A 49,645-nucleotide genomic window follows, 5' to 3' on the forward strand; every position below is an offset into this window, starting at 1 on the left:
AGTACTAAGCCGTCCAGCCAGGCCGCGATCGGATTGCGTTTGCCGTGCGTGAGGTGGAACGGTGCGGGAAGGCGAAGGGTGGTCACGCGGGCCGGTGCATAGTCGTCACGTATCGCGGTGATGCCGATGGCCGCAGTCGTCACCGCGGCCAGATTCTCCTCGTCGACGCTCGCGTAGCGGATCGGTTGTCGCTGTACGCAGGAACCGTCACCGATCATGTGCGCCAGCATGACTATCTCGGCCTCTGGCATCGGAGTGGCGTTCAGAGTATGCGGGATCCAACGAGGTATCGCGATGCGGGTGTCGATCGCCAGTTCTTCCAACGGCTTCCAGCCGCCGACTGTCAGAAGTCTTGATCCGGTGGAGATCTTCAGGGACCTACCGGAAGCCAGGGATACCCGCCCGAGGTTGTCGACGCCAGAGGTTAACGCCGTTATGGGTCGGGGGATGAACCTCATCGTATGGTCGAGCGACCATACGAGTGGCCGCTCCCCGCTGTGCCGCAGTGTCTTCAGTGCTACCGCCGCACCGGTGTCGGCGCGTACTACGGATGTCGAATGGGCTAAACCACCCAGTCCGTCGTGGAAGTTGTTGGTGCACATATCGAACGGCTCGTTTTGAGCGTAGCTCGCCTGCACTCAACGACTGTATCTCGAATCTGTGTTCGAGATGCGCGAAACCGCCTATCCGCGGGCCATATCGACGAAGCGACTCAAATGCAGCTGGTGCGCAACGGTAATCGTTGCGGTTGGTCCGTTTCGGTGTTTTCCGAGAATCAAATCGGCTTCACCGCCACGAGGGTCATCCCGTTCAAAAGCATCGGGCCTATGTAACAAAATGACCATATCGGCATCTTGCTCCAAACTTCCCGATTCACGCAAATCGGACACCATCGGCCGCTTATCTGTTCGCTGCTCAGGACCACGGTTGAGCTGCGAAATTGCGATCACGGGGACCTCGAGCTCCTTGGCCATCAGCTTGAGGCTTCGAGAGAATTCCGAGACTTCCTGCTGGCGTGATTCGACCTTTTTGCCCGAGCTCATCAGCTGGAGGTAGTCCACCACGATGAGGCGGAGATCATGCCGCTGCTTGAGGCGTCGGGCCTTCGCGCGGATTTCCATCATGGTGAGGTTCGGCGAATCATCGACGAAGAGGGGGGCTTCGCTGATCTCGCTCATGCGGCGGGCCAGTTTGGTCCAGTCGTCGTCGCTCATGCGGCCGGAGCGCATGTCGCCGAGTTTGATTTTCGCCTCGGCGGATAGGAGGCGCATGACGATTTCGGTGCGGCTCATTTCGAGGGAGAAGATGACGCTGGCCATGCCGTGCTTGATGGAGCAGCTGCGCATGAAATCCATACCCAAGGTGGAGTTGTGGGTGGGGATCATGGCGCGACCGGCCAGGTAGAGGTGGTCGGAATTGTCCACCTCGACGCAGCGGACGGGGACGCTGGGGATCGGGCGGACGTCGACGATGAAGCGGGAACCGGAGCGGGCGGTGTTGGTCGCGCCACGGCGCTTCTTGTGCAGGAGTTCTTTTCGGCTGAGACCGAAGACCTCGTCCTCGGTGGCGAAGGTGAGAGTGTAGGCGGTCGAGGTTTCCTCGGTGCGGCCGCGAACTCGCCTGGTCGACAGCTGGACTCGATAGCCGAGGCTGACGATCAGCTCCTCGGTGTCTCGGGCCAGCTGCCGGTTGGTTACCGCGAATTCAACGGAGCCGCCATTGGTTACGGTGCCATCGGTGTCGAGGAGGCCTGCCAGCAGGGCGCGCCGCTGTGCCTCAGAGGCACGCAGATACTCGACGGGGATGTGCTTGCTGCCCAGCACACCCAAGGTGCGCAGCCTGGCCTGAACGGTACCGACCGCATTGCGGCAGGACTGGCACAGGCGCAACCCCATGGAGGGACCGCCGCACTGCGGGCAGGTCGGTGCGGGTACGGGTCCGGAGATGAAACGGGCCTTGCCGCCGCATGATCGACCGCAGGTTCGGACCTCGCTCGTGCAGGGAACGAACTCTGCGCCGCAGACGACACAATCGCGAGGCTCGATCGGCGCATCGTCGGGCAGCCGCAGGCTGTAGCGCAGTGGCGCGGACTCCGAGTGCGCCGCAACGATTCCCTCGTTCTCGATACGATGCACGATTTCGGGATCGGCGGTCGTCAACTGTGCGCAGGCGGAGCTGCCGTCGCCCAGCCACGCGCCCAATGTATAGGGAGGAACCAGCAATTCGCGCTCGGGCAGCTGGAGTGCCGAAGCGTTCGCCACGGAGTGATTGAGCCGTCGATCCGCAGTCGCGCAGCGCACTGTTTCCGCGATCTCGGCCGTTGTGCGAATCTCGGCGAAGGTCTTCTGATTCCGGTGCCGGTTGTATCCGATAGCGGCCTGCTGAGCAGATTTGCGGGAGGCCCGTGTCTCGGTGAGCCATTGGTGCTGTTCATCGGCGACGATCACGGTGCCGTCGGAGAATTCGACCTCGTAGCACGGCCGGTCGGACAGCACCTCGGTCGCGGCGACCAAACGGGTCGGGTGGCCGTGCGCATCCAGCAGGTGGTCGCCGACCTCGACCTCCCCCATGGTGGTCCAGCCTGTCGGGGTGGGCAGCGGCGTATCCAAGGCCAGTGCCTTGCCGACGCCGGGGCGGGCCGCGACGATGACCATTTGGCCTGGGTGGAGGCCGTTGGTGATTTCGTCTAGTTCGGTGAAACCGGTTGGTACGCCGAGGGAGATGCCGCCTCGGGAGGCGATGGAGTCGAGTTCGTCCATCGTCGGTTGGAGGATGTCGGTCAGGGGGGCGAAGTCTTCGGAGGAGCGGCGTTCGGTTACGTCGTAGAGCTCCGCCTGGGCTCGGTCTACGACCTCGGCGACATCCTGGCCGTCGGCACCCGCGTAGCCGTATTGGACGATCCGGGTGCCTGCTTCGACCAGGCGGCGGAGGACGGACTTTTCGGCGACGATTTCGGCGTAGTAGCCCGCGTTGGCGGCGGTGGGGACCGTTTGGGTCAGCGTCACCAGATACGGTGCGCCGCCGATGCGCTTGAGTTCGCCCTTGCGGTCGAGGGTGGCTGCCACGGTTACGGGGTCGGCGGGTTCGCCGCGGCCGTAGAGGTCGAGGATGGCGTCGTAGACGGCCTGGTGGGCGGGGCGGTAGAAGTCGCCGGGGCGGATTACTTCGACTACGTCGGCGATGGCGTCCTTGGACAGGAGCATGCCGCCGAGGACGGATTGTTCGGCGGCCATGTCGTGGGGTGGCTGGCGGCCGAAGTCCTCGCCGGGGGCGTCGGGGTAGTCGGAGGGTCCGTGATCGTCGTGGCCGCGATCGTCGATGACTGCCATCGGCTCGACCGTCCTCTCTCCTCGCGCCCGGAACGAGTTCATGACCGTTGTACGCCTGCGCACCGACATGTTCGGGCCGCCACGCGGAACCGGCGCGCCGAGTGACGAAGGCGCGGTGGCAAACCCGTGGTGGGGGTGCTGGGTACACGGAGTCGTGCCGTCCCGGGCTGTGGTCACGGCATCGAATGCGAACCTAGGCGACCGGGCGGCGACCCGCCAAACCGAGCTGTGCGCACACCTGTGGACAACGTGGGTATTGTTCACCAACCGTTGTGCACCCCCTGTGGAGAACTTGGGGACAACGGTCGGCGGGAGTAATCAATGCACTGGTAGTGGCCGAATTCTCACTGTGTGTAACTGTGGATCAATTCGGTGCGGCGTGTCGCTGGACGGTAACGTCCGGGCGTGTTGGGTGAACGGACGGCCACGTGATGTGACCTGTCACACAATGAGAATGGTTGGTTTACTGAGCAATCCACAACCTGGTCGAACGCCGCGGGTCACGCATGCCGACGCCTCGCACCGACAGCCCCGAAGACACAGCAGCCACCAACTGGCAAACAAGAAAAATCGGAGGCCACCCCCACCGGGGAGGTGACCTCCGACAAGCCGAATTACTCGGCGGCGTTGACCTGCAGGTCGACCTTGGCGACCACATCCGGGTGCAGGTGCACCACGACACCGTGCTTACCGGTGCTCTTGATGTGGGCCTTCGGCAGTTCGATGCTGCGCTTGTCGACGACCGGGCCACCGGCGGCCTTGATGGCCGAGGCGACATCGGCGGCGGTGACCGAACCGAAGAGCTTGCCGGTGCCCGCGGTCTTGACCGCGAGGGACACGCCGGACAGGCCCTCGAGGGCCTGCTTCAGCTCGTTGGCGTGGTCCAGGTCGCGCACGCGACGGGCGTCCTGCGCCCGGCGAATGCCCTCGACCTGCTTCTGCGCGCCCCGGGTGGCCACGATGGCCAGGCCGCGCGGCAGCAGGAAGTTACGGCCGTAGCCGTCCTTGACCTCCACGGTGTCGCCGGGCGCACCGAGGTTGTCGACATCAGCGGTGAGGATGAGCTTCATCTCTGTGCCTTCCCTTCTCAGCGAGCGGTGGACACGTAAGGCAGCAGGGCCACCTCACGCGAGTTCTTCACGGCGACAGCGATATCGCGCTGGTGCTGGACGCAGTTGCCGGTCACCCGGCGAGCGCGGATCTTGCCACGGTCGGACACGTACTTGCGCAGCAGCGCGGTGTCCTTGTAGTCGATCTTGGAACCGGCGGTGTTGTTCTTCTTGCCGGCCTTGTCTTCCTTGCAGAAGGTGCAAGCCTTCTTCTTCAGCACCTTTTCGCGTGCCGGTGCTTTGGCCATGGTCTTTCAACTCCAAAATTCTGGGAATCGGCCGTCGGGGCGATTCCGGGGAAAGCCGTTGTCTAGAACGGCGGTTCGTCGTCCATCGGCCCGCCCCCGAAGGAGCCGGCCGCGGGGGCACTGCCCCACGGGTCGTCGCCGGCGCTCTGGCCGCCACGACCCCCACCACTGTTGCCACCACCGGAAAAGCCGCCGCCGCCTTGCTGGCCGCCGCCGCCCTGTCCGCCGCCGCCGAAGCCGCCGCCACCACCGCCACGGGTGGTCTTGTTGACCTTCGCGGTCGCGTACCGCAGGGAGGGACCCACCTCGTCGACCTCGAGCTCGACCACGGTGCGCTTCTCACCCTCGCGGGTTTCGTAGGAGCGCTGCTTGAGTCGTCCGCTCACGATCACTCGCGAGCCACGGGTCAGGCTCTCGGCGACATTCTCCGCAGCTTCACGCCAGATGTTGCAGCGCAGGAAAAGCGCTTCGCCGTCTTTCCATTCATTGGTATTACGGTCGAACACACGGGGAGTCGACGCGACGGTGAAGTTCGCGACGGCCGCTCCCGCGGGCGTGAATCGAAGCTCGGGGTCAGCCGTCAGATTGCCGATGACGGTGATGACCGTGTCGCCTTGGGCCATGGTTCCTCCTGCTTTCCGGTGCAATCCGCAATGCGCTCGCCCGCGCGAGCCCGAGATCGGGCTCAGTGCACGGTTTGCCAGTCAGCCTAGAGATAGGCACCGACGATTTACGAGCGACGTTGCGGGAGGACTGGACTTACTTCTTGTCGGTACGCAGCACCTTGGTGCGCAGCACCGACTCGTTCAGGCCCAGCTGGCGATCGAGTTCACTCACGGTCGCGGACTCAGCGGTCAGGGTGACGACCGCGTAGATGCCCTCGGCCTGCTTGTTGATCTCGTAGGCGAGACGACGGCGGCCCCAGATGTCGACGTTGTCGACCTTGCCGCCCTCGGCACCGATGACACCGAGCATGGTGTTCAGATTCGGGCCGACGGTGCGCTCGTCCAGGCTCGGATCGAGAATGACCATCACTTCATAATGACGCACGGACCTCATCACCTCCTGTGGACTGTGAACGGCCCACGGACTGTCCGTGGGCAGGAGGGTTCGTTGCGTCAGCAACCCGACAAGGCTACATGAGCGGGTTTTGAGCAGCGAAATCGGGCCAGTCCACGAGTTGGGCGAGCGGACACGCCGAAGGCGGACCTAGGGTGGTCCCCATGTCGAACCGACCCGTCGTCAGCGAAACGGTTTCTCGCCGTCGCGATTCGGGCCGTTCGATGTTTTTTCGGCAGCGTGGAATCGCGTTGATCGCGACGCTGGTGTGTGGCGTCACATTGTTGATCGCCTATGTGAACAAGGCGCGGTGCGCGGGCGGGTCGATCGAGGAGTCCGGGCGCAGCGCGATCTTCGATGTCATCAAGGACTCGAATGTCTGCGATTCCGATATTCAGTACCTGTGGCTGGGCCGAGGCATCGATGAACACGTCTTTCCGTATATAACCGGCGGCATCACCCCCGACGGCCAGCTCACCGGCGGGGCGGTCGAATATCCGGTGCTGAGCGGCCTGCTCATGTGGATCGGCGGGCTCGGCGCGCACACCGACGCCGCCTTCCTGCTGCACTCGGCGCTGCTGCTGGCCCCATTCGCGCTGCTCACCGCCTACCTGCTGGCCCGCATGGCCGGACCGGCCGCGCTGCTGTGGGCCGCGAGCCCGCCGCTGGTGCTCTACGCCTTCCACAATTGGGAACTGCCGGTGGTCGCCACCGCGGTGGCCGCGTTCTATGTGATGACGGTGCTGACCAAGTACTCACTGCGGGATCGGGCGATCGCGGCGGCGGTATTCCTGGCGATCGGCTTCTGTTTCAAGCTGTATCCCGGAATCTTCGTGCTGCCGTTGCTGATCTACGTGCTGGTCGGTGAACAACCCTTGCGGGAGAAGCGATTCGACGTGCGCGGCGCGCTCATGGTCGCGGCCACCGCGATCGGCACGGTGGTGGCCATCAATCTGCCGTTCGCGCTGGCCGGTTACGACGGCTGGCGGGCCTCGATCACCTTCCAGCAGCTGCGTCAGGCCGATATCACCACCAATTCCATTTGGTACTGGGGCTTGGGGCCGCTGTTCGCCAATACCCGCAGTGGCAATCAGTCCTTCCAGGACCTGGTGTCGGTGGCCTCGCCGCTGTTGATCCTGGTGTCCTTCGCGGTGGCCTGCTGCCTGGGCTGGCGGCGCTGTCAACTGGCCGGTGTCTATCCGTGGATCGGCGTCAGCGGCGCCATGCTGTGTGGATTCCTGTTGTTCCACAAGGTGCATTCGCCGCAGTACACGCTGTGGCTGATCCCGTTCCTGGTGCTGCTGGAAGTGCCGTGGAGCCTGGTCGTCACCTACCTGATGGCCGACGCGTGCATCGGCATCGGCGTCTTCCGCTACTTCTATGCCCTGGGCGCGGGCCACAACGCGGAGGTGGAGCAGAACCTGGTGCAGGTCGGCGTGTGGGGCCGCGCCGTGCTGCTGGCGGTGTTCTTCTTCCTGTTCGTCAATGCCCGGGCGCGGTCACTGACCGGGCTCGGTGTTGCGGGCCCGGAAAGCCTTGCTCTTGGCCCGGTTTCCGCAGACCGCCATATCGCACCACCGACGCGAACCGCCGCGTGACAGCGTGCCAGTGACGTTGTTCGGTCGTCCGGCACCGCCCTTCTCGGGCGTTCGTCGGTTCACGCCACGGCTGTGGTGTGAACGTCGGTTCCCGCGTCGTCCGGGCTGGTTTCACCGGCACCCACAGGGTGTCGGTCAGCGCCTTCCCGTCGGCGGGCATTGGTGACCCGGCCTCCTGCTTGGGGGTCCGGGGATCGAGGAGAGTCTTCACATCGGAGCATCGGCCAGACCGCGACGTCGACCGCCGCATTGTGGTCACGGTCGGCACGAAACCCGCACCCGCAGAAGAACACCCGATCCGACAAGGTCAGCTCCGGGTTCACCTGTCCGCAGGTCGAGCAGCGTCTGCTCGACGGGTGCCAGCGGTCGGCGGTGACGACGGTGCCGCCGCGCCACTGTTGTTTGTAGCGCAGTATTCGGGCAAACTCGGCCCATCCGGCGTCGCCGATCGCGCGCGCAAGACAGTGGTTACCGAGCAGGCCCACTACGTTCAAGTCCTCGAGAACGAGCCGGTCGTGGGTTTTGACCAGCATGTTGGTGACCTGATGCAGGAAGTGGCGGCGAATATTGGCGACACGGCAATGATGCCGCGCCAGCCGTGCGGCGGCCTGCTGACGGTTGCGGGATCCTTTCTTCTTGCGGGACAACGATTTCGCCAGCCGTCGTTGTCGGCGCAGCCCGGTCGCGAGGGGTTTGGGCGGGTGGTCGATGCGGGCTACCTCGATGCCGTCGGCGGCGACCAGGAAATTCGACAGCCCGCGGTCGACACCTGCCCAGCCCGTGTCATCGTCGGCCGCACGCGGTGGGTGCTGCAAAACCGGGTGAAGGTCGGTGGCCTCGACGGTCACACTGAGCTGCCAACGACCCACTCGGAACGACACTGTGGCGTACAGGATTTTGGCGCGCCCGTTGGCGAGCATGCGCCGCAGACGACGAGTGTCCTCCCGTACCCGGATCGTCCCTGTTCCGGGGTAGAGTCACCGATCGGGGAATTCCGTTGTCGCCGACACGGATAGCTGCGCGACCGGCTTTGGATGTTCTGTTGCGCAGCCGGAACGCCGGGGTGGTCGAGTTCTTCTTCTTGAATCGGGGAAAGCCGACTTTCTTGCCTTTGCGGTTGCCGGTGCGGGAGTCCGAGAAGGCAGTCAGGGCGCGCCCGCAGTCGACGGCGGCCTCGTCGAACGCCTGTTGGCACACCTCATCGCGCCAGGCCAGACCGGTCACCTCGATCTCGGCGACTCCGGCCGGGTCGACGGCGATCACTCGGCCGGCGGCCTCGGTCTCCTTCCACGTGTTGAAGGCGTCGATCAGACTGAACCCGGTCCACGGCACCTGCTGATCGGGATCGGTTTCACGTTGGGTGAGAGCGGTTTTGACGAAGTCCAGGGACTTGTTGAACGCAAACCGGGCCGCGTCGGCATGGCGGGCGAGCGCCTGCTGCTGCTCGACGGTGGGGTCAAGGCAGTAGCGGAAGGTGGTGTGGCGGCTCATCACCGGCGAGTGTGATACAGGCCACCGACAACAATCGCCTCTCCGGCCGTTGCGCGTTTCCAACGCCCTGCCCGTCCCCGCACCCGGCAGACTGTCCGCATGCTGCACCTGCGGATTCTCTCCCCCACCGCGAAGACCGACGAGATCCTCGAGGTCTTGCACGCCGATGACGCGGTGACCGGACTGGTCGCCATCCGCGGTGCGGCCCTGCGCCCGCCGGGCGATCTGATCACCGCGCAGATCGCCCGCGAGGCCGCCAACGACCTGATCTGCAAGCTCCGCGAGATGCGAGTGCACCAGGAGGGCAGCATCGAGCTCGAGCAGGTGGGAACCTGGCTGTCGCGCAGCGGATTCGAGGCCGAGGTGCGCACCCCGGGCAGCAGCGCCGACGCGGTGGTGTGGGCGGAGGTGGCACAGCGGTCCTATGAGGAGACCGAGCTGAACTGGGCCTATCTCAGCTTCCTCACCCTGGCCACCGCCATCGCCTCCATCGCCATCGTCACCGATTCGCAGATCCTGACCGTCGGCGCCATGGTGCTGGGACCGGAATTCGGATCCATTGCCGCCCTGGGCGTGGCGCTGGTCCGGCGGCGATTCGTGCTGCTGCGACTGGCCTTGCGCACCTTGGTGCTCGGCTTCGTCGCGGCCATCGGCATCACCGTGCTGCTGGCGCTCATCGCCCGGGCGCTGGGCTGGATCACCATGGCCCAGGTGACCGGTCCCCGTCCGGCCACCCAATTCATCTACACGGCCGACAAATGGTCGTTCATCGTGGCCGTGATCGCGGGAGCGGCGGGCGTGCTGTCGATTACGTCGGCGAAATCGGTTGGCCTGGCCGGTGTTTTCATCTCGGTGACCACGGTGCCCGCCGCGGGCAATATCGCACTGGGCATCGCGATCGCCGACGGCGCGACCGTCTGGGGCAGCACCGCCCAGCTGCTGATCAACCTGGTCGGCATGGCGCTGGCGGGCTGGGGCACCCTCGCGCTACAGCAGGTCATCTGGACCCGGGTGTCGGTGCGGCGGGCGCGGCACATGGCCATCCCCCGCCGCATGCTCTGATCAACCGACGGTGCCGGAAATCAGCCGACGGTGGAGGACTTCTCCAGCTCCGGGGATTCGTCCTCGGTTTCCGCGTCGCCCTCGCGCCGGTTGCGAATCACGCTGGTGACGAACGCCGCTCCGATGAACGCCACCCCGACCAGGCCGCTGATCACCTCGTTCACGTGCACGCCGATGGTGATGAGCAGGATGACCGCCAGCGCGCCGATGGCCCAGAACGCGCCGTGCTCGAGGTACACGTACTCCGAGAGCGTGCCCTTGCGCACCAGGTACACCGTGATGGACCGGACGAACATGGCGCCGATCAGGCCCAGGCCCAAGGCGATCAGGATCGGGTCGGAGGTGATGGCGAACGCGCCGATGACGCCGTCGAAGGAGAACGAGGCGTCGAGCACCTCGAGGTACAGGAACAGGAAGAACGCGGCCTTGCCGGTCGCCTTCACGATGCCCGAGGGTCCGGCCGCCGCCTGTTCCTCGGCGTGTTCCTCGGCATGGAACAGTGACCCCAGCCCGTCGACCAGGATGTAGGTCATCACGCCGAGGATGCCCGCCAGCAGCACGGTCGCGCGATCATCGTCGGCGGCAATGAATTCCGCGGCGATCACGATGCCGGCCAGGGTGAGCACCACCGCGAGCATGTCCAGCTTGCCCAGCCGCGCCAGCGGCCGTTCCAGCCAGCCCAGCCAGGTGACCTCGTGCTCCTCGAGAATGAAGTTGAAGAACAGCAGCAGCAGGAACGCGCCGCCGAAGGCCGCGATCTGCGGGTGCGCGTCGGTGAGCAGCTTCTCGTAGGAGGGGCTGCCGTCGGCGAAGGTGAGCGCGCCGTCCGCGGGCGGGTTCATGGCCAGGTCGAAGGCGCGAACGGGGCTGAGCCCGGCGGTGATCCACACGATGGCCAGCGGGAACACCAGGCGCATACCGAAAACGGCGATGACGACGCCGACGGTCAGGAAGATGCGCTGCCAGAACTCGCTCATCCGCTGCAGGATGCTGGCATTGATGACCGCGTTGTCGAAGGACAGTGACACCTCGAGGATGCCGAGGATGGCGCACAGCGCCAGCGCGGTCGGGCCGCCGTAGACCAGCGCCGCGAACAGCGCCAGGACGGTGACGACGATGGAGAGGCCGAATATTCGCACCGTGGTGGGCCTTTCGTGTGGCGGGTCTGGTTACGGGCGGGTGGACATGCGAAGAGGGCTCGTGCGACCGAGCCCTCTTCGTGTCGCTGATTGTTCGAATCAGACGTTGACGCCGAAGTCGCGGGCGATGCCCGCGAGACCGGACGCGTAACCCTGACCGACGGCGCGGAACTTCCACTCACCATTGTTGCGGTAGAGCTCGCCGAACACCATGGCGGTTTCGGTAGAGGCGTCCTCGGACAGGTCGTAGCGTGCCAGCTCGGCACCGTTGGCGCGGTCCACCACGCGGATGTAGGCATTGCGGACCTGGCCGAAGCTCTGGCCGCGGGAGTCCGCGTCGTAGATCGAGACCGGGAAGAAGATGGACTCGATGGCCGGCGGGGTGTTGGCCAGGTCGATATTGATGACCTCGTCGTCGCCCTCGCCCTCACCGGTGAGGTTGTCGCCGGTGTGCACGATGGTGCCCTCGGGGGACTGCAGGTTGTTGAAGAAGACGAAGTGCTTGTCGGACAGCGCCTTCTTGTCGGCGCCGGTGGCGATGGCGCTGGCGTCGAGGTCGAAGTCGGTGCCGGTGGTGGTCCGAATGTCCCAGCCGAGGCCGACGGCCACCTGGGTCAGGTTCGGAGCCTGCTTGGTCAGTGAAACGTTACCGCCCTTGGACAAACTGACACCCATGGTGGGAATCCTTCCGTTGTAAAGCGTTTGGTGCGTCTCTTGCTTAACGGCGTGTTCGGTGTGACGGTTCCGCCGTTTTCAAACAGTAATGGTTTCCCCAAGTCTTGGACAGCTCGAGGTCAACCTGGCTGCACAGTGTCGACTGCCGGAGGGCAGTCGGGAACTGTCATACGACAGATTTGCACGAACGCTCGCCCTTGTCGCCACGTTGGCGCGGGTCTTTTACGATCGGGGGCGTGGCAGGCCGTCGACGCGGATTCTTCCGGGCGCCCCGGAACAACGAATGGGTACAACAGGCCAGGCAAGTTCTGACGACCGCCTTCCTCGATATGGACCAGCGTCAGAGCATTGCCGAGGCCGCCGTCGCCGCGTCGGCGGCCCTGTTCCCCGACCGCGGCATGGCCGCGCGCTGGGAAGCGGTGCGGGCCCGCTGCTACGCCGCCTCCGGGGCCTACCTCGCCCTCAACGACCGGCTGGACCAGGTCGAACGCGACGAGGCCACGGTCACCCAGCCCGAGATCGACACCGTGATCCGCGGCCTCGCCGACGCCGCGCGCGGGGTGGACGAATTCTACCGCGGCAATCAGGCCCACCTCGAGCACGCGGTCGCGGTCCAGGGCGCGGTGCCGCAACTGGTCGCGCAGGTGCGCGGGCAGGCGGCGCGGCTGCGGCAGGCCGCCGACGCCTCCCCGTACGCCGGCTACCCCTCGATCCGGCAATGCGCGGCCGCCGTGGATGAGGGACTGCTCACACTCGAGGCGGCCGTCGCCGCCGGCGCGGGCGGCGCCACCCGCGATGCCGCGACCCGGCTCGATACCCTCACCAGGAAGTTGTCCACCGCCCTGGAAGCCGCACCTGCGAAACAGCATTCGGCCGCCACCGCCGTCACCTCCGCGGCCACCCGGCTCGACGCCGCCCGCAACCGGCTGGAGCGCATCGCGCCGGCCATGTCGGCGCTGCTGCGCGAGTTCGCCGCTGCATCATCGAGCGATTTGGCGAACAATGAGCGGCAAGCCCGGGAAGCGGTCGACGACGCCGCCGCGGATCTGTCCCGCGCCCGGACCGCCCTTGCCGACCACGACCCGGAGGAAGCGCTCGACCTGACCACCACCGCCCGCGCCCGCCTCGCCACCGCCGAGGAACGCGCCGAGGCCGTCACCGATCGGCTCGCCCTGCTGCGGCAGGTGCGCGAGCAGCCCGCCGAGCGCGCCAAGGCCGTGCGCTTCAAACTGCGCGACGCCCAGATGCTGGCCGTCAACAAGGGCGTGGTCCCGCAATGGGGATCGGTGCTCGACGCCCAGGCCGAGCGCCTGGACCGGGCCGGTGCGGGCCTGACCGGCCGCCATCCCGACTACTGGGCCTACGTGTCCGAACTCGACGCCATCTCCGCGTTCGTCGCCGGAGTGGTCGACCGCATGCGAAATACCGAGAGATAGACCGAAAGCCAGCAGGAGGACGGCCGCACCGATGACCGCGACTATTTCCAGCGATCCGGCGCTCGCCCCGGTCTCCCTGCGGAAACGCTTTCCGCTACGGCACTTCCGGCAGGTGCACGGTCCCGAACTGCGCAGACTGTTCCACCGGACGCCCGAACCCTTCGAGGGCGCGCACGACCGCGACCTGCTGGCCATGGCCTTGGGCGCGACCCTCTACGTGCCCGCCACCCGGCCCGACCTCACCTCGACCATCATCCGGCGCGCCGAGCGCGGGGTGTGCTCGATGGTCATCGACCTCGAGGACGCGGTCGCCGACCACGCCGTCGAGGACGGCAAACGCCAGGCCGCCCGGACCCTGGACGAACTGGCCGAGTGCGGCGAGCCGCATCCGCTGGTGTTCGTGCGGGTGCGCGATGCCGCGAGCATCGCCGAGATCGTCGAGCGGATCGGGCCCGGCGCGGCGGCGCTGACCGGATTCGTGCTGCCGAAATTCGAGAGCACCTGCGCCGCCGACTATCTGCACGCCCTCGTCACGGCCTCGGAAACAGTGGGCCGCACCGTCTTCGGGATGCCGGTGCTGGAATCCCCCGCACTGGTCCACCGCCAGACCCGGGACCGCGAGCTGAGCCGCATCGGCGCGGCGCTGGCCGAGCACCGCGAACGCATTCTCGCCGTGCGCATCGGCGCCACGGACATGTGCTCCACCTTCGGGATTCGCCGTGACCGCGATCTGACCATCTACGACGTGCGGGTGGTCGCGGATGTCATCGCCGATATCGTCAACTATCTGGGGCGCGCCGACGGCACCGGATTCACCATCACCGGGCCGGTGTGGGAGTACTTCGCCGATCACGCCCGCATGTTCCGGCCGCTGCTGCGCACCTCCCCGTTCGCCGAGGTGGACGCGGTGCCGTTCCGGCAGTCGCTGGTCAGCCGCGATATGGACGGGCTGCTGCGGGAGATCACCCTGGACCGCGCCAACGGCATCCAGGGCAAGACCGTCATCCACCCCTCGCACGTGGCGGTGGTGCACGCCATGTCCATCGTCACGCACGAGGAATACGCCGACGCCCTGCACATCCTCAGCACCGCCGCGGGCGGCGTCGCCGCCTCCGAATACCGCAACAAGATGAACGAGATGCGCCCGCACCGCAGCTGGGCGCATCAGATCGTGCTGCGCGCCAAGGTCTTCGGCGTCGCGAACAAAGGAGTCTCCTTCGTGGACCTGCTCAAGGCCCTGGTCGAATCGTGACCGCCGATCCCGCCCTACCTTGGGCCACAAGGGAACTCGGCCTCACCTTGCGCCACACCGATTCCGCCTTGCTCGAACCCGATTGGCGCATCGACGATCTGGTCTCCCCCGGCCTGCGCCGCAATCCGCGCCGCGCCCACCTGCTGGTGTCGACCGTGCTCGGCAAGCACCTGCCCACCGACCCGCACCGCGTCCTCGACGCGGGCAACCGCCTCGGTGATCTGGTCCGCGCCGTCCTCGGACCGGCCGACGCCGTGGTCCTCGGATTCGCCGAAACCGCCACCGGATTGGGCCACACCGTGGCGGCCCGCCTCGCCGCCCGCTGTTACCTGCACTCCACTCGCCGCGACGTGCCGACCGCCGAAACCCTCACAGGTTTCGAAGAGGGCCACTCGCACGCCACCTCGCACCTGTTGCAGCCCATGCCCGCCGAGGTCTTCGGCAGCACGCTGCCCCTGGTTCTGGTCGACGACGAGATCTCGACCGGCGCGACCGCCCTGGACGCAATCCGCGCCCTGCACGCCTTCGCGCCGCGCACGCACTACGTCCTCGCCTCCCTGGTGGATATGCGCACAGCAGCCGACCGGGACGAATTCGAGGAGGCGGCCGTCGATCTCGGAGCCCGCATCGACACCGTCTGCCTGGCCACCGGCCGCACCGTTCTCCCCGACAGCCTGATCGACATGGTCGCCGCTCTGCCCGACCCCATGCTGAATCCGGTTGCTGCCCGACGCGGCACCTTCACCCGCGCCGAACTGCCCTGGCCGCACGGGGTTCCCGAGGGCGGCCGCCACGGCTTCCTGAACGCCGATGTGCCGGAGTTCGAGGCGGCCCTGGGGCGCGCGGTCGCCGCGCTGTCCCGGGCGCTCGAGTCACCGGCTGCCGCTGCGGCGTCGACGGCCACGGCCGCCGGTGGCCCCCGCCCGGTGATCGTGATCGCCCACGAGGAGCTCATGTACCTGCCGCTGCGCATCGCCGCGGCGCTGGCGGACAACGGAATTCCGAGCCGCTACCAGACCACCACCCGCTCGCCGGCCTACGTCCTGGACGAGCCCGGCTACCCGCTGCGCCGCGGCTTCCGTTTCACCGCACCGGAACACGGCGAGGACGCTCCGCGGTTCCTCTACAACGCCCAGTGGCCCGAACCCGCGCCGGATGCCGAGCCGATCCTGCTCGTCGTCGCGGACGGTCCCGCCGACACCGAACGGCTCACCGCCACCGGCGGACTCATCGACGTCCTCACCGCCTCGGGCGCGGATGTGCTGCTGGCCGTCCTGCCCGAATCCGACCCGCGCGCTCTTGCGGCCGCCCGCGCCCCGCGACCGGGAGGTTCACCGGCTGCGGCCCCCGCGCCGCTCGCGGCCGATCCGGCCGCAGTGGATCGCCCCGGCGCTCACCGGCGGGAAATCGCGGGTGCGGCAGGGACGCCGGACGACGCACGCACCATCGGACCGTCCGAGGCAGCCGGGGATGGGCCGCCGGAGCCGTTGCGGGGACCGGGGTTCGGGTCGTATGCGGCGGACGAAGTCGCCTGGTTGTTGACGGATCTGTCGGGTGTGGCCCTGGAAGCCGATGTGGTGGAACGGGAGCGGCGGATTCAGGCGGGGGTCGCGCATTACGCGGAGTCGCTGCCGGTCGAGTATCAGCCGGATGCCGCGTATCGGGAGCTGTTCGACAAGGTGCTCGCCGAGAGTGCCGAGCGGCTGGCGCTGGCGGTGGCCACCGTGTCGGAATTGGTGGTGGCCGAACGCGGCAGCGATATCGTGCTGGCTTCGCTGGCGCGGGCGGGGACGCCGGTCGGGGTGCTCATGCGGCGGTGGCTGGGGGCGCGCGGGATCGATGTCCCGCACTACGCGGTGTCCATCGTGCGCGATCGGGGCATCGACTTCGCGGCCCTGGATCATCTTGCGCGCCATCATGATCCGGCGCAGGTCGTCTTCGTCGACGGCTGGACCGGCAAGGGTGCGATCACGCGGGAGCTCGCCGAGGCGCTGGCGGCGTATCGGGCGGCGGGCGGGGCGGAGTTCGCTCCGGAGTTGGCGGTGCTCGCCGATCCGGGGAGCTGTGTGCGGACCTTCGGCACCCGCGACGACTTTCTCATCGCGTCGGCGTGCCTGAATTCCACGGTGTCGGGACTGGTTTCACGGACGGTGCTCAATGCGCGGCTGCTCGGGCCGGGGCAGTTCCACGGGGCGAAGTTCTATCGGGAGCTCGCCGATCAGGATGTCTCCAACCGGCTGCTCGACGAGGTCGGCGGATGCTTCGACCGGGTCCGCCCGCTGGTGGACGCGCAGGCCTCGGCGCTGCTGGCCGCCGATCGCACGCCGACCTGGGCGGGCTGGGAGTCGGTGGAGCGGGTGCGGGCCGAATACGGGATCTCGAGTGTGAACTTCGTGAAACCCGGTGTGGGCGAGACGACCCGGGTGCTGCTGCGGCGGGTGCCGTGGCGGGTGCTGGTGCGGGATCCGGAGGCGGGCGAGCACGCGCACATCCGGCTGCTGGCCGCCGCGCGCGGGGTGCCGGTCGAGGTGGTGCCCGAGCTGGCATATGCCTGTATGGGTTTGATCAAGGATATGGAGGGGTAGCTGGTGCGCGGGGTGATGGTGGCGACGGATCTGGATCGGACCGTGATCTACACGCGGTCGGCCTTCGGGCCCGCGGAGCCGGAGACGGTCTGTGTGGAACACCATGCGGGGCAACCGCTCTCGTACATGACCGTGACGGCGGCGCAGCGGCTGAGCGCGCTCGCCGCGACGGCGGCGGTGGTGCCGGTGACCACCCGCACCATCGAGCAGTTCCAGCGGGTGCGGCTGCCCGGCGCGCCGTGGCCGTACGCCGTCACCAGCAATGGCGGCACCATTCTGCGCAACGGCCTGCCGGACCGGCGCTGGCGTTCCGCGCTCGACGCCCGGGTGCGCGCGGACTGCGCGACCCTGGTCGAGGTGCGCACCGAATGGCGTGCGCGCGTGGACGAATCGTTCGCCCTGAAGCTGCGCGACGCCGACGAGCTGTTCTGCTACCTGGTCGTCGACCCGGCGCGGGTGCCCGACGGCTTCCTCGCGGAGTGGGACGCCTGGTGCCGCCCGCGCGGCTGGTCGGTGTCCCAGCAGGGCCGCAAGATCTATACCATGCCCACCCCGGTGTGTAAGAGCCACGCCGTGCACGAGGTGCGCCGCCGCCTGCTGGAATCCGGTGAGCTGCAGCCGGATTCGATGCTGGTGGCCGCCGGTGACGGCGCGCTGGACGCGGAGATGCTACGCACCGCCGACGCCGCCGTCCGGCCCCGGCACGGCGAACTGGAACAGCGGAACTGGACCCACCCGGGCGTGGCCGTCACCGCGGCGTCGGGCATCTACGCCGCCGACGAGATCCTCGACTACTTCCTGCGGGTCGCGTCCCGATCAGCGCCGGGCGGCCAGCAGGCGGTTGGTCGCCTTGGCCAGGGCGGCCTGTAGGAAAGGTCGTGGCTTGCTCAGCGAGGGTAATGATCACGATTCTCGTTGAGGCCGCGGACCTTTGCGATCGCCTGTTTCGCGTCGGGACCGCTCGCGCGCACCTCGAGCAGTTGACCGGGCAGGACACCGAGGGTGAGTACCCGGGTCAGGCTGTCGCCGGGTACCGGTCCCGCACCGGTGGTGGCATTGCGCAGCTGTACGTCGGCGTCGAAATCGCGCAGTGCGGCGACCAATTCGGCGGCGGGCCGGGCATGCAGGCCGTGCTCACCGGTCATTTCGAAGGTCTCGGTGAGCACCGAATCATCCCCGGCCGCCGCCCCTGTGGATGGCTGTGGATGATTTTCGATCTGTGCGTCCGGCGTTTCGCCGAGCTGGGCGCGTTTGGCGGCCAGCGCACCCTCGGCCTCGCGTGCGACGGTCGCCAGATCGGCCCCGCCGCCCGCCGCGGCCAGCGCCGAGAGCAGGCCCTCCACCAGCGGTGCGGCGGAAAGCTTCACTTCGACAGGCGATTCGAGCAGATCGAGCGCGGTCTCCGCGGACAGCACCGCGCTGCCCAGATCCATCAGCACCAGGACCCCGGAACCGGAGTCGGCGGCCGCAATGGCATCGGCGACCGCGACGGCATCGGTGCCCAGTTCACTGTCGTCCGGCCCCGCCGCAGTGTCGTCCGGCCCCGCCGCAGTGTCGTCCGGCCCTGCCGCAGTGTCGTGCAGCCCCGCCGCGATCCGGACGGCCACGCCCTGGTCGGGCAGCAGCCCGGCGGCCAGGGCCACCGCCGCCTCGGCGAGCGCCCGGCTGTGCGACACCACCACCAGACCGATCATCGCAGCGCCTGCCGCGCGGTCCGCACCAGCAGCGCCGCGCTGGTGGCACCCGGATCCTGGTGTCCCGCACTGCGTTCCCCGAGGTAGGAGGCCCGGCCCTTGCGCGCCACCAGCGGGATGGTCGCGTCGCGTCCCGCCTCGGCGGCCACCGCCGCGGCCTCGAGCGCGTCGGCCGCCGACGCTCCCTCGGCGACCTGCTTGTCCAGCGTGTCGGCCGCGGGGCCCAGCGCGTCCACCATGGTCTTGTCCCCGGGCTCGGCCTTGCCGCGTGCGATGACGCCGTCGAGCCCGGCCCGGAAGGCGCGCGCGAAATCGGCGATCTCGGCACCTGATCCGATCGCGCCCTCTGCTCCAGAGCCAATGGCACCGGAGAACCGCAGGAAGAAGGTCCCGAACAGCGGCCCGCTCGCCCCGCCGATCGTGCGGATCAACACCATGGCGGTCTGCTTGTACACCTCGGCGGGCGACTCCGGAGTCGAATCATCCAGCGCCGCAACGGCCGCCGTCATCCCGCGCCGCATATTCGTGCCGTGGTCGGCATCACCGATGGCGGCGTCCAGTGCGGTCAGCTCGTCGGCGTGCGCGTCGACGGCCGCCGCGAAATCCCGCACCCAGGCGGCCGCGTCCACCGCCGCCATCAGATGCCCCAGCGCAGGGCCGGGGTCCGCACGGGCGCGTCCCACAGGGCGGTCAGCTCCTCGTCGAGCCGGGTCAAAGTGACCGAGCAGCCCGCCATTTCGAGCGAGGTGACATACGGGCCGACCAGTGAGCGCTCGATGTGGATGCGATGCCCGCCCAGCATGCGCGCGATCTCGTCGAACATCAGATACAGCTCGATGAGCGGCGTGCCGCCCAGGCCGTTGACGAAGCACAGCACCCGATCCCCCTGCGCGAAGGGCAGATCCGCGAGGATCGGATCCAGCAGCAGGCGCGCCACGTCCCGCCCCGGGGCCAGCGGGACCCGCTGCCGCCCGGGCTCGCCGTGAATGCCGATGCCGATCTCCATCTCGTCCTCGCCCAGCTCGAAGGTCGGGTGCCCGACCGCGGGCACCGTGCACGAGGTGAGCGCCATGCCCATGCTGCGCGAATTCGCGTTCACCGCCTCGGCGACGCGCGCCACCTCGGCCAGCGGGCGGCCCTGCTCGGCGGCCGCGCCCGCCATCTTCTCCAGGATCAGCGTCGCGCCCACCCCGCGCCGCCCGGCGGTGTAGAGGCTGTCCTGCACGGCCACATCGTCGTTCACCACCACCGCGCGTATCTCGGTGCCGGACTCGGCGGCGGCCAGTTCGGCGGCCATCTCGAAGTTCATGACGTCGCCGGTGTAGTTCTTCACGATGTGCAGCACGCCCGCCCCGCCGTCCACCGCCGCGGTGGCGGCCTGGATCTGATCGGGCACCGGCGAGGTGAAGATCTCGCCGGGGCAGGCGGCGTCGAGCATGCCGAGCCCGACGAACCCGCCGTGCAGCGGTTCGTGCCCGGAGCCGCCGCCCGACACCAGGCCCACCTTGCCGGGCCGCGGCGCGTCGCCGCGCACCACGATGCGCTGCTTCACATCCACCCGCAGCTCCGGATGCGCCGCGGCCAGGCCCGCCAGCGCGGCGTCCACCACCTCGGCCGGATCATTGATCAGCTTCTTCACCGAATTCTCCCCTCGGAAGGCTATTCTGCGGACTCCTCCAGGGTGCGGGTCAATTCGATATCGGTCACCAACTGCACCATCAGGTCCCGTAATTCGCTGTCGGGCAGATGCTCGGCGGCGAACTCGAACGGCTCGGACACATCCAGCCCGCCCCGGGTGGCGGCCAGGATCACCCACGGAATCCCGACGTCGGCGACGCCGAGGCGCTCGCGGATCAGGTCGGTGGTGTCGTCCACGAGTCCGGCGCGGATCGCCACCGCCGCGGTCATCTGCTCGTCGAGTTCGGCCCGGCGGCGCTTCAGCAGGCCCGGATCGGCGGCGGCCTCCTGCGCGGGCGTGGTGCGCACCGACCCGTCGTCGAAGACCTGGAACCCCTCGTTCACGCAGGTGGTGCCCAATTTCACTTCGGCCTCGGCCAGTTCGGGCAGGGTGCGCAGGCAGTCCAGCACCGCGTCCAGCGCGGCCACCAGGCGGTCGCGAATATCGCGGCGGCGCACCAGTTCCCGATCGGCGTCCTCGCGTTCGGAGAGCACCTGTTCCACCGCGCGGCCGATCTGGAAGGCCATGGCGGTGGATTCCGGGGCCCAGCCGCCGCGCAGGACGAACTCGCCGTCCTTGGGGGTAATGGTGTCCAGGAACGCGTTCACCGCATCGAGCAGGTCCCGCAGCTGATCGCGGGACACGGCCGGATGCCGGAAGGCGCGCAGATACTGTTCGTGCGCTTCCACGGGATCGACCTCACCGTCGCTCACCCCGCCGATACTGCCACGCCCGCGCGCGTCGGCGGTTCACCACGGCCGCCGCCCGTGTCGCCCGGTTCCGTAGAGTGGCAGCGACAGCACCGACAAGCGAAGGGTCGATCTTGTCCACAGTTTTGGTGAAGGGCCAGAACGGTCCCTTGAATGTCCACGATCCGGTGATCAGCGTGCAGGTGGCCGCGCCCGCGGACCTGTCCGCGCTGCTGGTCACCGCCTCCGGCAAGGTTCGTTCCGACGCCGATTTCGTCTTCTTCAACCAGCCCAACGGCCCCGGCGTGACGCTGCGGCCGGGCCCGACCGGACAGCCCGTGCTGGCCGTGGCGCTGAGCGCGATTCCCGCGGAGATCGAACAGCTGCGGGCCGTCATCACCCTCGAGGACACCGCCTCCAGCTTCGGGCAGCTGCCCGCGCCGGTCGCCCAGGTCGGCGATGCCGCCGGAAACGTGTTGTACGAGTACCGGATCGAGGGGCTCAGCAGCGAATCCATCGTCATCGCACTGGAGTTGTACCGCCGCCAGGGCGAATGGAAGGTCCGCGCCGTCGGCCAGGGCTATGCGGGCGGTTTCGCCGCACTGGTCACCGACCACGGCGTCACCGTCGACGATGCCCCGCAGACAGCGCCCGCCCCCGTGCCGCAGTCCTCCCCGGGGCCGCCGCCAATGCCCCCCGGATACCAGGCCCCCGCGCCCACCGGCGATTTCGCCCCGGCCGGCGGTTATCCGCCGCCGGTGGACCAATTCGCCTCCGGCACCGGCTATCCGCCGCCCGCCCAGTACCCGCCGCCCGCCGAGTACGCGCCCACCGGCGGGTATCTGCCTCCGGCACAGTCGTATCCGCCGCCGCCCGCTGGTCAGCCCGCCGGGTATCCGCCGCCGCCCGGCTACGGGGCCGCGCCGGTCGAGGAGGTCCGGGACCTGCCCGCCAATCACGCGGTCAGCCTGGTCAAGGGCCAGCGCATCAACCTGCGCAAGGAGGGCGGCGCGGCGCTGAGCTACGTGAAGATGGGCCTGGGCTGGGATCCGGTCAAGCGCGGCGGCATCTTCGGCAACAAGGCCGTGGACGTGGATCTGGACGCCTCGGTGGTCCTGTTCTCCGGCACCAACCCGGTCGACGTCGTCTACTACGGCAGCCTGACGTCCAAGGACGGCTCCAGCCGGCACCAGGGCGACAACCTGACCGGCGAGGGTGAGGGCGACGACGAGGAGATCTCGGTCGACCTGTCCCGCGTCAACGAGCGGGTCACCACGCTGATCTTCATCGTGACCTCCTACAAGGGCCACAGCTTCGAGCAGGTCGCCAACGCCTACTGCCGCCTGGTCGACAGTGCGACCAATGCCGAGCTGGCGCGCTATACCCTCGCGGGCGGCATGCCGTTCACCGGCGTCGTCATGGCGAAGATGTATCGCCCTGCGCCCGGCGCGGATTGGAAGCTGGAGGCCCTCGGCGAGGGCCTCCAGGCCAAGCACCCGGGCGAGGCGGTGCCGCAGCTCGCCCGGTTCGTCTAGGGAACCGGGACCGGCTGCCGCGGGCGCAGGAGCGGCGGCAGCCAGGGGTCCTGGGGGTCCGGGGCGCGGTTGAGAATGCCGCCCCCCGGATCGTCGATCCCGTCCCGCCGCACCGGGTCCTCGCCGGGTCGGTAGATCTGCCGGATCACCAAGACGCACAACGCGATCACCGCCAGGTCGCGCAGCGCCACGGCCCCGGTGAACCACTGCTCGGGCAGGCCCTTGTGGTCGACGCCCAGGTAGTAGAACATGCGCGGCACCCACACCAGTGCGTCGATCGTCATCCACGCCAGCAGGATTCGGCGCTGCGGCAGCGCCAGCACCGCCAGCGGCACCAGCCAGATCGAATACTGCGGGCTCCACACCTTATTGGTGAGCAGGAACGCCGCCACCACCAGGAACACCAGCTGCGCCAGCCGCGGCCGCCGCGCCGCGGTCAACCCGATCCAGCCGATGCCCGCGCACGCCAGGACGAACAGCAGCAGCGACACCGTGTTCAGCAGCGTGGGCGTCTGCTGCGGTCCCAGCACCCCGTCCAGGCCGGTCCAGCCGGTGAACGAGGTGATCACGTTGTAGATCGAATCCGGGTCCGCGTGCCGTTCGGTATTGAGCCGGAAGAACTCCCGCCACCCGGCCGGGTACAGCGCCGCGATGGGCGCGTTCACCGCCAGCCAGGTGACCGCCGCCGCCGCCACCGCCGCGCCCGCCGCGCGCAGCGGCCGGATGCCGCCCCACGCCGACTCGTCCTCGTCGAACCGTTCGGCGCGCAGGCACAGAATCAGGATCGGCCCCAGCAGCAGCAGCGGATACAGCTTCGCCGCGCCGCCCAGGCCCAGCAGCACGCCCGCGATCACCGGCCGCCGCCGCGCCCAGGCCAGCAGCCCGCCCGCGGCGAAAGCCGTTGCCAGCGCGTCGAAATTGGTGAACGCGTGCACCAGCACCAAGGGGGACAGCGCCATCAGCGCGGCATCCCAGACCCGGCGTCCGGCCAGGAGCGCGCTGGCCCAGATGGTCACCAGCCAGGCCATCGACAGCCCGACGGCCACCACATCGAAATAGATGACCACCTCGAGCGCGGTGTGCCCGGGCAGCCCGGACATCTTCCCCGCCTTGGCGATTCCCATGGAGGCGTACTGGTACAGCCCCGACAGCACCGGATACTCCATGTACCGGGCCTGCGGTCGGCCGTCGTTGAATTCCACCCACTGCTTCTTGTACGGGAACGCGCCCTCGTTGAGATGCTCGGCCCCGTACAGCGGCACCGTGTCCGAATAGCACATGGCGATGTACTGGCGGCCGTTGTTCCAGTCCAGCCCCATCACGCCGTCGGCGTCGGGCCGCTGCTGGATGCAGCCGGCCTTGCCGAACCAGCTGAACGCCAGGATCAGCACCGCGAACGCCATCATGACGCGCATGGGCGTCCAGAAGCGGACCCGGCCGATGACCGCGTGGTCGCCCACCGGTCCGCCGATCAGATCGCAGAGCTGCGCGGTCAGCGTGTCGGTGCGGCTGGGCTTGTCCCGATCGTCGACCGATCGCAGATCCGCGGCCAGCGGCTCCGGCGATTCGTAGATCACCGGTACCTCACTTGCGCGAGCATCGTCGACATTCCGCTGCGCGCGAGCATCTTTCACCGCTGCCTCCCCCGGCTTCAGCGCGTCATCGGCCGGCGCGCCCGAGGCGGCCGGCCGATGCACCAGTTCCTGCTCGATCACGGCAGCAGGCTACCGAGTCGACCGTGGCCCGTTGCCGTTGCCGTTCCCATTTCCGTTCCCGCCATTGGGTGATGTCGTCGGCGTGGAGCCGTCGGCGGGCGCCACCGGCTGCCCGGACATCGGCCCCTCCTGCGGATTCTGTTGCTGCGGCTGCGGAGTCGACTGCCGCTGATTGTTCGGATTCGGTGCCAGGCCCGGCACCGGAATCGTGATGCCCGGCAGGATCTCGACCTGGCTCTGGGTGAGCACCGGCATCTGCGGCGCCTGCTCGGTGGTCGACGGCGGCGTGTACGGCGCGCTCCACGACGGCACACCGGCCTGGCCGCCGATGGTGCCCGGCTTCGGGAAGTTCTCGTTGGGCGTGCCCTTGAGGGCGCCGTCCATGGTGGCCTTCCAGATGTCGGCGGGCAGGCCCGAACCGTAGATCATGCCGCCGTTGGCGTTTCGCAGCTTCTCGCCGTTGTCGGTGCCCACCCAGACCGCGGTGGACAGCGACGGCGTGTAGCCGACCATCCAGGAGTCGCGGTTCTCGCCGGTGTCGCCGAGCTGGTTGGTGCCGGTCTTGGTGGCCGAGAGCCGGCCGCCGGAGAGCTGGTGGTTGCGCGACCACTGGGCGATGGGCTTCATCGCGTCGGTCACGTTGTCCGCCACCGCCGCCGAGACCCGCTGCTCGCCCGCGGGGTCACCGCGGTCCAGCAGCACGGTGCCGTCGGAGGCGACGACCTTCTGCACGAAGTGCGGCGCGCGGTACATGCCCGAGGCGGCCAGCGTGGCGTACGCGGAGGCCATGTCCAGCGGGCGCACCTGGTACTGACCCAGCACGATGCCGTTGTTGGGGCCGCTGCCGTCCGGCTCGGTGAGCGACTTGCCCACGCCCGGAATGGTCTGCGGGATACCCAGCTTGTGCGCCATGTCGGCGATCTTCTGCGGGCCGTTGCCCTGCATGTCCAGCTCCATGCGGTAGAAGCTGGTGTTCAGCGACCGCTTGAGCGCCTCGGCGATGGTGCACATGCCGCACTGCTCGCCCTCGACGTTGGTGATCTTGATGCCGTTCACGGTGACCGGCGAGGAGTCGTACAGCGTCGAGAGCGGCTTGCCCAGTTCCAGGTTCTCGGCCAGGCCGAACACCTTGAACGAGGAGCCCGGCGGCAGACCCTGATTGGCGTAGTCGAGGCCCTGGCCGTCGGAGCCGCCGTAGTAGGCGCGCACCGAGCCGGTCTTCGGATCCACCGACACCACGGCCGTGCGCAGCTTCTCGGGCTCGCCGTCCATCACCTTGTTGACCGCGTCCACCGCCGCCTGCTGCGCCTTGGGATCGATGGTCGTGGTGATCTGCAGACCCTCGGTGTTCAGGTCGTGCTCGGTGATGCCCGCGGCCTCGAGCTCCTTGAGCACCTGGGTCTTGATCAGGCCCTCGGGACCGGCGTCGAGCGTCTTGTCCTTCTGCGCCTGCGCGGCCGGAATCACCGCGGGGTACTGCATGTTCTGGCGATCGGCCGCGGACAGGTTGCCGCCGTCGACCATGCCGTCGAGCACGTACTTCCAGCGGGTCTGCGCGCCGTCGGGGTTCTTCTCCGGATCCAGGTTCGACGGCTGCTGAATGGTCGCGGCCAGCACCGCGCCCTCGGCCACCGTCAGCTCCGACACCGGCTTGTTGAAGTAGGCCTTGGCAGCCGCGTCGATACCGTAGGCGCCGCGGCCGAAGTAGATGGTGTTCAGGTACGCGGCCAGGATCTGATCCTTGGACCACTGCTTGGCCATCTTGGCCGAGATCACCAGCTCGCGCAGCTTACGGGTCAGCGAGTGCTCGTTGCCGACCATCGCGTTCTTCACGTACTGCTGGGTGATCGTGGAACCACCACCGGCGGTCGAGTCGCCGGTCACCTGTCCCCAGATCGCGCGGCCGAAGCCCTGGATGGAGAAGCCCGGGTTGGTGTAGAACGAGCGGTCCTCCGCGGCTATCACGGCATTGCGCACGTGCGGCGGAATCTGATCGATCGTTACGTCGGTCCGGTTGCCCTCGGGCGGAATGACTTTCGCCAGCACCGAGCTGCCGTCGTTCATGAAGATGGTGGCCACCTGGTTGTTCTTCATGTCACCGGGCTGCGGCACGTTCACCGTCGAGTAGGCGTACAGGAAGATCGAACTCATGCCGCCGAAGACCAGCGCGATGGCCAGGTAGGCGACGCGCCGGACTATCCGCCACGCCGAACTCTTCTTCTTCTGCGGCGTGCCGCGGCCGCCCTGGCCGTTGCCGCCGGAACCATTGCCGCCCGGCCGCCGCGGCGGCGGACCCGCCGGAACGTCGTTCTGCGGCCGCCGGGTCGCGGGCTGCGCGCCCGACGGTGGGCGATTGCGGTCCTCGGCGGGCCGGGGCCGGGTGCCCGCGCCGCCCTCGCGCACGGCGCGATCGGAGACCCGCTGGGTGCGGTCGGAGGTGGCCGCCCGGGAGATGTGATTCGGAACCGCCTGGCGCGCGCCGGTATTCACCTTCGCGTCGGGATCGGCGGGATTGGGTAGCTTGCGCGTCGCATCCGGATTGCCCGGTCTGGGCGGCGGCCCCGGACGTCGAGGGGGCTGACCGCCCTGCGGCGGCATCGGCCCGCGCGGCGGCTGACGTTGGGCCCGCGTGGCGGCATACCGCCGGGACCACCGTTGGGTCCGCGCTGCGGGCCACCGGCCCCGGGGCCGGGCTGCCGGGCGCCGGGCGGCGGGCCTGCCGGTCGCGCTCCACCTCCCTGCGCTTGCGGCGGGTAGCCGCCGGGGCCGGGTTGCGAACCGCCACGGGGGCGGCCGCCGTGCGGTCCGTCGTCATAGGGCGATGTCACAGCCTGGCTCTCCAATAACTACTCGATACGGTCCGGTCCTGGTGGCTCGATGCGGTCACGCGCGCATCGCGGCGGGCACGGCGCGCCCGCTGGATCAGCAGTCGACGTGGCCTCTCACTCGGCGGCCGTGCGGCGGGCGCCGCTGCGGCGGCGTCCCGTCGGTGCGGGCGCCAGGCCCAGCACATAGGACTGCACCAGATGATTCCAACTGCAGGTCCGGCACACCTCGACCACATGCACCGAGAACTCTTCGCGAGACTCGGCCATCCGGACCAACTCTTCCGGCGTGCGGGCGGATCCCGCGGCGGGCCCGAGCCCATCGCCGAAGACCCACGATACGAGAGTCAACTGCTCTTTCCTGCAGATAGGGCATGTGACCTCGCTCCCCCGCCCGTGGAACTTCGCCGCCCGCAACAGGTACGGATTCGCATCGCACACCTCCGCGACCGCGACCCGCCCCGCGTACACGTCGGCGAGCAGCGACCGACGCCGGAGCGCATAGTCCACTACCTGCCGCTGTATTCGCACGCGACCCAGAGTACTTGCGGCCCCCGACCGCCCGCACGCCCCAAGGCGACTCTCACGGAATCTCCACAAGTGCCGCATCGCGTGAACGCGCGCAGAACTATATCGGCGCGATATAGTTTGGAACTGCATCCATCGGTTAGGTTCGCAACACACAACAGTCAGGAGGTGAAGCCCGGTGCTGGAACTGGCGATCCTCGGGCTGCTCCTCGAATCACCGATGCACGGCTACGAGTTGCGTAAGCGACTCACCGGTCTGCTCGGCCCTTTCCGGGCCTTCTCCTACGGGTCGCTGTATCCGACCCTGCGGCGCATGCAGTCCGACGGCCTCATCGCGGAGGAGAGTCCGCAGGGATTGGCCACCCGCCGTGCGCGGCGGGTCTACCAACTGACTGAGCCCGGCCGCGAGCGGTTCGCCGAACTGCTCGCCGACACCGGGCCGCAGAACTACACCGACGACGGCTTCGGCGTTCATCTGGCCTTCTTCAGCCGCACCCCCGCGGAAGCGCGGATGCGAATCCTGGAGGGGCGGCGGAGGCAGGTCGAGGAGCGCCGAGAAGGACTGCGGGAAGCCATAAAGCGCGCCAGCGGGCAACTGGACCGCTATACCCGCCAGCTCCATCAACTCGGTCTCGAATCAAGCGAGCGCGAAGTGCGCTGGCTCAACGAGTTGATTGCCGCAGAGCAATCGACGAAGGCGGCACCACAGAAAGAGGGAAATATCGGCCATGAGTGAGATCAACACCGAAGTACGGGTGGCCATCGTCGGCGTGGGCAACTGCGCGTCTTCCCTGGTTCAGGGCGTGCAGTACTACAAGGACGCCGACGAGGATTCGACGGTCCCCGGTCTCATGCACGTGAAGTTCGGTCCCTACCACGTCCGCGATGTGAAGTTCGTCGCCGCGTTCGACGTCGACGCCAAGAAGGTCGGCTTCGACCTGTCCGACGCGATCAACGCCAGCGAGAACAACACCATCAAGATCTCCGACGTGCCGCCGTCGGGTATCACCGTGCAGCGCGGTCCGACGCTGGACGGCATCGGCAAGTACTACGCGCAGACCATCGAGCTGTCCGAGGCCGAGCCGGTCGACGTGGTGCAGGTCCTGAAGGACAACAAGGTCGATGTCCTGGTGTCCTACCTTCCGGTCGGTTCGGAAGAGGCCGACAAGTTCTACGCGCAGTGCGCCATCGACGCGGGCGTGGCCTTCGTCAACGCGCTGCCGGTGTTCATCGCCTCCGACCCGGTCTGGGCCCAGAAGTTCGTCGACGCGGGCATCCCGATCGTCGGCGACGACATCAAGTCCCAGGTCGGCGCGACCATCACCCACCGCGTGATGGCCAAGCTGTTCGAGGACCGCGGCGTCGTGCTGGACCGCACCTACCAGCTCAATGTCGGCGGCAACATGGACTTCAAGAACATGCTCGAGCGCGAGCGGCTGGAGTCCAAGAAGGTCTCCAAGACCCAGGCCGTGACCTCCAACCTCGAGGGTCCCCTCGCGGGCAAGGTGCACGACCGCAACGTGCACATCGGCCCGTCGGACTACGTGGAGTGGCTCGACGACCGCAAGTGGGCCTACGTCCGGCTCGAGGGCCGTGCCTTCGGCGACGTGCCGCTGAACCTGGAGTACAAGCTTGAGGTGTGGGACTCGCCGAACTCGGCGGGCATCATCATCGACGCGGTGCGCGCGGCCAAGATCGCCAAGGATCGCGGCATCGGCGGACCCGTCATCCCGGCCTCGGCCTACCTGATGAAGTCCCCGCCGAAGCAGCTCGCGGACGACGTCGCCCGCGCTCAGCTGGAAGCGTTCATCATCGGGGCCGAGTAAGACTCCCGGAACGTGAAGGGCGGCATCGCGAATAGCGATGCCGCCCTTTGTCGTTCGATCTCAGTCGAGGGAGACGTACACCTCGACCGAGGTCGGTCCGGTGTAGCGCTCGATCTCCGCGGTGTGCGAGCGGGTGATCGTCCCCGCGTTCTCGGCCTTGGCGACCTTGGCCCACGCGGTGCGCAAAAGATCGTAAGGCTTGTCCGACACAACGAATTTCGCGTAGCGGCCCGCCGGGATGCGGGTCACCACATCGCCGGTGTCGAGGTCGGCCAGGCCCGAAAGCTGGTATCCCAGAACGGCTACCGCGTGATCGTTCTGGCCGATGTAGGCGGCCACGCGCTCGGCCTTCTTCTCGCGGGCCAGGTAGCGGTCCCAGGTGAAGTTGACCAGATCCAGGTCGCGGGCGGTGACCTCGCGGCCCGCCAGGGGGATGGTCAGGCCGCCGACCAGGAACTCCTCCAGGGTGATGATCTCGAAGTCCACAGCAGCTCCCCTACCCCTCGGCGCTGGGATCCAGCGCGACGAAAACCTCTACCGTCCGGTTGTCCGGATAGTGCTCGAAATCTCCGGTGTACGCGCGCACCAAGGTACCGGCCGCCTCGAGGTCCCAGACCGTGCGCCAGATCGACACGATGATATCGCCGAGATTGTCGCCGGTGCGAATGAAGCGGGCGAATTTACCGGCCGGGATACGAGCGAGTACATCCCCGGGCAATAGGTCGTCCAGCTTCTTGCATTCGTAGCCGACGATATGCGTCAGATACGAACCGATCTCGGGTGCGTGATCCACATACGCGGTCGCGGGCGGACCGGGCAGATCGCGTGCCATATTGTGCTTCCAGGCCTCCTGGACCTTCGCGCGGCGCGGTCCTTCGACCGCGAGTGCCGGGCTGCGTAGCACCGTTCCGGCTACCAGCGTTTCGTGGCGTTCAACGACATTGAAATCCACCGGCGTCGCCCCTATGTCTCGTGCTGTCTCCGACCCCACCCTGCTCCCAACCCGCATCCTGCCACCGACCCCCGGAGTCATTGAAGCCGGTAGCGGTCTCCACAATATCCGTGGCCGACCATAAGTGGGCACAGTAGCCACGAAACATGATCAACAGGACATCACAATGCCGCCTCCCCGGGCCTTCAGCGCCCGGCTGAGAGCCGTCGGAGTCGTGCACGCGTGCCGACGGTCGGGAGCCGAATCCATTTTGGACGTACCCGGGGAGTTACCCCGACCGTCGCGAAATCAGTTGCCGCCTTGGCATACGCAACCCTATCCGGGCACAGGGATACTGAGGCCGGGGAAGATTTCCACCTCCTTTGGAGTGGGGGCAGGGGGGATGACGAGGACCGGCTCTTGTTGGGGGGCCGCGGGGCCGGGGTTGAGGATGTCGTAATTGCCGTTGCCGGGCGGCATTCCGGCGATTTGTTCGGGGTTGGGGAATTGGTCCACGGGGGTGGCTTCGAGGGCGGTGTCCATGGTTTGTTTCCACAGGTCGGCGGGCAGGCCGGAACCGTAGATGGCCGCGCCGCGGGCGGTGCGGATGGGTTGGGACTGTTCGGTTCCCACCCAGACCGCGGTCGAGAGCGCGGGGGTGAAGCCGACCATCCAGGCGTCCTTGTTCTGGCCGGTGCTGCCGAGCTGGGTGGTGCCGGTCTTGGCGGCCGACGGGCGGCCGCCGGCCAGATTGTGACCGTTGGAGTAGGCGGCGATGGGCAGCATGGCCTGGGTCACAGTGTCGGCGACCACGGTTTGGATGCGCTGCTCGGACTTGCGCGGGTCCTTGCCGCGGTCGAGCAGCACGCGGCCGTCGCCGGTGAGCACCTTCTGCACGAAGTACGGAGCGCGGTAGGCGCCGGAGGCAGCCAGGGTGGCGTAGGCCGAGGCCATGTCGATGGGCCGCACCGAGTACGCGCCCAGCACGATGGCGGGCAGCGGCGGGCCGCCGTCCTCGGTGAGCGTCTTGCCCGGCACGCCCGGGATCTGATCGGGGATACCGGCCTGATGTGCCGCATTGGCAATGGCTTTCGGGCCCTCGAACAGGCTTTGCGACAGGCGGTAGAAGCTGGTGTTGAGCGAGCGTTTGAACGCCTCGCCCAGCGAGCAGGTGCCGCAGGACTCGCCGCCCACGTTCTGGATCTTCTCGCCGTTCACCGTGAGCGGTTCGCTGTCGAGCTTGTAGGACAGCGGAATACCCTGCTCCAGCGCGGCCAGCACCGCGAAAGTCTTGAAGGCGGAACCGGTTTGCAGCGGGGCCTGCGCGAAGTCGAAGCCGATGCCGTCGGGGCCGCCGTAGTAGGCGCGCACCGCGCCCGAGCGCGGGTCGATCGACACCACGGCGGTGCGCAATTCGCCGGGCTGCCCGCCCAGCACGTTCCCGACCGCGTTCAGCGCGCCCTGCTGGGCCTTGGCGTCGATGGTCGTGATGATCTGCAGCGCACCGGTGTTCAGCTCGTGCTCGCTGATGCCGGAGGCGCGCAGCTCGCGCAGCACCTGGGCGCGGATCAGCCCCTCGGGACCGCGCGGGGTGCTGTCGTCCACCTCGGTGACCGGCACGATGTTCGGGAATACGGTGGCCGCGCGCTCATTACGGTTCAGCACGCGCATCCCCACCATGCCGTCGAGCACGTAGGCCCAGCGGGCCCGCAGCTGGTCGAGATGGTTCTCCGGGTCCAGCAGGGACGGGGTGCGGATCACCGAGGCCAGCACCGCGCCCTCGGCCAGCGTCAGTTCGGGGGTGGCCTTGCCGAAGTACGCCTTGGCCGCGGCCGAGATGCCGTACGCGCCGCGACCGTAGTAGATGGTGTTGAGGTAGGCGGCGAGAATGTCGTCCTTGCTCCATTCGCGGGCCATCTTGGCGGAGATGATGAGCTCGCGCATCTTGCGGCTGAGCGTGCGTTCGGAACTGAGGAAGGCGTTCTTCACGTACTGCTGGGTGATCGTGGAGCCGCCGCCCGCGTCGTCGCGGCCGAGCAGGTTGTCGCGGGCCGCGCGCAGGAACGCGGAGGTGGAATAGCCGGGGTTGGTGTAGAAGTCGCGGTCCTCGGCCGAGAGCACCGCCAGCCGCACCGGCTCGGGCACGTCGGCCAGCGGCACCGGCACCCGATTGCCTTCGGGCGGAACGACCTTCGCGATGACGGTATTGCCATCGGAGGTGAGGATGGTGGCGATCTGGTTGGTCTGCACCGTATTCGGGTCGGGGATCTCCGCGCTCCAGTAGGCGATGCCCATGAGCGTGGTCGGCATGACCACCAGCACCAGGAACAGCGCCAGGATCAGCCGCCGGATGCGCTGGCCGCGGGTGCGGCGCGGGCGCAGGGACGGCTCGGGCTGCCTGGGGGCCTTGGGCGGCTTGGCGCGTCGCCGCGGGCGGCTGTGCGATGGGTGTGCCTGCCGCCGGGCGGCCGCGTTCGCGAGCTCGTTCCACCCCGCCTCGGTCCCGTACGGTGCCGGTTCGCCGCGACGTCGCTTACGGGACGAGCTCACGAGCATCTCCTTCCGGAGCGTCGAAAAAGCTGGTGTCAGGGGACGATCGCCGGGGACCGACCCGCGGCGCGACCCATGCTAATCGACGTTACCGGGTGCCCCTAGCTCTTCACGCCGCCCGCGGTGAGGCCGGAGATGATGCGGCGCTGGAACAGCAGCACCATGATGACCAGCGGGATGGTGACGATGGTGCCCGCGGCCATGATCGCGCCGTAGGGCGGCACCTTCGACCCGTTGTTGCCGCCGAAGTGCGCGACCGCCACTGTCACCGGCGCGGTGGCGTCCGAGGACAGCAGGTTGGCCAGCAGGAATTCGTTGACCGCCGCGATGAAGGCCAGGATGGCGGTGGTGAAAACGGCCGGCGCGGCCAGCGGCAGCATGATCAGCCGGAAGGCCTGGAAGCGGGACGCGCCGTCGATGCGGGCGGCTTCCTCCAGCTCCCACGGCAGTTCGCTGAAGAACGAGGACAGGATGTAGACCGTCATCGGCAGCACGAACGAGATGTTCGGAATGATCATCGCCTGGTAGTGCCCGTACCAGCCGAGGTCGGTGAACAGCTGGAACAGCGGCGTCGCCAGCACCACGACCGGGAACATCGACGCCGACAGGATCAGCCCCGACACCAGGTACTTGCCGCGGAAGGTCAGGCGGGCCAATGCGTACGCGGCCATGACGCCGAGCAGCAGCGCGATCGCCGTGGTGGCCGCGCCGATGATGACGCTGTTGCCCAGTGCGCGAGCGAAATTGGTGCCGCGGCTGGTGTCGAAGGCGGTGCGGAAGTTCTCCAGCGTCAGATGGGTCGGCCACGGGGTGTTGTCGAAGATGTAGGCCGGGCTGCGCAGCGCGGTGACGACCATCCAGTAGAACGGCGCCAGACCCCAGACCAGCACGATCAGCGCGCCCAGGTAGACCTTGCCCGAGGTGAGCCGCTTGCCCCACGAGACCGCTTGCCGCACCGGCTTGTTCGCCGTTTCGTCGATGGCGTTCGTGCTCATCAGTGCGCCTCCCGCTGTTCTTCCTGGGTGCGAACGGCGTTGGCGCCCAATCCCTTCACCAGCACGAACGCGACCGCGAAGATGAGCAGGAAGGTGATCACCGACAGCGCCGACGCGCTGTTGGCGCCGGAGCGGGACTGCTCCACCACCAGCATCGAGATGGTGCGGGTGGCCCCGAGGTTCTGGGTCATGATGGCGGGCAGGTCGTACAGGCGCAGCGCGTCCATGGTGCGGAACAGCACCGCGACCAGCAGCGCGGGCTTGAGCAGCGGCATGGTGATGTGCCGGAACCGCTGCCAGGCGGACGCGCCGTCCACCCGGGCGGCCTCGTACACGTCGCCCGGAATCACCTGCAGCCCGGCCAGAATCAGCAGCGCCATGAACGGCGTGGTCTTCCAGACGTCGGCGATGATGACCGCGAAGCGGGCGGGCCAGCCGTCGGTGGTCCACACGATGTGGGTGCCGAACACCCGGTTCACCACGCCGTCGTACTGGAACATGAACTCCCACAACCGCGCCGTGACCGCGGTGGGAATGGCCCACGGGATCAGCACGGCCGCGCGCAGCAGGGCCCGGCCCTTGAAGGTCTTGCCCATGATCATGGCCATGCCCAGGCCGATGGTGGCCTCGAGAGTGACGGTGATGACCGTGAAGAACAGCGTCACGCCCACGGCGGCCCAGAATTCGGAGCCGCCGTTGCCGGTGGGGCAGGACACCGTCTCGCCGAGCGAGTTGGTGCACTGCTGCAGCAGCCAGTGCGTGTAGTTGCTGAATCCGGCGCCGCCGCCCTCCACGAACATGCCCGTGGACTTGTCGATGCCGGCGTCCTTCTGGAAGGACATGATCACGGCGCGAACCACCGGGTATCCGACCACCACGGCCAGTGCCAGCAGCACCGGCGTGACGAACAGCCACGCCCGGGCGGTCAGGCCGAGGAACGGCTCGCGCCGCTTCGGTGCGACCTTTCGCGGCTCGGGCGTGATGTTCGGTTGGGACACTTCGGATTCCACGGTCGCTCCCGGAGGACGTGACACCTTTACTCTTCTCCTACGGGGGTGGGCTCGGCTTGCGAGTACACCTTACGATCCGGCGGTCTCGATGCCCTTCTGCATCCCGGTAATCGCGTCGTCGACCGACTTGGTGCCCTGCAGGGCGGCGAAGGCGTTCTCCTGGATGGCCTTCGAGACGGCCGGGTAGAACGGGGTCACCGGGCGCGGCACCGCGGAGGCGATGGAGTCCTTGAGCGCGGGCAGGTACGGCATCTTGGCGATCAGGGCCGGGTCGTCGTACACCGAGGCGCGCACCGACGGCAGGGCGCCCTGGGCCACGATGTGCTGGGCGTCCTCGCTGATCAGGTAGCGCAGGAAGTCCAGCGCGGTGGCCTTGTTCTTGGAGAAGGCGCTGATGGCGGCGTTGTAGCCACCCAGGGTGGAGGTGCCGATGCCGTCCTTGCCGGGCAGCGGGGCGACCCCGAACTTGTCCTTCACCGCGGAGGTGTCCGAGCCGGCGTCACCGAAGGAGGACGGCCAGCCGCGCATGAACATGAGCTTGCCGCTGACGAACGCGTTCTGGGACTCCGTCTCCTTGAAGGAGAGGGCCTCCTTGGGCATGTCGTCGTTCTTGTAGGCGTCGACCAGGGTCTGCAGGCCCTGCTTGGCCTGCGGGGTGTTGACGGTCGGGGTCTTGCCGTCGGGGCCCACGAAGCTGCCGCCGAAGGCGTTGATGACCTCGGCGGTGTTCACGGTCAGACCCTCGTAGGGGGCCAACTGGCCTGCGTAGCAGCCGATTCCGGCTTCCTTGGCCTTCGGGCACATGGAGATCATCTCGGCCCAGGTCTTGGGGGCCTCGGCCGCCAGGTCCTTGCGGTAGAACAGCAGGCCGCCGTTGGTGTTGCGCGGGGCCGCGTAGAGGGTGCCGTTGTAGGTGGCCGAGGCCACCGGCGGCGAGAGCAGGGTGGAGGTGTCGATGGCGAAGGAGTCCTTCAGCGGCTGGATCCAGCCCTTGGCGGCGAACTCCGCGGTCCACGGCACGTCCAGTGCGACCACGTCGTAGTCCGACGCCTTGGCCTGCATGTGCTGCTTGAGGTCGTCGTACTGCTGGGAGGCGTCGCTGGACTGCTCCTTGAACGTCACCTTCTCATCGGGGTGGGCGGCGTTCCAGCGGTCGATGAGCTGCTTGACCGCACCGGTCTCGGTGGTGTCCTTGCCCTCCACGTAGGTGATCGGGCCACGGCCGGTGAGGTTCTCGGTGGTGGAGCCCGAACCGCCGCTGCCGCTGGAACATCCGGTGGCGAGCGTCGCCGTCAGCAAGGCCGCCGATGTCACGGCCAAAACGGCACGCGGCACCAACGTCGATCGTAGGGACGACACCTTCTTCAAAGCCATCGCGAATACTCCAGGGTCGAGACGTGAGCGGCGGCACACCCAGCCGGTTGCACAAGGGAAGATACATGGTGGAGGTTCCACGCGCGGGGACTACCTGGTCACTCGGGCGATGACCACGCGATGGCCGGTGCCGCTAGGCTGTGTCGCGATGTCTTCTCAGGACAAGATGCTCACTCGGATCGGCGGGTTGCTGCGGCAGGCCGAATCGACCGACAACGAGCATGAAGCCGAAGCGTTTCTGGCCGCTGCGCAGCGGCTTGCGACCGGTTCCTCGGTGGATCTGGCCGTGGCGCGGGCGCATATCGCGAATCGGGAGCGGCGGCCCACGCCGACCCAGCGGGTGATTCCCATCGGCGAGGCCGGAAAACGCGGGTTGCGAACCTATGTGCAGCTGTTCGTGGCCATCGCCGCCGCCAATGACGTGCGCTGCGATGTGGCGCGCACCTCGACGACGCTGTACGCCTACGGATTCGATACCGATATCGACACCTGCGAGGCGCTGTACACGAGCCTGCTGATCCAGATGGTGCGGGCCTCGGACCAGTACATCAAGTCGGGGGCCTACAAGACGGCCACCACCGAGAAGGTCGTGATCGAGCGCCGGTACGGCCGGACCTTCCACCGTCCCGTGGAGGTGCCGGTGGCCGCGGTGACGGCGCGGCTGAACTTCCAGATGGCCTTCGCCTCCCGCATCGGCCGCCGCCTGGCCGAGGTCAAGGCGGACGTGGAGACCGCGGCGGTCGAGGCCGACGCCGCCGAATCCACGCCCACCGGAACGGCGCTCGCGCTGCGGAACAAGGAACTCGAGCTCACCGACTTCTACTCCCGCACCTCCGAGGCGCGCGGCACCTGGCGCGGCCCGCAGGCCTCGGCCGGATACTCGGCGGCCGCGCGGCGGGCCGGGGACCGGGCGGGCAAGGCCGCGCGGCTCGGTAACTCGCCGGAGCTGGGCGGGGCGCGCGGGCAGCTGCCGCGCGGCACGGGCGAATAGCGCGGGCGCGCATGGCGGAGCGGGATGCGCAGCGGTCCCGGGTGTACGACGCCGAGGGGCTGGTGCGCGGAATGTTCGACCGCGCCGACGAATTCGGGGTGCGGACCGTCGAGTTGCACGGGTCGCGGATCACGCTGCCGATCGAGCGGCGGTTCGCGTCGGTGGAGTCGGTGCAGACCTACGTGGACCGGGTGCTGGGGTTGAATTGGGTTCGCGCGCAGTGGGATCGGGCTACCGTTGCGGTCACCGTGCGGGCTCGGGCCGGTGCGAAGGCGGCGCACTACGAAACCGGGCACGCGGTGCTCGCGATTCCGTTGCATGTGCGTGGAAATGCCTGGGCGCTACGCGAACTGGTGATCCTGCACGAGCTGGCCCATCACCTGGAACCCGAATCGGACGAGGTGGCGGCGCACGGGCCCGAATTCTGTGGCCGCTATATCGAATTGGTGGACGGTGTCATCGGGCCGGAAGCGGCCCTGGTGTTGCGCACCACAATGTATTCCTGCGGAATCCGTATTGCCTGATCGCCGCGACGGTGTCATGATCGAGTACATGATCTCCATCTCCAGAAAGGCGCTGCGCGCCTCGGCGCGGTGAACCGCGCACTCTCCCCGCGGCATTCGACCGACCGCGGGATTCCCCTGGTAGAACGTCTCGAAGCAGCATTTCGGCTGCGTGATGACTGGTTGCGGATCGGCACGAGTACCGAACCCGCGGACCGGGATACCGCACAACGCGCGGTCATCGAGATATACCGATTACTCGACGAACCACCACCCGAATTCATCTGGGTGGATTCACCGGCGGCGGCCGCGGGGCTGGTGCGGGCGGAGCCCGATGAATCCGTCCGCGGCCATGGAAAACTTCCCCCGTCCGGAATTCCCTTCCGGCGCTGGCCATTTTCACAAAGACTCACCGCACTGAAATTCGAGTTGCGGCATCGGCTGGCCGCGCAACTCGATCCGCGGCGTATGCCGTGGGAGCCGCCGCCGGGAAAAACGAAACGGGAATGGCCCGTCTCGAGGCTGCCCGAACTGTTGGCCAAGGGTGTCCGGCACGACTGGATCCTCGAGGTGATGGTGCGCGAACCCTTGCAGGAAACCCTGCGAGACAACGTCTATCACCCCGCGCGTGCGGCCCTGCTGGGGCCGGAGGGCCGGTGTGTCGATGCCGCCGGGTACGAGCAGTACGACACCTGGGCCGCCGCATTCCACGATCTGTGCCGGACGGTCGGATTCGTCGAGTATCGCGACAATGACGCCCGCCACCTGGATCAATGGGTGCGCCTGGCCCGCACGACCGGATGGTGGTGGCCGGGACAGCGGCGGTGCGTCATGGCCGAACGGCCCACCGCTGTGCACGTCGAACCGCAGCCGGGCGCGTTGTACGGGCAACTGCGGCTGCACCGGTTCGACGGTCCTGCGGTCGAATATGCCGACGGGGCAGAGGTTTTCGCTCGGAGCGGGATCCTCGTGCGGGATCGGACGAAGGTCAGGGCAGCAGTTTCCTGACCCGGGCCAGGCGCTGCCGCCACCAGTCGACTCGTTCGGAGTCGGGGTGGCGGTAGCGCTCCAGCAATTCCGGGTCCGGGGTCGGCGCGCTGCGGGGAACCTGGAGGTAGCCGTCGATCGGGCGCAGCGGTTCGGTCACGACGTCGCCGGTGAGCAGGGACAAGGTGTCCAGGCCGCAGGCGAAGTCGAGATGGGGCAGCGCACCGGCGAGGGCGATCTGGGCGGCCAGGCCGACGCTGGTCTCCAAGGCCGAGGACACCAGACAGGGCAGTCCGGCGGCGTCGGCGACCTCGAGGGCACGCCGGACACCGCCCAGCGGAGTGCATTTCAGCACCGCCACATCGGCCGCGCCCGCCACCGCCACGCGCAGCGGATCCTCGGCGCGGCGGATGGATTCGTCGGCGGCGATGCGGACGTCGACCTGCTTGCGCACCCGCGCCAGTTCCTCGATCGTCCGGCAAGGCTGCTCGACATATTCCAAACCACCCGCCGCGCGGTCGATTTCCCGGATCCGGGCGACCGCCGTGTCCGCATCCCACACCGCATTGGCGTCGACGCGCACCGCGCCGCCGGGCCCGAGCGCGTCGCGCACGGTCGCCACCCGGTCCAGATCCTCGCGCCGCGAGTCCGGATGGTCGGCGCCCTTCACCTTCGCGGTGCGGCAGCCCGACGCGATCACAATCTCGCGGGCGCGCTCCGGCCCGACCGCGGGAACGATGCAGTTGACCGGCACCCGATCCCGTACCGGTTCCGGCCAGCCCAGCGTCGCCTGTTCCACGGCCGTGGCCAGCCAGGCGGCCGCCTCGCGGTCGTCGTATTCGGGAAATGCGCAGAACTCGCCCCACCCGTTCGGCCCGGGAATCAGCATCCCCTCGCGAACGGTGATCCCCCGGAACCGGGTTCGCATGGGGATCGCGTAGACCACCGCCGACTCGAAATCCACCGCATCGCCGCTGTCGCTCACGCCCCGACCCTACCGATCGGCCGCACCCGGCAAGGGTGGCGGTGGAGCTGCAATGGTGGCGGTGTGGCTCACAGCCCGTCAGAATTTCGGGTGAAACCGATGCCCGGTTTCGCAGACCTGCACTTGGGGGAGACCGCAGCACATGAATCCGCCCAATGAGCCCCGCCGCGCCGCCGCGGACAATGGGCCCGCCTCCGACCAGGGATTTCCCCCGCCGCCGCCCCGCGCCCCGGGCGGTCCCACGGCCGGCCCGCGCGACCCGGCAGGACCGACCGTGCCCAAGGGCGGTCGGCAGACTCCACCGCCACCCGTGCCGCCGCAGCCACCGAGCGGGGTACCCGGCGCGCCGCGGCCGCTTCCGCTCGATCCGGCCGGGCCGACCCTGCCCAAGGGCGGCCGGCAGGCCCCGCCGCCACCCGTGCCGCCGCAGCCGCCCAGCGGTGCTCCCGGCCGAAATGCCGGTGGCCCAACGCGTTCGGCCGTGCCGGTACGGCCGCAGCCGCCCGCCGGGCCGCCGCGTGGTTCGCGCCAACCCATGCCCGGCGGTCCCGCCAACCCGGCCTACGGTGGCGGGCCGGGTTACGTGGACCGGGGCGCACCCATGGGTCCCGGCGTCCCCCCGTACGTCGTGGGCACGCCGACCGAGGTGGTCAGCGCGCCGAATCGTCCTGCCGGTGAGGCTGTTTCGCCGGAGGCGTGGGCCCCGGCCGGTGGGCCGTACGGGCCGGGCGCTCCCGGCCCCGTCCTCGGTGAGAACGACCAGACCATGCCCGCCAAGCTACCCACTGCGGAGGCCGCCGCGGCTCCGCCCGAGGCCGCCCAGGCGCGTAAACCGGTGCGCCGCAGGGATATCGCGGTGGCCGGGCTGCTCTACGTGGTCGGGGTCGCCGCCGCCTTCGGCTTCGCCTATGACCTGTTCGCCAAGCTCTTCGACCTGGTCCACAACCGCTGCGCCCTACAGAAGAAGGACTTCACGGTGCAGTGCGACGTGATCCGCCCACCCGCATCGGCCCTGTGGGGCTTGCTGATCGGCGGTGGCGGCATGTTCATGGCCCTGGTCGCCGCGCTGGTCCTCACCGCGGTCGCCGCCATGACCGGCCGCCGCGCCTGGACCTACACCGCCATCGCCCTCCCGGTCATCCTGCTGGCCGGTGGCGCCGGACACGTGCTGGTGGCCACCGCCATCAAGTGATTCACCACCCGGCGCGTGCGAACCGGGCACCCTGAAACGGTGGCCGAATGGCGGCGACCGCCGATCACAGTCGCGGATTTCGTTGCCACCGTGTTGATCTACACGGTGGCCTGCCTCGCGGCCTGGACGCTGGCCGGACTCGTGCCCGACTACCGCACCCTGTTCCCGCCCGACGCCGACACCCGCTACCTACCCCTGGCCTACGCCGTGGCATGGCTGGGAATCGGATTGACGCTCTTGATCATTCCGCTCTGGATGATCCACGCCATCCGCCTCCGCCGAAGAGCCTGGACCACCGCCATAGTGGCCTTTCCACTCCTGGCCGAGGCATGGGTACTGGGCTTGCTTACCGCCATCGTCGCGGTTCCACCCTGATCAATCGAGCCCGTCGTCGAGCTCCTCCCACGTCAACCGGACCGGGAAGGGGACGAGAGTATCGATGGCCACGCCGAAATGGTCGGCCCTGGTTCGACGTTCATCCACCGCATATCGGCCCGCGGAATTGAGTGTCAGCATTTCGACGGAGACCGCCGGGCCGTCGTCGTTGGCCATTCGAACGATCCAATAGTGCTGAATACCGTACCGGGCGTACTCGGCCCGTTTGTCGATGGTGTCGGCAGTGATCGTACTGGGGGATACCACCTCTACGACCAGGACCGTGTCGGCAATCGTGGGCTTGGTCTTCCAGCGGGGCCGAGGCTGTTCGACGCACCGATAGACAATTGCGTCGGGCCGCTTGTAATGAAATGGAACCTCGGAAACCAGCATGTCGACGTCGTGATTCACGCGTAGACATGGTTGTCGATCCGCCCGCCGTGACTCGCCCTCGGCGAGCGCCCGTCGGATGTTGTAGGAGATGACGTTGTGATTCGGCGACGGCGATTCGCAGAAGACGATCATCCCGTCCTTGATCTCGACCGATCTGGACATGTCCTCGGGCATCGCCAGGTAGTCGTCCATGTCGACGGTCATGATGTAGGTCTTCGGCGAAGACCAATCGAACGCTTCCGACACAGTGGTCATCCTTCGGCTCGGGGATCCTCGCCATCGTACGTCTCGGACCTGCCGCGATGGCGGCCGAGACGCACGATGCCGGACCTGCCTCCGCGCAGGGTTGTGAGTTGCTCAGAGGCGTTCGTAGATGGTGGCGTTGGCCAGGCCGCCTGCCTCGCACATGGTTTGGAGGCCGTAGCGGGCGCCGCGGTCGTGCATGGCGTGGACGAGGGTGGTGGCCAGGCGGGCGCCGGAGGCTCCCAGGGGGTGGCCGAGGGCGATGGCGCCGCCGTTGACGTTGACCTTGGACAGGTCGGCGCCGGTGTCGTGAGCCCAGGCCAGGACCACCGAGGAGAAGGCCTCGTTGACTTCGAACAGGTCGATGTCGGAGAGGTCGAGTCCGGCTCGGGTCAAGACCTTTCGGGTGGCGGGGATGACGGCGGTGAGCATGAGCAGCGGGTCGTCGCCGGCCACCGCGAAGCTGTGCAGGCGGGCCAGGGGGCGCAGGCCGAGTCGGGCGGCGCGTTCGCTGGTCATGATGAGGGTGGCGGCGCTGCCGTCGTTGATGGGGCTGGAGTTGGCGGCCGTGATGCTCCAATCGATCTGGGGGAAGCGGGCGGCCATTTCCTCGCTGTAGAAGGCGGGGCGCAGGGCTCCCAGGGTGTCGAGGGTGCTGCCGAGGCGGATGCCCTCGTCGTCGGTCAGGCCACCGTAGGGGGTGAGCTGGGCCTCGAAGGAGCCGTTCTTGGTTGCGGTGGCGGCCTTTTCGTGGCTGGTCAGGGCGAACTCGTCGAGTTGGGTGCGGGTCAGGCCCCACTTGGCGGCGATGAGTTCGGCGCTGATGCCCTGCGGGACCAGGCCCTCGGGGTAGCGTTCGGCGAAGCCCACCCCGGCGATGTCCTCGGCGCCGATCAGGTTGGCCCCCCTGGGAACCCGGCTCATGGATTCCACGCCCGCGGCGACCACGATGTCGTAGGCCCCGGCGATGACGCCCTGGGCGGCGAAGTGGATGGCCTGCTGGCTGCTGCCGCACTGGCGGTCCACCGTGGTGGCGGGGACGGATTCGGGGTATCCGGCGGCCAGGGCCGCGCGGCGGGTCAGGTTCGAGCCCTGCTCGCCGACCTGGGTGACCACGCCGCCGATCACGTCGTCGATCAGGACCGGATCGATCTCGCTGCGCCGCACCACTTCGCGCAGGCTGTGGGCGAGCAGGTCGGCCGGGTGGACACCGTGCAGGCCACCGGCGGCCTTGCCCGTGCCGATCGGGGTGCGGACCGCTTCGACGATGACTGCGTCTCTCATGACGTTCCTTCCAGGCGCGCCGCCCCGGAATGGAATCCGACAACGGCGTCTGACTTGATCGTTCTATAGTCAGATTAGGGGCTGGCCATAGTTAGGGCAAGTCAGCAAGGTATGATGTACGCCATGTCGGCCGTAATGGAAGGAAAACTCAGCGACCTCGGCTCGTGGAAGCCCGAGGGCTGCTCGATCGCCAAGGCGATGGACATCGTGGGCACCCGCTCGGCGATCCTCATCCTGCGCGAGTCGTATTACGGCACGACCAGGTTCGACGGGTTCGCGGCCCGCGTGGGGATCACCGACGCGGCGGCCTCGACCGCGTTGCGCAAGCTGGTCGAGGCCGGGCTGCTGGAGAAGCGGCCGTATCAGGAAGAGGGCAAGCGCACCCGCAACGAATACATCCTCACCCCGATGGGGCTGGATCTGCTGCCCGCGGTCGTCGCGCTGTGGCAGTGGGGTGACAAGTACCTCCAGGACGGCACCGCGCCACTGGAACGGCTGGAGGATTCCACCGGCGAGCCGGTGCGCGCCGAACTGCGCAGCGCCTCGGGAAACCAAGTCCCACTGGAGAATCTGCGCGTCCGGGTGAACGAGGAATGGCGGCGCAAACGCCGCCGCCATTCCTGAGTCTCGCCCGTCAGTGCAGGCGGCGTCCGTCCTCCGGGTGGAAGAAGTAGGTGTGGTCCGCATCCGACACCAGCGCGAGGCGGGCGCCCTTGGCCGGCGGGTGCCGCCAATCCACCCGCGCCACAATGGTTTCCCCGTCGCCGAGGGTGCGGCCGTAGATGTAGGCGTCGGAACCGAGCTCCTCGACCACATCGACCTCCATGGCGATCCCCGCCCCGTCGCCGACCGGCTCCAGGTGCTCGGGCCGGATGCCCACGACCACGCGCTCGCCGGTGACGGCGGCGACCGCCCGGGGCAGCGGCAGCGGGCAACCACCCAGGGTGACCGACCCATTGGTGACCGGCAGGGTGAACAGATTCATCGCGGGCGAGCCCATGAACCCGGCCACGAACAGGTTGGCCGGATCGCGGTACAGGTCACGCGGTGACGCACACTGCTGCAACAGGCCGTCCTTGAGCACCGCCACCCGATCACCCATGGTCATGGCCTCGACCTGATCGTGGGTGACATACACGGTCGTGGTCCCCAACCGCCGCTGCAACTGCGCGATCTGCGTACGGGTCTGCACCCGCAACTTCGCATCCAGGTTCGACAGCGGCTCGTCCATCAGGAACACCTGCGGCTGCCGCACGATCGCCCGCCCCATGGCGACACGCTGCCGCTGACCACCGGACAACGCCTTGGGCTTCCGATCCAGATACGGCTCCAGATCCAGCAGCTTGGCCGCCTCCAGCACCCGCTGCCGACGCTCCTCCTTGGACACCTTCGCCATCTTCAACGCGAAGCCCATGTTCTCGGCCACGCTCATATGCGGATACAGCGCATAGTTCTGGAACACCATCGCGATATCGCGTTCCTTGGGCTCCGCATGAGTAACGTCGTTGTCCCCGATCAGGATCCGCCCGTGACTCACCTCCTCGAGCCCCGCAAGCATGCGCAACGATGTGGATTTCCCACACCCGGAAGGCCCGACCAAAACCAGAAATTCGCCATCCGCGATCTCCAGATCCAGCGCATCCACAGCGGGCTTGTTCCCGCCCGGATAAAGCCGGGTGGCCTTGTCGAAAGTCACCGTTGCCACGGTTGAACACTTCCCTTCACCGGCAGGAACGTGCCGGACGATCCGTTGTAGAGGGGGTCTTGCTTGGTTACTGGCAGGTCAGCGCCACATTTCAGGCCGCCTTGTCGATCTTGTCGGGTTCGGTGACAAGATTTTGACAAGGAGTGACCGCTTCGTACAGCTTGCGCATCGCGTTCGCGACCCGATCGAGGTCGTCGTCGAACAGGTCCGCATAGGTATTCAGCGTCTCCGACTTGTCCTTGTGGCCCAGCATCCTGGACAGCGCCATCACATTAGCCCCAGCCGAGATCGCCAGCGAGGCGCACGTGTGCCGCAGATCGTGCGGAGTGATCTCTTGGACCGCCCCGATGAACCACCCGTTGTAGGAATGCGGCCGAGTCATGAGTGTTGCGCGGCCGTTCTGGACGAGGTACGCGGACTCATCACCGAGTACTGCGCGGTGGCAGACAAGGCCGGCGGGCAATGGTCGCACACCGCGTGCTGCCGCTGCGTTCACAGTGTCCGACGTCGTGGACGACAACGAGGCCACCTCACCGCATGTGAAGCTGCTCGCGGACATCCGCGAGGTGTTCAACGCTAGGGGGTCCTCGTTCATCAAATCCCAAACCCTGTGCGCCTACCTGCGGAGCATGGAGGAATCACCCTGGGAGACGTGGGAATTGACCCCATCGCGGCTCGGCCATCGGCTCGAGGAATACGGGCTCGAGACCGGGCACAACCTCGACAGGACCGAACGCGGGTACCGGCTGGTCGATTTCCTCAACGCCTTCGCCCATTACCTGCCCCCGCTCCCCGAAAGGCGTCCGAACCCGTCCAACCCGGCCAGAACCTCGCTGACATGCGCGAACTCCCGGACACCTTGCCCCTCGAAGACACGTCCGCCGAGGCAAAGGTGTCCAAGGATCACCGCAGTTCAAACTCGGTACAGACGCTTCCGGACGGCTTGGGACGGCTTCCCGGCAGGGCGGGCCAATGCCCGAAGTGTGGTGGTTCGTCCGCACCGGGTGAGCACTGGCTGATCTGCTTGGCGTGCCAGCACGCGGGCAGATGGCCGACCGAGTGCATGGTGTGCCACAACCCGCTGCCACCGCAGGTGCGCTGCGTCGCCCACCCCGCATGCCGCGTCAACGTTCTCGACACCGCCGCCTGAATCAGTAACTGCTCCAACACCGAGCCCCTGCGCTGGCACCACTCCGGTCCTGGCGCAGGGGGCTTGCGTCGTATTCAGGGCTTGGTTTCGATTCGTCGTGGGCGGTGGCCGGATCGGTGTGTTTCGGCGGCTGCTTCGATCAATTGCCGGGCCGCGTTGCCGAAGACTGCTTGCCTGGTCAGGATGTCGAAGGTCTTGGCGTGCAGGGCGATCCCTTCCGGTTCGGTGACGATGATCTCTCCGCCGACAGCTTCGGTGGAAGCTTTCGTGTCGTCATGGATGAGGAATCCTGTTGTCGGTGCCAGGAATCGGGCGTCCATCGGCACGATCCCGAGACTGAGCCGAGGGTTGTCGGCCGCGTTCACCAGGTGCTCCAGTTGTTCGGTCATGACGTCGTGTGTGTCGACCGTGCGATAGAGCACCCATTCCCCGATCAGGAACCGGAACTCGTGGCCGTCTTGGGTGAGGATCTGCTGCCGCTGCATCCGCGTCGCCACGACGGTCTCGAGATCACTCGGTATGCCGAGGACATCGATGCAGGCGCGCAGGATCGCTCGCGCGTACGGCTCTGTCCGGAGCAGTCCGATGATGACCTCAGGCTGCCAGTCGCGGATCAGACGTGTGCGCGCTTCTTCCCCCAGGATGGATCGTTGCAGAGGCGCGAGCCCGGATGAGCAATCGTGTTGCCATGTGCGGTACTGCATCGGAGTCCCCTTCGTGTGGGTATCCGTCTCGATACTGCTCATCGAGCGTAAGACGTTGTTGTGGTGCATGTTTCGGTTTCCGGGTGCTGTGCTTCACGCCATCGGGTACTCAACGGAGAACCCCAGCCCTCTCCTGCGGCTGGGGGTCTCTACGGGGCGAGGACTCCGCACGGTTGCATTCGGGGCCGAGTCCTCTCGCGAAATGCGTTGTGAAGCAACGCCTATGTTGTCCTGAAGTCGGTGATGATCACCCCCGTTCGGGCTTCCCGAGCCTTCGGAGTGGTCTATGCCCCGTCAGCTTGGACGGGCGGCAGGTCCCGCAGCGGGAGCATGGAGCCCCGGGCGTACGTCTCTTCGGGATGGACCGTGATTACGTCGAGTTGCTTCACCAGCGAGCCGGGTATCTGTCCGCCCTCGAAGTGGTTCGGACCGGGGACTATGACTGCCTCGGCATCCAACCGAGTCGCTTGTGCCTTCAGGCGGGCCAGCGGCGGTCGTCCGGATTTGGGATCGAAGACGATCAATCCGCAGAAGTCGTACCCGAATCGTTCAGCGAGCCTTCGCACTTGGGTTTCGTCCCACAGTTGGGAGATGCCGGACACATTGCATCGCAGGTACCCGAGTGCCGCTGGCCTGTACCGCATGACTGCCCCTTTGTCGTCCGATCCGATCAGCGCGCCGCGTCCGGGGAATTCCAGGTAAAACCCCGCGTAGTCGTCCGCATCGTCCTCGGTGGCCTGGAGTTCGAACACACCGCCGGGGAACTGGTAGATCCGAGTGCGCTTCATCACGACCCCTGTTCCGTCGCTGGTCAGAGCCATCGTGGCGGCAAAGAGCGGGATCTTGTAACCGCGTTTGGAACCGGCCCATGGACGTCCTGGGACGTTTTCGGCGTCCCGTAGCGATTTCCTTGCCGACGGTCGGTGCGTCGGTTTCCATGGAGACTGTGAACATCCGGCTGCAAAACGTGCTGCTCCAGCGGGGTATCCGTCCCGAGGTGCTGGCCGAGGTGTGCGAAGTGGACCCGAAAACAGTCAGCCGATGGCTCGGCGGCAGGGTGCCGTATCCGAAGCACCGCAGGAGCGTTGCCCAGCACCTTCGTATAGGGGAGGAGTTCCTGTGGCCGCCGGTTCCGGAGGCAACACCGGTTCCCAGGAATGCCGAGTTGGTCGCCACCTACCCGAACCGCGCTGATGTTCCTCGGGATGTGTGGTTGTCCCTGCTGCGCAGCGCAACCGAGCAGATCGATGTACTCGTCTTCTCCGGAACACTCATCGTGCAGTCGAACCCGATGGTCGTGAAGATGCTGTCCGCGCAGGCAGCCCAGGGCGTTCGCATCCGTCTGTGCTTCGGGAACCCCAACGGCGAAGCGGTTGCCACTCGCGGCCATGAGGAAGGTATCGGCGACACCCTTTCCGCGAAAGTCCGTGCCTCGCTTACCTACTATCGGCCGCTACTGTCCGAGGAACGCTGCGAAATTCGGCTGCATAACACGACGCTGTACCGCTCGCTGTTCCGGTACGACGAAAACATGCTGGTCAACCCACATATCTGGGGGCAGCCCGCGAGCGCCAACCCGGTGTTCCAACTCAAACGCGTCAACGACGCCGCGTGGTTCGACAGCTACGCCCAAAGCTTCGAAACCATCTGGGCTACCGCCCAGCCGTGGTTACCCCAATGAAAGGTTGCTCATGGGCAGGATCGAGTACTACCACGACCCGAAGGCCCCGAAGCCGAATTCCCTTGTGGTGGCGTGCAATCTACTTGTTACTGATGACTCCGGGGCGATCCTCCTTCAGCGTCGCCGCGACACCGGCCAATGGGCGTTACCAGGTGGAGCCATGGACTTGGGGGAGACTGCTGCGGAGTGCGCGATCCGGGAGTGCCGGGAGGAGACCGGGATAACGGCCGAGATCACCGGATTCCTTGGCGTGTACAGCAACCCGAATCACATCGTCGCCTACACCGATGGCGAGATTCGTCAGCAGTACGAGAACTGCTACATCGGCCGACCGGTCAGCGGAACACCGACCATCAACGAGGAAGCCGACGGGGTGACCTTCGTCCGCACTGAAGACCTGGACCGATACGACATCCACCCGAGCATGCGTCAGCAGATTGGCGACTTCCTTTCAGGGAGCTACCCCTACCTGGGGTGAGCGCCCATTGCTTCCTCGGTGCGGAAAACGGCCTCGAGGATGTTCGTTGCAGCGCACTGCATGAACCGACCGACTGTGGTGTCACGGCCGTAGCGGGTGAGGATTTCGTGTATCCGATTCGCCGCGGTGGTCGGCTCGCCGTCTGAGGTTCCCCCCGAACGGTGGACAGATGTTTACGCAGCGTTCGCTGCGTCTGTCTCCAGAGACCGCTCGTAGCGGATGGGGCTGATTCCACCGATGGCGGAGTGCCTGCGGGTAGTGTTGTAGCGGTCGACCCATTTGTCAACTGCGGCAACGAGTTCGGCCTTGCAGGTGAAGGTGTGTCGGTAGTAGAACTCGTGCTTGAAGGTCGACCACAACGATTCGGCGGGGCTGTTGTCCCAGCATATGCCGGTGGCACCCATCGACCGGCGCAGGCCGTGGCGGGCGCAGGCTTTCGTGGTCAGTCCGGCGGTGAACTCGCCGCCGCGGTCCGAATGCAGGATCGTGCCGCGCACCCCTCCACCGCGCACGGCGACGGCCGCCTCGATCGCGGCCTCGACCACGTCCGAGCCGATGTGGTCGGCGACCACGTGCCCGAGTACCCGCCGCGTGTGCCCGTCCCGGATCGCACACAGGTACATGTCACCCTCACCGCAGTT

General features: G+C 67.6%; 47 protein-coding genes and 2 pseudogenes. 18 read left to right on the top strand and 31 right to left on the bottom strand.

From position 1 onward, the window contains the following. From NS2_RS15155 to rpsF, 6 genes and pseudogenes are all read right to left on the bottom strand, one after another. Nucleotides 1-638: pseudogene (locus tag NS2_RS15155) on the bottom strand (LAGLIDADG family homing endonuclease); the annotation flags it as partial. Nucleotides 639-683: 45 nt separating this feature from the next. Beyond that, entirely contained in the window at nucleotides 684-3,329 is a 2,646-nt protein-coding gene (dnaB, locus tag NS2_RS15160) for a replicative DNA helicase (RefSeq protein WP_033088207.1), read from the bottom strand. 614 nt (nucleotides 3,330-3,943) lie between these two features. Then, entirely contained in the window at nucleotides 3,944-4,399 is a 456-nt protein-coding gene (rplI, locus tag NS2_RS15165) for a 50S ribosomal protein L9 (RefSeq protein WP_033088208.1), read from the bottom strand. A 17-nt stretch (nucleotides 4,400-4,416) separates the two neighbouring features. After that, nucleotides 4,417-4,686 carry a 30S ribosomal protein S18 gene (gene rpsR / locus NS2_RS15170; RefSeq protein WP_033088209.1) on the bottom strand — a complete coding sequence of 90 codons (270 nt, stop codon included), beginning with the start codon at nucleotides 4,684-4,686 and terminating at the stop codon, nucleotides 4,417-4,419. A gap of 62 nt (nucleotides 4,687-4,748) precedes the next feature. Further along, complete coding sequence (locus tag NS2_RS15175) at nucleotides 4,749-5,309, bottom strand: single-stranded DNA-binding protein (protein WP_033088210.1); 561 nt, start codon at nucleotides 5,307-5,309, stop codon at nucleotides 4,749-4,751. Between the two features lie 136 nt (nucleotides 5,310-5,445). Next, the gene (gene rpsF / locus NS2_RS15180; protein WP_033088211.1) at nucleotides 5,446-5,736 is read right to left on the bottom strand and encodes a 30S ribosomal protein S6; all 291 of its coding nucleotides are present in this window, start codon (nucleotides 5,734-5,736) and stop codon (nucleotides 5,446-5,448) included. 233 nt (nucleotides 5,737-5,969) lie between these two features. Between rpsF and NS2_RS15185 the strand changes: the two are divergent. Further along, a pseudogene (locus NS2_RS15185) lies at nucleotides 5,970-7,280 on the top strand (glycosyltransferase family 87 protein); the annotation flags it as partial. Nucleotides 7,281-7,402: 122 nt separating this feature from the next. On the opposite strand, the gene NS2_RS15190 reads toward NS2_RS15185, so the two are convergent. Next, nucleotides 7,403-8,239, bottom strand: coding sequence for an RNA-guided endonuclease InsQ/TnpB family protein (locus tag NS2_RS15190; RefSeq protein ID WP_228102979.1), 837 nt, complete (start codon nucleotides 8,237-8,239; stop codon nucleotides 7,403-7,405). Beyond that, nucleotides 8,127-8,834, bottom strand: a complete 708-nt coding sequence (locus NS2_RS15195; protein ID WP_081985952.1) for a helix-turn-helix domain-containing protein — start codon at nucleotides 8,832-8,834, stop codon at nucleotides 8,127-8,129. The genes NS2_RS15190 and NS2_RS15195 overlap by 113 nt, the downstream gene beginning before the upstream one ends. A 99-nt stretch (nucleotides 8,835-8,933) precedes the next feature. On the opposite strand from NS2_RS15195, the gene NS2_RS15200 reads away from it, so the two are divergent. Then, a complete protein-coding gene (locus NS2_RS15200) occupies nucleotides 8,934-9,896 on the top strand; it encodes a DUF389 domain-containing protein (protein WP_033088214.1) in 963 nt (320 codons plus the stop codon). A 20-nt stretch (nucleotides 9,897-9,916) separates the two neighbouring features. On the opposite strand, the gene NS2_RS15205 is transcribed toward NS2_RS15200, so the two are convergent. Together NS2_RS15205 and NS2_RS15210 are read right to left on the bottom strand one after the other, a co-directional pair. Then, the gene (locus NS2_RS15205; protein ID WP_033088215.1) at nucleotides 9,917-11,035 is read right to left on the bottom strand and encodes a DUF475 domain-containing protein; all 1,119 of its coding nucleotides are present in this window, start codon (nucleotides 11,033-11,035) and stop codon (nucleotides 9,917-9,919) included. Between the two features lie 99 nt (nucleotides 11,036-11,134). Then, the gene (locus NS2_RS15210) at nucleotides 11,135-11,710 is read right to left on the bottom strand and encodes a TerD family protein (protein WP_033088216.1); all 576 of its coding nucleotides are present in this window, start codon (nucleotides 11,708-11,710) and stop codon (nucleotides 11,135-11,137) included. A 236-nt stretch (nucleotides 11,711-11,946) separates the two neighbouring features. On the opposite strand from NS2_RS15210, the gene NS2_RS15215 reads away from it, so the two are divergent. Genes NS2_RS15215 through NS2_RS15230 form a run of 4 tightly spaced genes read left to right on the top strand, consistent with a single transcriptional unit; the run spans nucleotide 11,947 to nucleotide 17,853 of the window. After that, nucleotides 11,947-13,146, top strand: coding sequence for a hypothetical protein (locus NS2_RS15215; RefSeq protein WP_081985953.1), 1,200 nt, complete (start codon nucleotides 11,947-11,949; stop codon nucleotides 13,144-13,146). Between the two features lie 31 nt (nucleotides 13,147-13,177). Then, on the top strand, nucleotides 13,178-14,398 hold the full coding sequence (locus tag NS2_RS15220; protein ID WP_081985954.1) for an HpcH/HpaI aldolase/citrate lyase family protein: 1,221 nt from the start codon (nucleotides 13,178-13,180) through the stop codon (nucleotides 14,396-14,398). Then, a complete protein-coding gene (locus NS2_RS15225; protein WP_172416820.1) occupies nucleotides 14,395-16,983 on the top strand; it encodes a phosphoribosyltransferase in 2,589 nt (862 codons plus the stop codon). The genes NS2_RS15220 and NS2_RS15225 overlap by 4 nt, the downstream gene beginning before the upstream one ends. A gap of 15 nt (nucleotides 16,984-16,998) precedes the next feature. Further along, nucleotides 16,999-17,853, top strand: coding sequence for an HAD family hydrolase (locus NS2_RS15230; protein WP_045437775.1), 855 nt, complete (start codon nucleotides 16,999-17,001; stop codon nucleotides 17,851-17,853). Nucleotides 17,854-17,870: 17 nt separating this feature from the next. On the opposite strand, the gene NS2_RS15235 is transcribed toward NS2_RS15230, so the two are convergent. From NS2_RS15235 to NS2_RS15250, 4 genes are read right to left on the bottom strand one after another with little or no spacing between them, the layout of a single operon-like run. Further along, the gene (locus tag NS2_RS15235; RefSeq protein ID WP_033088218.1) at nucleotides 17,871-18,677 is read right to left on the bottom strand and encodes an HPr family phosphocarrier protein; all 807 of its coding nucleotides are present in this window, start codon (nucleotides 18,675-18,677) and stop codon (nucleotides 17,871-17,873) included. After that, entirely contained in the window at nucleotides 18,674-19,315 is a 642-nt protein-coding gene (dhaL, locus tag NS2_RS15240; RefSeq protein WP_036549782.1) for a dihydroxyacetone kinase subunit DhaL, read from the bottom strand. Before dhaL ends, NS2_RS15235 begins: the two co-directional genes overlap by 4 nt. Then, nucleotides 19,315-20,316: a dihydroxyacetone kinase subunit DhaK gene (dhaK, locus tag NS2_RS15245; RefSeq protein WP_033088219.1), complete on the bottom strand. Its 1,002-nt coding sequence runs from the start codon at nucleotides 20,314-20,316 to the stop codon at nucleotides 19,315-19,317. Before dhaK ends, dhaL begins: the two co-directional genes overlap by 1 nt. Before the next feature lie 20 nt (nucleotides 20,317-20,336). Then, nucleotides 20,337-21,068: a hypothetical protein gene (locus NS2_RS15250; RefSeq protein ID WP_033088220.1), complete on the bottom strand. Its 732-nt coding sequence runs from the start codon at nucleotides 21,066-21,068 to the stop codon at nucleotides 20,337-20,339. A gap of 110 nt (nucleotides 21,069-21,178) precedes the next feature. On the opposite strand from NS2_RS15250, the gene NS2_RS15255 reads away from it, so the two are divergent. After that, nucleotides 21,179-22,579 (top strand): TerD family protein, encoded by a 1,401-nt coding sequence (locus tag NS2_RS15255; protein ID WP_033088221.1) that lies wholly within the window; start codon nucleotides 21,179-21,181, stop codon nucleotides 22,577-22,579. Here NS2_RS15255 and NS2_RS15260 read toward each other — a convergent pair. From NS2_RS15260 to NS2_RS15275, 3 genes are all read right to left on the bottom strand, one after another. Continuing rightward, the gene (locus tag NS2_RS15260; RefSeq protein WP_081985955.1) at nucleotides 22,576-24,294 is read right to left on the bottom strand and encodes a glycosyltransferase family 87 protein; all 1,719 of its coding nucleotides are present in this window, start codon (nucleotides 24,292-24,294) and stop codon (nucleotides 22,576-22,578) included. The genes NS2_RS15255 and NS2_RS15260 overlap by 4 nt on opposite strands. Nucleotides 24,295-24,303: 9 nt before the next feature. After that, a complete protein-coding gene (locus NS2_RS15265; RefSeq protein ID WP_147207189.1) occupies nucleotides 24,304-26,892 on the bottom strand; it encodes a transglycosylase domain-containing protein in 2,589 nt (862 codons plus the stop codon). A gap of 344 nt (nucleotides 26,893-27,236) precedes the next feature. Then, nucleotides 27,237-27,629, bottom strand: coding sequence for a DUF5318 family protein (locus tag NS2_RS15275; RefSeq protein ID WP_231992953.1), 393 nt, complete (start codon nucleotides 27,627-27,629; stop codon nucleotides 27,237-27,239). A gap of 196 nt (nucleotides 27,630-27,825) precedes the next feature. On the opposite strand from NS2_RS15275, the gene NS2_RS15280 reads away from it, so the two are divergent. Both NS2_RS15280 and NS2_RS15285 read left to right on the top strand, forming a co-directional pair. Then, complete coding sequence (locus tag NS2_RS15280; protein ID WP_033088223.1) at nucleotides 27,826-28,383, top strand: PadR family transcriptional regulator; 558 nt, start codon at nucleotides 27,826-27,828, stop codon at nucleotides 28,381-28,383. Next, the gene (locus NS2_RS15285) at nucleotides 28,376-29,473 is read left to right on the top strand and encodes an inositol-3-phosphate synthase (protein WP_033088224.1); all 1,098 of its coding nucleotides are present in this window, start codon (nucleotides 28,376-28,378) and stop codon (nucleotides 29,471-29,473) included. The genes NS2_RS15280 and NS2_RS15285 overlap by 8 nt, the downstream gene beginning before the upstream one ends. 60 nt (nucleotides 29,474-29,533) lie before the next feature. Here NS2_RS15285 and NS2_RS15290 read toward each other — a convergent pair whose 3' ends face one another. The 6 genes from NS2_RS15290 to NS2_RS15315 all read right to left on the bottom strand — a co-directional run bounded on the left by NS2_RS15290 (nucleotide 29,534) and on the right by NS2_RS15315 (nucleotide 36,333). Further along, nucleotides 29,534-29,959 carry a GyrI-like domain-containing protein gene (locus tag NS2_RS15290; RefSeq protein ID WP_033088225.1) on the bottom strand — a complete coding sequence of 142 codons (426 nt, stop codon included), beginning with the start codon at nucleotides 29,957-29,959 and terminating at the stop codon, nucleotides 29,534-29,536. Between the two features lie 10 nt (nucleotides 29,960-29,969). After that, a complete protein-coding gene (locus NS2_RS15295; RefSeq protein WP_033088226.1) occupies nucleotides 29,970-30,425 on the bottom strand; it encodes a GyrI-like domain-containing protein in 456 nt (151 codons plus the stop codon). A gap of 315 nt (nucleotides 30,426-30,740) precedes the next feature. Continuing rightward, nucleotides 30,741-32,960: a transglycosylase domain-containing protein gene (locus tag NS2_RS15300; RefSeq protein ID WP_033088227.1), complete on the bottom strand. Its 2,220-nt coding sequence runs from the start codon at nucleotides 32,958-32,960 to the stop codon at nucleotides 30,741-30,743. A 95-nt stretch (nucleotides 32,961-33,055) separates the two neighbouring features. Next, nucleotides 33,056-33,949: a carbohydrate ABC transporter permease gene (locus NS2_RS15305; RefSeq protein WP_081985957.1), complete on the bottom strand. Its 894-nt coding sequence runs from the start codon at nucleotides 33,947-33,949 to the stop codon at nucleotides 33,056-33,058. After that, nucleotides 33,949-34,878 (bottom strand): carbohydrate ABC transporter permease, encoded by a 930-nt coding sequence (locus NS2_RS15310; RefSeq protein WP_155238932.1) that lies wholly within the window; start codon nucleotides 34,876-34,878, stop codon nucleotides 33,949-33,951. Before NS2_RS15310 ends, NS2_RS15305 begins: the two co-directional genes overlap by 1 nt. Before the next feature lie 150 nt (nucleotides 34,879-35,028). Beyond that, a complete protein-coding gene (locus NS2_RS15315) occupies nucleotides 35,029-36,333 on the bottom strand; it encodes an ABC transporter substrate-binding protein (RefSeq protein WP_033088228.1) in 1,305 nt (434 codons plus the stop codon). A 148-nt stretch (nucleotides 36,334-36,481) separates the two neighbouring features. On the opposite strand from NS2_RS15315, the gene NS2_RS15320 reads away from it, so the two are divergent. The 3 genes from NS2_RS15320 (at nucleotide 36,482) to NS2_RS15330 (ending at nucleotide 38,835) form a co-directional block, all read left to right on the top strand. After that, nucleotides 36,482-37,324: a DUF2786 domain-containing protein gene (locus NS2_RS15320; RefSeq protein ID WP_228102564.1), complete on the top strand. Its 843-nt coding sequence runs from the start codon at nucleotides 36,482-36,484 to the stop codon at nucleotides 37,322-37,324. Nucleotides 37,325-37,335: 11 nt separating this feature from the next. After that, nucleotides 37,336-37,848 carry a TIGR04338 family metallohydrolase gene (locus tag NS2_RS15325; RefSeq protein WP_033088230.1) on the top strand — a complete coding sequence of 171 codons (513 nt, stop codon included), beginning with the start codon at nucleotides 37,336-37,338 and terminating at the stop codon, nucleotides 37,846-37,848. A 162-nt stretch (nucleotides 37,849-38,010) separates the two neighbouring features. Next, nucleotides 38,011-38,835, top strand: a complete 825-nt coding sequence (locus tag NS2_RS15330; RefSeq protein ID WP_052086511.1) for a DUF6745 domain-containing protein — start codon at nucleotides 38,011-38,013, stop codon at nucleotides 38,833-38,835. Here NS2_RS15330 and NS2_RS15335 read toward each other — a convergent pair. Beyond that, on the bottom strand, nucleotides 38,816-39,799 hold the full coding sequence (locus NS2_RS15335; protein ID WP_228102565.1) for an o-succinylbenzoate synthase: 984 nt from the start codon (nucleotides 39,797-39,799) through the stop codon (nucleotides 38,816-38,818). The two genes, NS2_RS15330 and NS2_RS15335, sit on opposite strands and share 20 nt — an antisense overlap. A gap of 142 nt (nucleotides 39,800-39,941) precedes the next feature. Here NS2_RS15335 and NS2_RS15340 point away from each other — a divergent pair, with 142 nt between their 5' ends. Both NS2_RS15340 and NS2_RS15345 read left to right on the top strand, forming a co-directional pair. Continuing rightward, nucleotides 39,942-40,991 (top strand): hypothetical protein, encoded by a 1,050-nt coding sequence (locus NS2_RS15340; protein WP_143161492.1) that lies wholly within the window; start codon nucleotides 39,942-39,944, stop codon nucleotides 40,989-40,991. A 39-nt stretch (nucleotides 40,992-41,030) separates the two neighbouring features. Next, nucleotides 41,031-41,366 carry a hypothetical protein gene (locus NS2_RS15345; protein WP_033088232.1) on the top strand — a complete coding sequence of 112 codons (336 nt, stop codon included), beginning with the start codon at nucleotides 41,031-41,033 and terminating at the stop codon, nucleotides 41,364-41,366. On the opposite strand, the gene NS2_RS15350 is transcribed toward NS2_RS15345, so the two are convergent. Further along, on the bottom strand, nucleotides 41,367-42,005 hold the full coding sequence (locus NS2_RS15350; protein WP_158544169.1) for a Uma2 family endonuclease: 639 nt from the start codon (nucleotides 42,003-42,005) through the stop codon (nucleotides 41,367-41,369). It abuts the gene before it with no gap. Nucleotides 42,006-42,116: 111 nt separating this feature from the next. After that, nucleotides 42,117-43,286: a thiolase family protein gene (locus NS2_RS15355; RefSeq protein WP_147207190.1), complete on the bottom strand. Its 1,170-nt coding sequence runs from the start codon at nucleotides 43,284-43,286 to the stop codon at nucleotides 42,117-42,119. Between the two features lie 123 nt (nucleotides 43,287-43,409). Here NS2_RS15355 and NS2_RS15360 point away from each other — a divergent pair, with 123 nt between their 5' ends. Then, on the top strand, nucleotides 43,410-43,910 hold the full coding sequence (locus NS2_RS15360; RefSeq protein ID WP_033088250.1) for a winged helix-turn-helix transcriptional regulator: 501 nt from the start codon (nucleotides 43,410-43,412) through the stop codon (nucleotides 43,908-43,910). A gap of 10 nt (nucleotides 43,911-43,920) precedes the next feature. Here the strand turns inward: NS2_RS15360 and NS2_RS15365 are convergent, their stop codons facing one another. Next, nucleotides 43,921-44,991, bottom strand: coding sequence for an ABC transporter ATP-binding protein (locus NS2_RS15365; RefSeq protein ID WP_033088234.1), 1,071 nt, complete (start codon nucleotides 44,989-44,991; stop codon nucleotides 43,921-43,923). A 91-nt stretch (nucleotides 44,992-45,082) separates the two neighbouring features. Then, nucleotides 45,083-45,586 (bottom strand): tyrosine-type recombinase/integrase, encoded by a 504-nt coding sequence (locus NS2_RS38440; RefSeq protein ID WP_083608407.1) that lies wholly within the window; start codon nucleotides 45,584-45,586, stop codon nucleotides 45,083-45,085. Here NS2_RS38440 and NS2_RS38445 point away from each other — a divergent pair. Further along, nucleotides 45,501-46,010 (top strand): DUF3631 domain-containing protein, encoded by a 510-nt coding sequence (locus NS2_RS38445; RefSeq protein WP_158544170.1) that lies wholly within the window; start codon nucleotides 45,501-45,503, stop codon nucleotides 46,008-46,010. The genes NS2_RS38440 and NS2_RS38445 overlap by 86 nt on opposite strands. A gap of 205 nt (nucleotides 46,011-46,215) precedes the next feature. On the opposite strand, the gene NS2_RS15380 is transcribed toward NS2_RS38445, so the two are convergent. Both NS2_RS15380 and NS2_RS15385 read right to left on the bottom strand, forming a co-directional pair. Continuing rightward, on the bottom strand, nucleotides 46,216-46,887 hold the full coding sequence (locus tag NS2_RS15380) for a DUF5753 domain-containing protein (protein WP_143161493.1): 672 nt from the start codon (nucleotides 46,885-46,887) through the stop codon (nucleotides 46,216-46,218). Between the two features lie 242 nt (nucleotides 46,888-47,129). After that, nucleotides 47,130-47,666, bottom strand: coding sequence for a hypothetical protein (locus NS2_RS15385; protein WP_228102566.1), 537 nt, complete (start codon nucleotides 47,664-47,666; stop codon nucleotides 47,130-47,132). Nucleotides 47,667-47,713: 47 nt separating this feature from the next. On the opposite strand from NS2_RS15385, the gene NS2_RS15390 reads away from it, so the two are divergent. Together NS2_RS15390 and NS2_RS15395 are read left to right on the top strand one after the other, a co-directional pair. Continuing rightward, nucleotides 47,714-48,526 (top strand): DUF5919 domain-containing protein, encoded by an 813-nt coding sequence (locus NS2_RS15390; RefSeq protein WP_197707880.1) that lies wholly within the window; start codon nucleotides 47,714-47,716, stop codon nucleotides 48,524-48,526. A 10-nt stretch (nucleotides 48,527-48,536) separates the two neighbouring features. Then, on the top strand, nucleotides 48,537-49,004 hold the full coding sequence (locus NS2_RS15395) for an NUDIX hydrolase (protein ID WP_033088236.1): 468 nt from the start codon (nucleotides 48,537-48,539) through the stop codon (nucleotides 49,002-49,004). A gap of 173 nt (nucleotides 49,005-49,177) precedes the next feature. Here NS2_RS15395 and NS2_RS15400 read toward each other — a convergent pair. After that, a partial coding sequence (locus NS2_RS15400; RefSeq protein ID WP_147207191.1) for an integrase core domain-containing protein occupies nucleotides 49,178-49,645 on the bottom strand: 468 nt, incomplete at its 5' end.

Source organism: Nocardia seriolae NBRC 15557, from assembly GCF_007990715.1.
Lineage (GTDB): Bacteria > Actinomycetota > Actinomycetes > Mycobacteriales > Mycobacteriaceae > Nocardia > Nocardia seriolae.

What these genes read in the sequence shown, in the direction of transcription:
- dnaB (WP_033088207.1), bottom strand. Translation starts at nt 3,329, where the DNA reads ATGGCAGTCATCGACGATCGCGGCCACGACGATCACGGACCCTCCGAC.
- rplI (WP_033088208.1), bottom strand. Translation starts at nt 4,399, where the DNA reads ATGAAGCTCATCCTCACCGCTGATGTCGACAACCTCGGTGCGCCCGGC.
- rpsR (WP_033088209.1), bottom strand. Translation starts at nt 4,686, where the DNA reads ATGGCCAAAGCACCGGCACGCGAAAAGGTGCTGAAGAAGAAGGCTTGC.
- NS2_RS15175 (WP_033088210.1), bottom strand. Translation starts at nt 5,309, where the DNA reads ATGGCCCAAGGCGACACGGTCATCACCGTCATCGGCAATCTGACGGCT.
- NS2_RS15195 (WP_081985952.1), bottom strand. Translation starts at nt 8,834, where the DNA reads ATGAGCCGCCACACCACCTTCCGCTACTGCCTTGACCCCACCGTCGAG.
- NS2_RS15200 (WP_033088214.1), top strand. Translation starts at nt 8,934, where the DNA reads ATGCTGCACCTGCGGATTCTCTCCCCCACCGCGAAGACCGACGAGATC.
- NS2_RS15210 (WP_033088216.1), bottom strand. Translation starts at nt 11,710, where the DNA reads ATGGGTGTCAGTTTGTCCAAGGGCGGTAACGTTTCACTGACCAAGCAG.
- NS2_RS15220 (WP_081985954.1), top strand. Translation starts at nt 13,178, where the DNA reads ATGACCGCGACTATTTCCAGCGATCCGGCGCTCGCCCCGGTCTCCCTG.
- NS2_RS15230 (WP_045437775.1), top strand. Translation starts at nt 16,999, where the DNA reads ATGGTGGCGACGGATCTGGATCGGACCGTGATCTACACGCGGTCGGCC.
- NS2_RS15235 (WP_033088218.1), bottom strand. Translation starts at nt 18,677, where the DNA reads ATGATCGGTCTGGTGGTGGTGTCGCACAGCCGGGCGCTCGCCGAGGCG.
- dhaL (WP_036549782.1), bottom strand. Translation starts at nt 19,315, where the DNA reads ATGGCGGCGGTGGACGCGGCCGCCTGGGTGCGGGATTTCGCGGCGGCC.
- NS2_RS15265 (WP_147207189.1), bottom strand. Translation starts at nt 26,892, where the DNA reads ATGCCGCCGCAGGGCGGTCAGCCCCCTCGACGTCCGGGGCCGCCGCCC.
- NS2_RS15285 (WP_033088224.1), top strand. Translation starts at nt 28,376, where the DNA reads ATGAGTGAGATCAACACCGAAGTACGGGTGGCCATCGTCGGCGTGGGC.
- NS2_RS15300 (WP_033088227.1), bottom strand. Translation starts at nt 32,960, where the DNA reads ATGCTCGTGAGCTCGTCCCGTAAGCGACGTCGCGGCGAACCGGCACCG.
- NS2_RS15305 (WP_081985957.1), bottom strand. Translation starts at nt 33,949, where the DNA reads ATGAGCACGAACGCCATCGACGAAACGGCGAACAAGCCGGTGCGGCAA.
- NS2_RS15315 (WP_033088228.1), bottom strand. Translation starts at nt 36,333, where the DNA reads ATGGCTTTGAAGAAGGTGTCGTCCCTACGATCGACGTTGGTGCCGCGT.
- NS2_RS15320 (WP_228102564.1), top strand. Translation starts at nt 36,482, where the DNA reads ATGTCTTCTCAGGACAAGATGCTCACTCGGATCGGCGGGTTGCTGCGG.
- NS2_RS15325 (WP_033088230.1), top strand. Translation starts at nt 37,336, where the DNA reads ATGGCGGAGCGGGATGCGCAGCGGTCCCGGGTGTACGACGCCGAGGGG.
- NS2_RS15340 (WP_143161492.1), top strand. Translation starts at nt 39,942, where the DNA reads ATGAATCCGCCCAATGAGCCCCGCCGCGCCGCCGCGGACAATGGGCCC.
- NS2_RS15355 (WP_147207190.1), bottom strand. Translation starts at nt 43,286, where the DNA reads ATGAGAGACGCAGTCATCGTCGAAGCGGTCCGCACCCCGATCGGCACG.
- NS2_RS15360 (WP_033088250.1), top strand. Translation starts at nt 43,410, where the DNA reads ATGTCGGCCGTAATGGAAGGAAAACTCAGCGACCTCGGCTCGTGGAAG.
- NS2_RS38440 (WP_083608407.1), bottom strand. Translation starts at nt 45,586, where the DNA reads ATGAACGAGGACCCCCTAGCGTTGAACACCTCGCGGATGTCCGCGAGC.
- NS2_RS15380 (WP_143161493.1), bottom strand. Translation starts at nt 46,887, where the DNA reads ATGAGCAGTATCGAGACGGATACCCACACGAAGGGGACTCCGATGCAG.
- NS2_RS15385 (WP_228102566.1), bottom strand. Translation starts at nt 47,666, where the DNA reads ATGGCTCTGACCAGCGACGGAACAGGGGTCGTGATGAAGCGCACTCGG.
- NS2_RS15390 (WP_197707880.1), top strand. Translation starts at nt 47,714, where the DNA reads ATGGACGTCCTGGGACGTTTTCGGCGTCCCGTAGCGATTTCCTTGCCG.
- NS2_RS15395 (WP_033088236.1), top strand. Translation starts at nt 48,537, where the DNA reads ATGGGCAGGATCGAGTACTACCACGACCCGAAGGCCCCGAAGCCGAAT.